The organism is Actinomycetota bacterium, from assembly GCA_040881665.1.
Taxonomy (GTDB): domain Bacteria; phylum Actinomycetota; class UBA4738; order UBA4738; family HRBIN12; genus JBBDWR01.
The window spans coordinates 1-56,408 of the sequence record JBBECT010000004.1; the positions used below are offsets into that span (position 1 = coordinate 1).

Genomic DNA, 56,408 nt, shown 5'->3' on the forward strand with positions numbered 1-56,408 from the left:
CTCGTGTCGGAAGTGGTAGTCGGAGTGACCGAGCACCAACGAGTCTTTCACCCACGCGAGCGTTTGATGCAGGCGCCAGCCTTGCGCGCAGAAGGCCTGCAGGAACACGACCGATCGCTCCCCGGCCGGATGGCACACATATAACGCAGCGCCGGGCTCCAGGACCGAATCAATCGCGGCGAAGGCGTCCGTTAGCAGCTGTTCGAGACTGCCGGCATGGTCGCCCTGGATCCGCAGCGCCTCGGGCGTCTTGCCGGTGTAGTTCACGCCGTAGGGAGGATCGGTCCACAGCAGCTGCGCGCGCTCACCTTCGAGCACCTTCGCAAGGTCGGCGGGCTTGGTCGCATCTGCACACAGCAGGCGGTGCTGACCCAGCAGCCACAGGTCGCCGGGCTCGGTGATCTCTTCTGGGGCCTCGGGGATCTCGTCGGGATCGACCAGGAGCGGGGGTGGATCGATCCCCGCCTCGGATCGAATGCCCTCGAGCAGGTCAAGCACGGCGTCACTAGAGGTTGTGACACCGCGCAGCAGCTGCTCGAGTGCCTCGGAGTCGGGGGTCGCCAGCGCCGCGAGCGGGTCCAGCGTCGCGAGCAGCTTGTCGGCCTCGGCCTCGTCGACATCCAGAACCAGGACCGGCACCGTTTGATCCGGATCCAAGCTCTGACGCAGGTGTCCGTCGATCAGGACCAGCTCATCACCCTGGCGGCGGGCGAGGAGCGCATCCGAGTAGCCGATCTCCTCGAGAAGGCCCCGGAGCGCGTCTCGCTGACGCTGTGGATGACGACGCCAGTTCTTGGCGTTGGGAACAAGGTCACCGGCGCGAACGCGAACGAGCTCGACGACGCGGTCGCGGATCGTGGAATCGGAGGGAGTGCTCACGGATCGCTCCGATCGCCATCCGCCGCGATTGCGGGATCATCCGCCGGCGGAGGTGTCGTGCTGGAGCGCCTCTTCGCCCTCCTCTCACCCAATTCGTCGAGCCGCTGTTCGATCCCCTGCACGAGTTCGTCGCCGTCGACCGCCTCCCCAGAGGACTGGGTCCAGCCCGGACTGTCACTCGTGCTGCGGGCGACGTGGGTTAACCAATACTTCGGAGCGTCGCGGTAGATGCGTGCCTCGGCACCCGCTCGAGCCTCTGCTTGGGCCATCCGGACTTCTTCGGCGAACGCGCGGAGTTCTGGAGTTGAAGAGCGCGAGGGATGATTGTCTTCGCCCCGGGCCATCCAGTCGCGGAATGTTCGATCAGAGATGCCGGCCGTCTGGGCGGCTACTCCTGCGAAGACTCCTCCGCGGATGAGCGAAACGACGGTAGCTTGAATCTCCGGAGTGAGTGTGACTGAGCCTTCCGGTCGGCCCCGTTTCCTGCTCTTGGCATTCACCACACCTCCTAGGGGGTGTCGAATATCTCCGTCAGGTCCCGCCCGGAGACGCTTTTGCCGTCTCCTGACGGCAGCTGGTCCTCCTCCTTCATTCAGGCGAGTCCTGGGACGTTCTATCTTACACGGATGTAGTTCTTCAGGGGATGCCGAAGGCGAGACCCTGCGCGAGGGCTCAATCTCAAGTCGTGGAGTGCCGATAACGAGCATGCGTACCCGATTCTGGGTATCCGACGGTACCCAACCAGGGGTGATGATCGGGATGGAACCAGGGACGGCGGAACTGCCGCACACCGGGCCTCGCGTGCTGCTCGCCGACGACAACTACTTCTTCCGAGCGGGTTTGAAGAGCCTGCTCGCTGACTACGCCGTCGAGATCGTGGGCGAGGCCGGCAACGGGTGGGAGGCTGTGGAGCAAGCGGACGCGGTTCACCCAGACATCGTCTTGATGGACCTGCGGATGCCGCAGCTCGGAGGCCTCGAGGCCGCGCGGCTGATCCGCGAGCACCAACCCGACACGCAAGTGATCATCCTGTCGGCCTACGACGAGCCGGAGCTTCGCAGCGGCACCGAGGATGGGTCGGTCATCGACTACCTCGTTAAGGGGTCGCAGCCGGAGCTGATACACGAGGCTCTGGTCGCCGCATACGGTGCGCCGGTCCCGCCCGTCCCAGCGCTCGATCCGGCAGATCCCGCCAATCAGGATGAAGCGCTCCAGCGACTCACCGCGGCGCAGATGCAGCTCGCGACCCTGCGCCGGGACACCCATGACCCGCACCGGCAGGCGGCATTGGACGAGCTAGAGCATGCTGTGGAGATCGGCATCGAGGGTCTGCGCGACCTGGTATTCGAGATCCGACCGCCCGCCCTCGAGCGCCGCCGACTCGGCGTGACGATCGAGGGACTCCTTGCTCGCCACGCCGAAACCTGCGGGTACCAGTGGTCCGTGCAGGATCGGTTGGCCTCACAGCCCCCCGAGGGCCTGTATGGCGTGGCGCTCGGCATCGCGCGCGAAGCGATCGACAACGTCCGAGAGCACGCCGAAGCGGAGACCGTTTCCGTTTCGCTCGACGAGCGCGACGGCGGGATCTACGTCGAGGTCGCTGACGACGGATGTGGCCTCTCGCCATCGGATCTGTCTGACGCCGCGGTCGGACTCGCTGCCATGCGATCGCGGGCCGAGGAGGTCGGTGGGTCCTGCCGCATCTGGAGCCTCCCAGGCGCAGGAACGACGGTGAAGCTGTGGCTGCCTCTGTGATGCATCCAGCCGCGGATCGTGGAGGCGGCGAGCGATCGTCGGCCACATCGAACAGCCTGCGCGAGTGGGAGAGATCATGAGCAGCGACGCGCCGGTGGCGTCCGAGACCACGGACGCTCCCTCGCCTGCGCTCTCGGTACGCGCGTACCTGATCGCCATCGTTGGCGTGCTCGCAGTCACCCTGATCGGGGTCGGGGCCTACCAGACCTCGCACGCTTTCAACCAGGCGCGACGGGAATCCGGGTTGGACACGGCCTTCCAGGCGCAACTCGCGGCCGACTCCCTGGCCAAGGGGATGGAGGAAGCGAGCGGGTTCACAGCCGGAACGGCGGCCTCCCCCTCGGTAATCCAGGTCTTCGGCGCGATCGACGAGCAGGGATCAGTGTGTTCGCTCACGGCCGGCGGGACCGGGCTTTTCCCCGAGGGATCGATCCATTTCCTGGATCGCGATGGATCCTTGTTCTGTTCCTCCGCGGCGGAGCGGATCTATCGCCAGGGCATTGAATACGGTGGGCTCGCCTGGTTCTCGCGGGCACGAGCCCCCGCGGATGGATCAGCGGTCGCTGTGGAGCCCTTCCTGGATCCGGCGACCCAGAAGGTCTCGATCGCATTCGCCGCGCCGGTCATCGGCGATTCGGCCCGGGCCACAGGCCTGGTTGTCTACGCGCTGCCGGTGGAAGAGGTTGCCACTGCCATGCAGTCGACCTACGGAAGCCGAGCGGCTCTGGCGTTCGACGTGACCTGGACCGCTACGGAACGACTCGTGTCCTCCTCGGAAACGACGACCGGGGGTGCTCCGGTATCGGGCGCCGACCTTCAGAGTCCGTCAGAGGATGCGGTTGCCGGACTGGACGGGGTCAGACGTTTCTACCGCGCCGTTCCCGCACGCGGCACCGGCTTCACCGTGATCGCAGGTGTCTCCGAGTCCGCGACTCTTGCGAGTGCTCGGGCACAACTGTGGGAGCAAATAGGTCTGACGGTCCTTGCGCTCGCCGTGACGCTGGCATTGGGACTGTTCGTCAACCGACGCATCGGAGGTCCTCTCCGCCGTCTCACCCGTTCCGTGGAGAGAGCGGGACAGGCAGTAAGGCCGGAACCGGTCATCTCCGAGGGTCCTCGGGAGGTCCGCCAACTCGTCGAATCCTTCAACGGCCTACTCGCGGCCCGATCGCGTATCGAGGATGAGTTGCGTCAACGAGCGATGTTCGATGAGCTCACCGGGTTGCCGAATCGAGCCGTCGCCCTCGACCGTGTTGAGCATGCGCTGGATCAGACGCGCCGCGACGACGACCTTGTGGCCGTGCTCTCGATCGATATCGACCGGTTCAGCCTGGTGAACGAGAGCCTGGGACGTGATGTGGGTGACCGCATGCTGATCCAGGTCGCTCACCGGATCGCCTCGGCGATCAGACCCGGCGATACCCTCGCACGCTTCTACGGAGATGAGTTCGTCGTCCTTTGTGAAGGCATCAATTCCCGTGAGGATGCCGGCGCGGTAGCAGGGCGCATCAGCGAAGCCCTCGGCAATTCGGTGCACGAGGGGGAGCGGGAGGTAACGATCTCGGTCTCCACAGGCGTGGCTCTCGGCAGCTACGGCAAGAGCACCGCCGCCGGTCTGCTCGCGGACGCCGACACGGCGCGGGCGCTCGCCAAGCAGCGCGGCAAGGCTCGCTACGAGTACTTCGAAGACGCCATGCGCGAAGGGGCTACCACCCGCCTCGGCTTGGAGAACGATCTTCGCCGCGCGATCGACACCGACGAGCTTCGGCTCGTCTACCAACCGGTCATCGACCTTCAGACCGACCGCATCGTGGGCGCGGAGGCCCTGATCCGGTGGCATCACCCGACCAAAGGCCTGCTGTTGCCCGGGGTCTTCATCGACCTAGCCGAAGAGACCGGTCTGATCGTGCCGATCGGGTTGCAGACTCTGAAGCAAGCCTGCGCACAAGCCGCCGAATGGAGCGCGCAGGGGAACCCGATCCGGGTTTCCGTGAACCTGTCTCCCAGACAGCTATCCGAGCCCGGCTTGGCCGTGGATGTGGCCGCGGCCCTGCGGAAAGCGCACCTCGACCCATCGCTGCTGTGCATAGAGATCACCGAGAACACCTTGATGCGGGAGGAGACGGCGGCAAGCGTGCTCGATTCCATCAGGAGTCTCGGCGTGGCGATCAGCATGGACGACTTCGGGACCGGGTACTCCTCGCTCGCCTACCTGCAACGGTTCTCCCTCGACGAGCTGAAGATCGACCGCTCCTTCGTGCGCGAGCTTGGGAAGGAAGCGAGTGCCTCGGACCTCGTCGCCGCGATCATGGGTGTGGCACGAGCGCTCGATCTCAGCGTCGTTGCAGAAGGGATCGAGGAACCGGGGCAACTCGAACAACTGCGTAGGCTGGAATGCGATAGCGCTCAGGGTTTCCTATTCATGCGGCCTCAGCCGCCTGACGTCCTCGCGCCACTCCTGGAGTTGGACGCGGTCCCCTCGCCCATCGACGCGCAGGCGACCTAGGGGCTCCTAGGCGGAGAACGGCTCGTCTGAGGTCAGGTCGCTGCTTCGTCGTCGGCCGACTCTCCGAGATCGGCGCCAAAGGTTTCCAAGGAGATGTCTTCTCCCACTGTCAGGTCGGCACGGTCTAGCGTTGCGAAGACGTGGGCAAGGCCTTCACTTGCAGCCTCCTGACGTGAGCGCGCCGTGAGGTCGAGGTCGATCTCGAGCTCCGTGTCCGAGAATTGCGCCTGCGGGAACTCGTCAAGCACGACCGCTCGGGCCTCGCCTCTCACCGGTCGCAAGAGTGCCAGGCGCGTTCGAATCCTGTACGACGAAGCCATCGCAGCGGGCACCCCTTCCTGGAAACGACAACAATGCGACCTTATCGCGTCCAGGTAGTAAGTCGAGTGTCCGCCAATAGACAGAGGCGGCCCGCAAAGGCTGGGCTCTTGGCCCGTTTCCGTTTTCCCCGAACGGCCGGCACAACGCCCGTTAGGGGCGGGGGCACGGGCATGGAGGGCGACGAATCGAGGGCAGCCCTCACCGCCACGGCGATTCAGCCAGGCGACGCCTGCAACGGCGAGGGTGTCGGACCATCCCGAGGCTCCCTAGGAAGGATCCTGGGTGGCGGAGACATCAGAGCAGGTCTCGCTCTCCCACGCAAGCGCGGGCTGTGGAATGTAGGCATCACAGCAGCGGGGGCGCAGACAGGAGACATGGCGTGCCTCGATTGCGGCGCTACCTGGTGGCGGGTTTCGGGCAAGCAGAAGAGTGATTCCCAATAGGGAGTTGGGATGCACCGCCGCCGTTGCGAACGAAGCACGCCCCCGATCAGATTCCGCGACGTCGACGATGCCGACACAGGCCTGATCAGCGAACATCACATGCGGAGGAATGCAGCGAGTACTCGAGCCTGGGGCTCCGGGATCCCGGCTGCGACAGCAGCCGGAATTACTTCCTCTAGCGCAAGCGTACCGTCGCCCAGCCGATGTCGGAGATCCGAGCCAAGTTCACCGTCTCGCTCCTCCACTGCCAAAAGTGAGGCAGACGCCTTAGTCACCAGAGATTGACCAGCGTTGATCTCTCGCATTCGCTCGTTTGTCGTCTCGTGTCCCTCGATGCGCGCCGCCAGCTGAATCCGCTCATCCGGATCGTTCTCGTCAGCCAATCGACTGCTGAACCAGGATGGGTCGAGAAGGTGGATCGAAGCTTCGAGACTCGCCTGCGTCTCCTCGAGGGCAGCCCAGAAGGTCGCGGGGTCCTTCTCCCCCGGGACCGCGTCATGGTCAGCCAGGTATCGGATCGCGCCGATCAGCAGCAGAGCGTCGGCGAGCTGATTTTGCAGCTGCTCGCGGCTCTCCGGCTGTTCGAGTCGATAGCGCCTCTCCATCTCATGAAAGGCCCTTGAATCCGGATCGAAGACTTGGCTGGGGCAACCCGTTCGCAATGCGACCAGCGCGGCTTCGTCCGCGTTCTCAAGGTGATCGAAGAGTGTCTCGAGGTCACGGTCGTCAAGGCCGCTCCATACAGGCGACCGCTGGTAGCTGACCGCGTCAATCCGTCCCAAGACCGACTTGATTCGCCACAGGTGCGATTCGACCATCCCAGGGTCTGCCATGGTCCATTTCCTAGCCGAGTTCATGCCTCGACGTCAACGCGAGAGCCTGCGATGCTCGCCTTTGCTCGCAGGATCGGATCAAGGACACATTGCGGACAAGACGCCCGTTGGCGCGTAACAGTCCCAGCTTGTGGGACGTTGCTCCACGATTCGGCACCTGCCCAGTGCCGAGCAACACGGCAATCAGCAGGGGGGAAAACCAGCGGCTCGTATTGCGCTCAGTGCAGCTCGGGGTCCTTCCTCCTGCTTTGGGCGCAGGCGTGTCGGAACCGGCAAGTAGATTGAGGTTGGTGCCTGCCCGGCCGGTGGGCTGAAAACCTAACGCTGTGGGGGGCGCGAGCCAGACCACGGAGGCCGGGTCGTGCGGGAACCAAGGCCCGTGTGGGGTTTACCGGGCAGGGGCCAGCACGCGCTTTTCACCGGGCAGGGGCCAACAAACGTCCGACTGGATCGCTGGGACCCCGAAGGGCTCGGTTCGGCTGAGGGTTGCGTGTCCGTTGTTGCGAGCACTATTCAGAAATCTTCCAGCCTCCGCCTAACATGAGGACGGCGCTACCCCCTCCTGAATCACACACTTGGTTGTGTGCCGTCGGCCGAGCTTTTCCCTCCTCGTCGGCCGTTGCTTTGTAGAGCAAATGGGGAACGTCTGGCTGCCTCGATGCCCCGGGGACGCGGATTCCGTGATTCTTGGCGCTTGTCCTCTACGGCGGCACGAAACTCCTGAAGCACCTCGTTTCCTAAACCGTGTGCGCAGGTTCGACTCCTGCCGGGGGCACTCACCAGCGCTTTCATGCGAAGCCCCGAGGACCCCTGAAGTCAGGCACAAAACTGGTTGCAGCAGACGGTGCTGTGAGATTCCTAAGCCGTGTGCGCAGGTTCGACTCCTGCCGGGGGCACTCACTAGCGGATTCTCAGGCACCCGAGGGGGTCGGGTGGGCCAGGCACAAAGCCGGTTGCAAGCAGACGGTGCGGTGAATTGCTCCACCAATCGGCGGGTTCACCGCGGCAACCGGTCGGCAGCGACTCGATCCATTCAACGAAGGCCGCGATCATCTGGGGGCCGTGAGGCTTCCAGCAGTGGTCCCGGCCGGGCCGACCGAGGTCGATACCGCAGTGACAGGTCGGCTGATTTTCGCCGCCCCAGGCGGAGCCGTCCATGAGTTGACCGATTGTGCTGATCACGAACAAGGGGGGAAACAGAGGGTGGGCCCTTCACACCACATTCGAGCTCGGTTGCGTAGAACGCATGGCGAATGGTCACCTGGTTTCCCTCGTCGGGAAGTGGTATCTGAGCCCCACAGGGTGTTAGCCCGGCATGGTCAGCGCCTGGGAGCCCACACGAACGCGGGGTGATGACGTGCGCAATGCAGAAGGACCCCTCTATGCAGAGAACGTCAAGCTGCGAGTGGTGGCGGTTGGACTCGCCTTCTTCCTAGCGGGTGTGGCCTGTGCCTGGGTGGGGGAAGCGTGGCTTGAAGGTGTTTCCAGCCAGACGGTGAGTAGCGTCGGCACGGCGCTCTTCACACTCGGTCTTGGCACCATCGCATATGAGGTGTGGCTCCGAAGATCAGTGACGCGGGAGATGCTCGCCGCACACAGGCTGTCGATTGACCTCACCCGGGCCGGGATACTGGAGATCAATAGCGTGCGGGATGTTGATTGGAAGGATTTCGTCGACAGCAACGCCGGAGATATGACGATCGTCGTCCCCCACGCCAGAACCTGGTCTGCGGCACACGCCCAGATGGTGTGCGAACTCGCCGCAACGAAGAACTTCAAGGTGACCGTCTGCCTCCTGGATCCCTCGGCACCCAAGGAGATCCTTGAGCTGTACGGACATCGAACACGGGAGTACCTTGCCGAGGTTGAAGAGCAGTGGCGCCGCGGGGAAGCGACGGCCCGAGATCGATCGGGCCACGCACTACGAATCGAAGTTGAGCGTCTAGCGGCCCACACCCCGCACTCCTTCTATCGGAAGGGGGATGTCATGTGGGTTGTCCTTCACTCCAGACAGCGCGATCACTCACGGCCGGCGATCTTGTGTGCTCGGACAGGCCACAACGACGGGCTGTTTGATTGGGTCTATGCAGAGTGGCGGGCCTGCAAGGCTCGAGTGGCTGCACAAGCCACCAGCAAGGGCAAGGAGAGTTGAACTCAGCAGCCTCCTCCTCCCGCCCGGCGAGGACGATCGGATTGCTCCTGACAAGAATCGACTGGAATTCCAGCACACACATGAGGGGCGATTTCACCCTGATGGACTTGCCGTTCCCAATCGCGGGTCCTCAATCGCGGCAACGCCGTCTCCGGCCATGAGAGCCAGCCGGGTGACCACAGATCCTGCTGGCCTCTCATACGCCGCGATTACGTGCAGTCGTCCCCGGTCCTACCATTCTCTCGTGGCATTGCTCTATGACGCAACCCAGCCCTCCCCACCAGCCTCAATGCGGGTGGGGAACCAGGAACCCAGCCGTCAGAGAATCCCCCTCTACGGCTGCACAAAACGCCGCGCACCGCGTTTCCTAAACCGTGTGCGCAGGTTCGACTCCTGCCGGGGGCACTGATGCTGTGTCCTGTTCCGGGGCTGTCCTGTTCCGGGTGATGCTGGACGGATGGAGTGTGAACGGAGAGCGGCGGATCGGACGTGATGCGGACCTGATCTGGGCCTTCCCGTGCCGTCCTCCCGGCGCCCACGCCCGCCTTGAGCGATGCGCCCACCACCAGGCGCGACGCCGGGCTTTCATGGTCGTTCCTCCTCGCCTATCGGGCTGGCAAGGAACACTCATATTAAGGTGGACGGATTCTCGCGGGTCAGGTCCACGATTGCATGACGCTGTTACGGAGACATATCTCGTCCCGCGGAGCACATGGCTTCGATTGCATCCCGTTGCGGACTAGGGCACCCTTAATGAGCATATCGAAGGAGCGCCTCGGGACGAGGAGCAAGTGGTTAGCTGCAGCAGCGCTGGTCGGGGGTATTACAGTCCTGGCAGCGACGATCATCGTGGCGTCCGAAGCAGAGGGGGAATCTCCCAATGCACTTGACTGCCCCGAAGGTGCTCCAACAAGCGAGAGCATTTTCGAGTTTTCTTGGGAGCCCGTTGGTCTCACGCCGGAGGAAGCGCAAGAATGGGAAGCGGCAGGCTTCGATTCTCCCGCTGGCTTCTTTGAGAGCGAACTGGCGTTAGAACTGATCCGTACGCCGACAGACTCCCTCGAGCTGGTTGAGGATGAAACCTCTACGGAGGATGGCGTCACGGTGCTCGAAGGTGCTAGTGAGGAGAGTGAAGGTCGCTCAGTGCAGGCGTCGGCTTCCGGGTCCACCATGGGGGCAGCAGAGATTGTTCCGCATGACTTCGTCGTCTGGAACGATGGCCATCGGGTCGCGTTCGTCGGCCTCCTTGAAAGTAACGGACAGTTCCGGGTTGAAAGCGTCTCGCAGTGCGCTTAGCTCCGTGAACCCTTATGCCAAAGGCGCCCAGGGGGAACGGACCACGATGAGGGATGGAAGGCGGACGATCCAGAGCGAGAGACCCCGAAGTGGCGGTTCTCCGTGAGGCTGGTGCAAGAAGCCATCCACAAACCAAGAATGACGCCGATGCCGACCGACAGCCGAGTCCAGCGACTCCACACCGCCAGGCCAGATTGCATTCGAGGGTTCAACAGTCGTAGCCGCCGTCAGAGAGGTCCGCACTGATTTCAAAGGTGTTATAGCAAGGAGCTCTCTCTGGCCCGAACGAAGATTCGGGCCACTCCCTCGTTTGCAAAGTAGAGGGGGCACGAAGAGCGGTCCTAGAGCCGCCTGCTGATCCGCGTGCCTTGTTTCGTGTGACCCCCAGGGCCACTTACCTCCCCGGACTTCGTCAGGAAGGACCCGACCGGGTCTTCTCACAGGAGGTGGGCCGTGCTGGTGGAGCTCAGCGTCATGGAACAGCGGTATCAGGCAGTGCTCGCGGCCGAGCTATGCCGTGAGCATCCCTGGTGGGGACCGGGTCACGGGATCCCATGGGCCGACGACCACGGATCGAGCGAGGACGACTGAACCGTTCCCCGATCACGTGCGTACCCCTGGCAACTCGGGAGAAGAAGGGGGAACGATGCGCACGACCAGGAGAGCGTTGATCGTCGCGATAACGACCGCCGGGCTGGTTGCGGGACCGGGAGGGGTGGCCTTCGCCCACGTCCACGGGGTCACGCCCCTGTTGGCGTGTGGGAACACCGCGATCAACGGCGCGAACCGCACGGACACGACCCCGGCGAGCGAAGCGAACGGGGGTCCGATCACGGGACTGATCCCTCGCGACGTCGGGAACGCCCCGATCACCGTAGGAGATGGTGGGTTCGGTTCGCCCGCTACAGACCACTGCCGGAGCTGACCCAGGGCACCGCCGCCTGCGATGATGGACATGGTCATGGTGGCCGACGGGGCCGCGGACCCGCTTGCGAACGGGACTCGGTCACCTCGGTCGCGGCTGGTCGGCTCAGCGGGCGCCGGAGGTGTTGCGCCGCGCGTCCGGGGCATCGGACACCGAACGCACTGCTCGCCGTGCCTCGATCGTGCGGGCGATGTAGTCGGCGTCGCGTCCGACGCCATGGATCTGCTCCGAGGAGACCGAATGGAGGAACTTGAGACCGATGAAGTAGAGGCCGGGCTCCGAATCGACGATCCCCCGCTCGTGGAGCGGTTCCTGCGGTCCGAGCACGGGTAGCTCGATCCAGGAGAATCCGGGTTGGAAGCCCGTGCACCACACCACATTGGCGGCATCCACGGAGCGACCGTCTTCGAGTTGCGGCAGTCCCTCTGAGACACCGGTGACCCGAGGGACACGTTGCACTCCCAGTGCGGCGAGATCTTTGGGCTTGACCCGGATCAGCGGTTCACCGCTCGAGATCATCTTGGGTCGCGCTTTCCTTCCGATGGGCGTCCCGGTCGTCAGCACCCGGTGAAAGATGACCCGGCCGATGAACGGCATGAGGACGCGGGCGACGACGCTTTCGGGGCGGAAGGGGATCGCGCCGGTGCTGGGTCCCGATAGCACCACCTCGTGCGTTCTCGCCACTTCGTTGGCGACCTCGGCACCCGAGTTCCCCGCACCGACGACGAGGACGCTACCTTCTTGGAGCTGCCCCGGATTCTTGTACTCGGCGACATGGAGCTGGACGATCCGCGCATCGAGATCGGATGCACACTCGGGGATCCGGGGCCGTTGCCAGCTCGACATCGCGACCACCACGTTGTCGGCTTCGAACCGTCGGTCCCCCGAGGTGGCGACGAAACGATCACCTTCCCGCGACAGCCTCTCCACCCGTATCCGCGTCTCCACCTGGAGGTCGAACTTCCGAGCGTAGGACTCGAGGTAGTCCGCCCACTCGTTCTTGCTCGGGAACCCCCAGTGGTACCCGGGGAACGACATCCCCGGAAGGCGATTGAGACGGTTGGGGGTGAACAGTCGCAGGGAGTCCCACCGGTTCCGCCACGCGTCCCCGATCCGCGGATTGGCGTCGATGATCTTGTAGGGCAGATCTCGCCGCGCCAGCTGATAGCCCGTCGCCAGCCCGGCCTGCCCACCCCCGATGACTAGGGTTTCCACGTACTCACGTCCGTGTTGGGCGGCCATGCCACCCACCTCCTCAACCGATCGACCGGGAAGGTTTCCGTGGATCAACCCGGCCGGGCCTATACTCTCAATCGGAGTATCTATACTGGCGTTTGGAGTATGTCAAGGGGGAGATGACGACGCAGCTGACGACGACCTCGTATGCGGTTCTGGCCCAGGTTGCGGTGCATCCCTGGTCGACCTACGAGCTGGCGCAGCAGCGGGTGCGCTACTTCCGCTACGTGTGGCCGCGAGCCGAAAGCGCCATCTACCGAGAAGTGAAGCGGCTTTCTGCGATGGGCCTCCTGACCGGGAAGAAGGACTACGTCGGGAAGCGGGCACGAACCGTGTACTCGATCACGGACGAGGGACGTGAGGCGCTGCGCGGATGGCTCTCCACGCCGGTGTCTCCGTTCGCCATGGATTTCGAAGCCATGATCCGACTCTTCGTGGCCCCTCTCGGCACCAAGGATCAGATCGTGACGACCCTCCATCAGGTCCGAGACGATGCCCGGGAGATGCTCCGTTTCGGAGGAGAGGTCAAACAGGAGTTCCTCGAAGGCCTCGCCGTCACCCAGGATCAGGTCTACATCCGCGCCCTGGCAGTGGACTTCTTCATCAGCCTCCTCAACACGGTCCACGCGTGGGCGGAACGAACCATCGAAGAGATCGAATCATGGGACGACCTCAGCCCCGATGGAAAGAACGAGCGCGCACTCGACAGGATCAGAGAGCTACCGGTCGCGACGCCTAGGCCGATCGAGACGACACCGGTAGCGCCTCGTACGCAGCTCCGGCCGCGACAGCACCGGACACGTTGAAGGTTGATGTCGTGTCCCGGCTGATCGTCGGCCGGGCTCAGCAGGCCGCCAGCAGGCCCAGGACCTTGCGCCGGAACTCCGGCGGGCAGCTCTTCGGCATGCCGTTCCTCCTTTCGAGCATGAGGATTCCACCAACCCGGCTCAACAGAACCGAGGGCAGACCTCTCCACTTTCACGCGCTGCGCTTCTCTACCTGCCAATCGGCGTCCACCACGAGGTGCTTGCCCGCTCCGACCGGCCAGGGAACCCAGCCGGCGCATCGAGGCTGGTTTGAAGCACGATCCGCCGGGTATCGCCAGCGCCCAGGCAAACGAATTCGGAGGGGAGGGAAACATGAAACGGAGCTTGACTGCTTTGGCGCTGGCTGCCGTCCTGACGCTTGGCGGTGGCGCCGTCGCCACAGCGCAGGACACGGACACGTCGGTGACGGAGGAAGCCACCAATGACGATGGCGACACCGGCCTGTTCGGGCTGGCTGGCTTGCTCGGCCTTATCGGCCTCGCCGGTTTGAAGCGACGTGACCGCTCGGATCACGTGAGGACGGGTCGGGACGACGTTCGTAGGTGAGTAGCAGGCGAAGGGGGTGCGGCTATTGCGCCGCCCCCTCCGCTTGCTCTGAGGCGGAGCCGATGATGATGAGGCTTCATGCGATTCGGTAACTGGGAAGTGCAACCACTTGGCGGCGGGTTTGGTTGCTTGATGATGATCTTGGGCTCTCTCGCCTTGTCCGTGCTCCTTACCATCGTGGCCAACCTGCTTCTCCGCTAGGTCTCACCGACTCGTGCGTCCTTTGCGTCTCGGGCCTTCTCGCGCGCAAACGCCGTTGGGAGCGTACGGGGACGGTCCCGCCGGGTCCGAGCGATCGGGCAGCGGATCCTGCACCTCTCTTGAAGGCGGCGGCCTCGAACCACCAGCGGGTTCGGGGCCTTCGCCTTTTCCGAAGGTTTTTTCCGGCCTTGGGTTTGATTGGCCCGCCGCCCGGGAAATCCGCCTTCCCGACGACCAGCGAGGAGGAGAGATGGACGCGATCCAGCTGTTGGAGGACGATCACGACGCGCTCAAGGAGCTACTGGAGAAGGCGGATTCCACTACAGAGCGCGGAGTGAAGACCCGGGAGGAGCTCCTGACCCGCATCAAGAACGACCTTACCGTGCACGAGGCTATCGAAGAGGAAATCTTCTACCCCGCGTTGAAGGAACATGCCAAGACCAAGGAGATCACTCTCGAGGCCTACGAGGAGCACCACGTCGTGGACGAGATCATGGGGGAGATCGAGCAGACGCCCTTCGACGACGAGCGATGGGGGGCCAAGTTCACGGTCATGAAGGAGAACATCGAGCACCACATCGAGGAAGAGGAAGGCGAGATGTTCAAGCAGGCACGGCAGGTCTTGGATGCCGCTGAAATCGAGAAGCTGGGCGACCGGATGGCCGCGCGCAAGAAGTCGCTCCTTGCAGGGTGACGTGTTGGCGGCTCTCATTCGTCATACCGACGCGAAGGGTGAGAGGACCCATGGAAACGCGACCCCTACCGATCTATCTCAACGACCACCTAGCGGGATCCATCGCGGCATCCGAGCTTGCTAACCGCTGCCAGTCCGAGAACCGCGACCGCCCTGAGATCTCGGAAGTGCTCTCTCGATTTCGAAGAGAGCTGGAGACAGAACGTGCCGTTCTGGAGAAGATGATCGAGGTCGTCGGCGGGCAAAGGAGCACGGTCAAGATGGCCATGGCCTGGAGCATGGAGAAAGTCAGTCGGCTCAAGCTGAACGGCGGGGTCATCTCCTACACCCCGCTCAGTCGGCTGATCGAGCTTGAGGGCCTGATCGCTGGGGTGCGCTTGAAGGAGGCGCTGTGGGAGTCACTCATCGTTGCTGGTCCAGGCGGCATCGACACAGCGGCCTGCGGACGGCTCGCTGACCAGGCCCGCCGACAATCTGGGGACCTGGAAACCCTGCGCAAGGCCTGCGTGCTCGAAGCACTCGAAGAGCCTGCAAGTGCGCCGCTGTCTGACAGCTGAGCGAGTTGGTCTCGCTTGCGGTCTCTGCTCTTGCTCGGCAGTCTGAGCCAGGTCGAAGAGAGTCATGCGCAGAGAAGTTCCTCTCCCGATCCGGGGCTCTAACGGTGCCGGAAGAGGCACTTCGCACACGGTGAGTTGCGCCCCGTCACCATCGAGGCGAATATCGGCCCGTGACGGCGAGCTCGACGTTCGGCTACGCGAAGACCGACGACGGCATCTACCTCGGCTATCGGGTGGACGGTGATGGTCCGATCGACGTCGTGAGTCAATCCGACTGGCCGGGCAACATCGACCTGGAATGGGACGACCCCGTCTCGGGGGATTGGCTGCGCGAGCTGCGCTCGTTCTCCAGGGTGATCACGCACGACCCGCGAGGCCTCGGGCTGTCGAGTCGCAACGTCGGTCTCCCCACGCTCGAGACCCGCGTGTCCGACCTCATGACCGTGCTGAACACGATCGGAGTCCGACGGCCCGTGCTCTTCGGCGTCCTCGCCACGGGAGCGGTCAACATCCTTGCCGCCGCGACGCGGCCGCGGCTCCCCCGTGCCTTGGTCTGGGTCGAACCGGCGCCTCGTTACGCGCGGGCCGAGGACTTCCCCTGGGGCGTGACGCCCGAGGACCTGCAAAGCGAGCTCGACTTCATCGACCTGTGGGGGACCGAGGCATACGGGAAGGCATTCCTGCAGGATCAGGAAGTCCTGGGGAACGTCATGCCTCCCGAACTTGGCGCGTACATGCCGAGGTGGACCCGCGGCGCATGCACGCCCGACGTCGCACGGAAGTTGGTTCAGATGTGGGCCGAGATCGACGTCCGGAACGTGCTCGACGCGGTGCGAACTCCCACGCTTCTGCTCGTGCACAAGGAACGGAAGGACGCCGTCGACACCGCCGAGTACGTCGCCGCCCGGATGCCCGCGGCCGAAGTCCGCGCGATGCCAGGCGATGCCTGGGACTCGGAGGATTTCCCCGCATGGGTCGAGCAGATCCGCGACTTCATCGGCGTGGAACGGCCATCGGCGGCGCACAGCACCGTGTTGGCCACCGTGCTGTTCACGGACATCGTTGGTTCCACTCAGCGGTCCTCCGCGATGCCCGGCCGTGAGTGGAAGGAGTTGCTCCAGCGACATCACGCGATCGTGCGTGATTCCTTGCACCACCTCGACGGCACCGAGGTCGATACGGCCGGCGATGGCTTCTACGCCACTTTCGACGGACCCGCGCGTGCGATCCGGTGCGCGGTCGACATCGCAGAACGCGTCGCAGAGCTCGGGATCGAGATCCGCGCGGGGATCCATACCGGTGAGTGCGAAGTGATCGACGGCAATGCCGGCGGGCTGGCCGTCTCGATCGGAGCCAGGGTCGCGGCGAACGCCGGGCCGTCGGAGGTGTTGGTTTCGCAGACCGTGAGGGACCTCGTCGCCGGCTCCGGACTCACCTTCGAGGATGCCGGCGAGCACGAGCTGAAGGGCGTCCCCGACCGCTGGCACCTCTACCGAGTCGTGGGCCACACCGCCTGACCGGGCACGCCTGCCTCCAAGGCCTCAGGTCTCGGAGTTTGGTCTGGTCGTGGTGGCTCAGGTTCGAATGCGGCGCCGAGCCGCGAAGTGCCGAACCAGGCGCATGAACACCGCCGTGAACAGCAGTCGAGCGATCCATCGAAGGAACATAGGAAGCACGTACCCGCGAATGGCTCGGATGATGCGCGTAGCGCGGGTCCCACTCCGGCCGCGCGCGCGACCGAGGGCGCGGGCCGCGCAAGCTTGTGTAGGCGGCGGCCCGTCCGGGTAAGAGACCATTTCGGCAGTAGCCATCAAGAGGAGGGCGTGTTCACGTGTCGAAGGAGAAGGTCTACACGGTTTCGAAGCGCAAGAAGAAGAGTGGGTGGAAAGCGAAAGAGTCCAGGATCGGGGTGATCGCCAGGGCCGACAACAAGGAGGACGTCGTTCAAGCGGCTGCCCAGATCGCGAACCTCCAGAAGCGGGCCACACTCCGGATCGAGAAGGAGAACGGCGAGGTCCAAGAGGAGCGCTCCTACCCTCGAGGGGCCGACAGCAGACCAAAGTGAACAGGTCTCATCTCAGACGTGATCCCGCGAGATCCGACGCGGGCGCAACGATCCGCTACCGCGCTAGGGCAGGTCGAACGCGAGCCCGAAAGGGCTTCCCTCTGTGTCTCGACACACGCTCCACCGCTCTCCCGGGTGGATGACCTCACCGCCGAGCTCGCGGACGCGCTGCAGCGCCGCGTCCATGTCCAGAACCGAGAAATATGGGAGCGAGACCCGGTCGCCGGGCCCCGACCCCCTCTGGTGGAGGCCGAGCGCGGAGCCTCCCCCGTGAGTCTGCCAGCCTTCACCTTCACCCCCGGCGCGGTCCTCGAGCTCCACGTCCAAGAGCGCACTCCAGAACCCGCGAGCCCGGGCCGGGTCGTCGGCAGGGAACTCCACGAGTCGAAGCGGCGAGGTCACGTCACCACGATAGCGGCATAAAGATTCTGCGGTACCGCTCCGACGCCGTGGGAGGGGCTCTTCAGGCCCTCCCAGGTCCCGACACGGACTCTCGCGCCTCTTCTCGTCGTCTCCCCTTCAGCCGACGCGGATCCTTCCGTCCATGTTGGCGTGGATCTTGCAGCGATAGCGGTAGATCCCGTTCTGATCGAACCTGAAGCGGGTGGTCTCACCAGGATCCAACCTGACGTCCTTCGACCAGCCGCCGCCGAACGCGGTGACGGTGTGGTCGTTGTTCCCGGCATTTCGCCAGATGACCCTTTCGTTTCGGGACACCGACACTCGCTTGGGGGCGAAGCGATTGTCGCGAGCCCGGATGGTTTGACGCGCGAGCGCCGTGCCGCCGAGCATGGCAACGAGCACGGCAGCCAAGACAAGCAGCACAAAGATCCGGTGTCTCAGGATACGAATTGACATCATCTCCGACCTCCTCCTTGTCGATGAGTGAAGCACCCCCCGGTCAGCCGATCCCTCGGATCAGTTCCCGGCGCTCGTGCCCGCCGTCGTGATGGGCGCGCCCGAGGGATCGACCGACCACGTACCACCCCTCCCCCCGCGGTCGCGGCGTCACTGATCAACGCTGGCCAGGCGTCGGCGCACTCGCCGTAGCACGTGCTCGTGTCGTCCGTGTCTGCCTCGTACAGATATAGCGTCATGCCTTCGGAGTCCCGATCCGCACCATGCCCTCCCCCCTCTCGTTGGCGCCTCGTGGCATCCGTGGGAATACGGGCCCGGGGGGTCCTGTGGTTCACCGCCCTCCGATCGAACGTCCGCGGGCCGTTCGAAGTCGTATCCCGGCCGTTCAAGGAGATTGCTCGCGCTCGAGCCGTCGGCGCCCATCACCCAGATATCCGCGCCGCGGCACCCCTCGCGAGAGAACGCGAGGACCCAGCTCCGGAGGAAGCGGGTTGACCGTTCCCCTCTCCGGCGAACGACGGATCTCGCGGGCATTACCGAACGTGCTCACCGATGGGGCCGCCGAAGGAAGGGCTCACGACACGGTCGCTGGAAGTGATGGAGGGCTCGGCCAGCACTAGCCACAGCACCGGAGCGGGCGGAGCCATGGAGCGGGCGCGCCTGCCCGAGGGAGCCCTCTTGCCGCTCAGAACGGCCGAGGTGCGTGGCACGCCTAGGCGATCGGGGAGGACGAGACATTCGAGATCATGGAGCTGGCGCGGATCCGCCACCGGGCTGGCTGGGCCCTTGAGCGCGGTCAGCGACGCTCGCCGAAGCGAGACTCCACCCTCGCCGCCGTGGCCGCGGCAGCGAGGGTGTTCCCGACGAGCCAGACGTCCGTGACCGGCCCCACGCCGCCCGGGACCGGAGTGATCGCCTCCGCTCGGGCTCCGACACGTTCGAAGTCCAGGTCGCCAACGATGTGGACCTCTCCCGTCGAATGATCCTTCAGGGCATTGATGCCGACGTCGAGGGCGATCACGCCCTCGCGGACCATCTCCCCGGTGATCAGCGCCGGCACGCCGGTCGCCGCGATGAGGATGTCGGCCTGGCGCGTGAAGTCGGCGAGGCGGCCGGCCTCGTCTGTTCCGGAGTGACAGGTGACCACCGTCGCGTCGCGCTGGAGGCCGAGCGATTGGGCTGGCTTGCCCACGCCGTTGGAGCGTCCCACCACCACGAGGGTTCGTCCGCGGTAGAACCGGGACGGATCGAAGCCTTGCGACCCAGCGTAGGAGTCCAGGATGTGGAAGCACGCGGCCGCCGTGGAGGGGATGAACCGGGGGCGTCCCTGCGCGAGCAGACCGGCGTTGACGGGGTGGACCGCCTCGATGTCCTTGAGCGGGTCCAAGGCGGAGTTGATCTCGGCCTCAGGCAGTTGCGGGGGCAGCGGCTGCAGGACGATGATCCCCGTGACCCGAGGGTCGGCGTTCAGCTTGCCGATCGTGGCGACGACCTCCGCGAGCTCCACGTTCGGGGCCAAGTGCTCTCGCACGTACCGGTACTCCAGCTCCTCGGCCAGGCGGTGGACGTGCCGCTCGTACGCGAGCGCTCCGTAGTCCTCCCCGAACACCACGGTGGCGAGCCCCGGCCGGACCGCCGAGCGCCGCAAGACCCGCAGCTCGTCCTCGATGCTCGCCTTGAGCTCCTCGGCCAGCGCGTTGCCGTCGATCACGTTCATCCCGTAACCATCTCACCGTCCTTGCGTGTCCTCACACAGAAGCTCCGCGTGTGGCAGCCTAAGCAACGCCTCAGGGTGCGGGGGCGGACGGGATCCAGAATTCGACGGTGGTGCCGGACCCCGGCGCCGAGGGATGGACATCCGACCGGGTAGCGTGTGGATGCGTCGTCGCTGACGAAGAGCTGATCCAACCCGAGATCCTAGCCCGTGGTACCCACAGACGAAGGTGGATCGATCGGACGCGGGATCGACGAGCGCCGTGGCCGCAAGTCAGTTGCATCCGCCAGGCCCAGTTCTTCAACGACCTTCAGGTCTGAAATCTCCCCGACCTGATCACCCCCACCCCAGAAGGATCGGATCGCGAGGAGTTCGTGGCTGGACGGATCCACGAAGAGCTCCTGTCGGACGCCGTCCGACACCGCGTGAAATGAGATCCGGTAACTAGGCCGCCCAACAGGATCTGTTGCGGAGAGGTCGACCTTGGCACCTCGCAGCTCTGCGGCGACGTTCAGCAGTGCGGCGCGGTGGGTCGGGGTGACGTTCGGCATCGCGAGCAGGTCGGTGATCGCGCGCCACAGCTGCCCGTCCTTGGGGTCCGACCCGGGAGGAGGACTCACGACGGGGGCCGGTGAGGCTCCCGAAGGTTGGCTCCGTTCCAGTAGGAACTCCTTCAGCTCGTCCGGATCGGTCGGGAATCGGCTGGTGTTCGTCTCCCTGGGGAGCTCACCCGGGCCGAAGGTCTTGTCGTCTCGTTCCGAGTAGCGAAGCCGTCCCGAGTCGTCGGGTGCCCACCACTTTTCCGTAACGCCGTTCTCGATCAATGGCGTCATCGTGCCCTCGGGGGACTGCTCGCCACCGCCGATGCGAAAATCCGTGACCCGCGCGTAGTAATACTGGCCGTCGAGGACCTCCAACGGCGCGGCGATGGCGGGGGGCAGGATTCGGGGGGGCTCGCTCACCGAGGCGGGGCCCTGTGACGACCGGCCGAGCAGGAACGAGGCGGCCACGGCCATCGCCACGACGCCGATCGCCGACGCGCCTACACCCGACGCGAAACGCCTGCGGCGCTGCAGGCTGTGTCGTCGTCGGTGGATATCCGCGAGTCCCAGGTCTAGGGTCGGCACCTCCCGCGCCGCACGCAGGAGCAGGTTTCGACTGTCAGATGTCGTCACGGGATACTCCTTCCCTCAGGCCGTCCCGTCCTCGTGCAAGCAGGACGCGGACCGTAGACGGCTTTATCCCAAGCAGCTGGCTCGTCTCTTCCGTGGTTCGATCGCTGAGATCGACCAACACAAGCACCGCTCGCTGCCTCGGGGTGAGCCGATCCAGAGCTCGCGACACGGTGTCGCGAGCCTCGATCGCCGAGAGTTCGTCGCGCTCGGTCCGGTCGAAGACGCGGCGGACGGCGGCCAGGCTCCTGCGACGTCTGTTCCGGATCAGGTTGAATGCGACCCGGAACAGATATCCCTCAAGGTCCTGAACGTGACCAAGGTCCCCCCATCGCTCGAGGAGGCGCACGAAGGCATCTTGAGTAACCTCCTCCGCTTCGGTCCGGTCACGAATCGCCAGGTACACAGCGGTAAACAGCGATTGGCGCTGAGACACGAAGAAGTCCTCGAAGAGCAGATCGGGGCTTGCCTCCGAGATCGAGGGCGACGGAACGTTGCTCATGACAGCAAGGACACTCCCACGACCTGATCTGCTTACACGGATGGCCGAACGGCAGGCTCACCGTGACCGTCGAACCGACGGGTTCAGGCGATCCAGCTCCCCGCCCCCTCCACCGTCCCTACGACCTTCCAGCCCGCCGCTGTTTGACGGACCTCCCATGCCGACCCGGTTCCGCACAGTCCGCCGCAGACCATGCTCCCCGCGACCTCGAAGTGATCGTTCCGACGGTGGAGCGGTCCGACCCAAACGTAGACTCCCCGACCGCTCGCCCAAAGCCGATCGCGATCGTGCACCTCGCTGAAGTCGGTGACGAAGAACACGCGCGCTTCGTCGGCCAGTCGGTTTGCAAGGTACGACTGCTCCTGCGGCGTGAAGGCGGTTTCGCAATCCTTACCGAAGGAACCGCTGTCCGCGTTCTCGCAGAGCGTTTCGCGAATGAAGATCGTGTCCCACCTCCCGGCGGCCTCTAGGCTGATCAAGTGCCTGACCGCGGCCTCGTAGACCTCCATCCGCGTAGTGTCGCCAACCGGGAGGGACTCGGTGTCCGTCGAGCTGGAGGTTGAAGGCCCCTCAGTCGATAGCCCGAAGTAGAAATGTGTGTATCCCCTGTCCCCGAGGGCCGTGATGTCCAGCAAGTAGAAGGACGGACCGGCTACCGGAAGGTTTAGCCGAGCAACGCGGTCCTCGATGTCGACTGCCAACTCTCCGAAGTCGACAGATGATCTATGAGTTTGGAGCGTCACCTGAGCCGACACTGGATCAAGGGTTCCTCTGAACCGGACCGAACTACTCGGTGGCACGTCGAGATACTCCGCAGGGATCGGGTCGTGTGTGACGCTTCTGCAATCCGGCGCTGGGCAGAAGCCGTTCGGGCGATACGTTCGAGTTACGCCATCGAACTCGATCGTTCCGATCGGATCAGCTTCCTCCGAGGAGAGGAGCACCTCAACGGCGGGGCCGTCAGTATCGCTGGATATCGCGGTCGTGGATGGTGGTTCGCCGAATGTTTGAGCGACCAGAAGAACCGCAGCTGACCCGACCACGAGCGCGAGCACTCCGGCAATGATCCGCTGTGTCCGAATGCGAGCGTGGGCGCGAGCCTGAAGGTCATGCAGCTTGAGAGGGGCCAGCGGGACTGCCCTGAGCTCTCTGTCGAGCCGATCCTTCAACTCACGCATCCTCATCACTCCCTAGACTCGCCCGCAGCGTCTGCTTGGCCCGATGGACACGGCTTCGCACCGACCCCGGTGATATTCGAAGAGTCTCGGCCGCCTCTTCGGAATTCATGCCGAGCCACTCCACGAGAACGATCGCTGCTCGCTGTCCGGGCGAGATCGAGGCCAGGGCTGACAGGATCTCGCCGGGTACGTGCGACTCCATCGGCGAGCGGCGATCGAGGTGAAGCAGATTTCGCGCACGCACTTTCAGGTGATGCAGTCGTTTGCGCTGGAGATTCAGGGCGGTTGAATAGACGTACCCCTCCGGGGAACTCATCGCCTGGACGCGATCCCATCGCTCGTAGGCACGCACCATCGCCTCCTGAGACACGTCTTCCGCCTCGGCCACGTCGAGAGTCACGGCGTAGATCAGACGCACCAATCGTGGGTACTCGTCTTCAAAGAAGCGCGCGAAGGGCCGAGCTTCGAGGCTTGAGGGGTCCGCGTCGGCCTGACCTGTCCTCATCTAGGTAGATAACCCTCATCCTGCGCATGGCGTTGCATGTCACCTGAAGAAGGTTGCACCCGCGAGGAGCCCCTTGGCACAGGAGGCGGGCGAAAGGGGGTCCAGATGAACTCTAGCGGAACACACTCCGAAGGTCGGTCGAGCATCACTCGTGCTGGAGGACGGGCGATTCGACCGCGCTCGGCGATCACGGCATGCGCTGTGGTGCACGCTGCAGAAGAACTGCCAGTTCCGAGACCAGCTCGTCAAAGGGCTCCAGGAAGGCGTCTCCTGGGAATCTCTGAGGGTCGGGGACGTCGACGCCGCATGCCACCAGATCGGCTCGTGCATCTTCGATCAGGTCACGAGCGCCGCTCGATCGGAGGTAGCGACTCTTGCCGGCCTCTCCCGCATCTTCGAGCCAATTGAGGATGCGAACGGTGGGTCGGAACAGGCGGATCCACGGGATGTAACCGGGCAGCTCCTCCGAACCCAACCCCAGGAACGCGCGCCAGCGGCTCTTGTCGGCGGAGAAGACCCGACGATTCCCGGCCCACGCCTCGTCGACGACACCGGCACGAACGAAGGAGAGCAAGATGTCGTTCACGTTCCGCTTGGCGAACGCAGCCGCCTCGGCGACGTGATGCGCGTCGGCCTCCGAGCCCGGCCAGGTCAGCAGGAATCGAGCGACCTCTGACCTCGCACCCGCGTCCATGAGGAGCCGCAAGCGAACGGCGAAGTTCGAGGGCAGCATCGGATCCGGTTCCAGCGCCTTCGGCGCGGCCGCGATCCGCCTCTTCCCCTGTTCTCCTCCTCTGAGGATGGATACCGGCTCGTCCACGGCTCCTGGCCCCGATCGGAAGAGATTCCGAAGCCTGTGAACGGATAGGAGATCGCGGTTAAGCGCAAGCCAGTCGCTGGTCGCGTCGACGAGGCGCGGATCGCTGACACCTCCGGGCACGAACATGAGCCACACGAGGGCCTCCGGGTCGATACATCTCCTCTCGACCCACAGTCCCTCCACGGAAACACCGAGATGCGCCCATTGCGTCCACGCGGCATCCGCAACGGCTTGCCGGAGCTGCTGACTACTCGACGTCGGCATCGTCCACTCCAAGCCGCTCGAGCGCGAGGGACAGCTGTCCACGGAACCCTGGCGAGGGGTCGTGCGTCCTCGTCCAGCGAGCCGCGATCAACAACTCGTCGGGCGTCGGGGTAAGGGCCCGAAGGTCGTCCTCGTGCCGCCCTCCCGCCTGATCGACCATCGCGTACAACTTCAGATGGATCTGGTCGAAGCGATCGGCGTACAGGACGGCGAGACTCGGCCCGACGTCTACGCGATGGACCCGATCGAGGAAACCCGAGGGAAGACCAAAGTCCAAGAGAGCGGTCGGGCCGGCATTGAGCCAATCGGGTGGCAGCCCGAGATCCCGCGCAACCCGCGCACCCGCGGCGACGAGAGGTTCGGGGAGCGGATCCGCAGGAACCAACTCACCTTGTGCCAGGATGCCGACAACATCAATGTCGCGTGTGACGCGGGACACCAATCCCAGCGCCACGAGCGCAGAGCCACCGACGACGACCAACTCGAATCGAGCGTCGGAGTCCTGGAGTTGCTCGGAGAGGGCTCTGAGCGCGGCCGATCCCCACCCCGGAGTCGTATCCATCAGAGATGTATACCATCTCGTGTCAGGATAGTAAAGGCCTCGGTCTGACTCTCCTCTGAGAATGCGAGACCGTCGGAGCCGCGCAGCAGACCCGTCGGAACTGCGGGGGGCTTGAGGCCGTTCGATGACCGGGGCGCGCAATCTCGTGTCCTGGGATGCTCGATCATCGTGCGTTGGACGAGTTGGAGCAGGCCGTCGAGATCGGCATCGAGGGACTCCGCGACCTTGTGTTCGAGATCCAACCGCCCGCCCTGGGGCGCCGCCGCCTCGGCGTCGCGATCGAGGGACTCCTCGCTCGTCATGCCGACACGTGCGGCTACCGCTGGTCGGTTCAGGACCGGCTTCCGTCGCAACCACCGGAGGGTCTGTACGGCGTGGCACTCGGCGTCGCGCACGAAGCGATCGACAACGTCCGGCAGCACGCGCAGGCGGAAACCGTCTCCGTCTCCTTGCAGGAACGGGACGGAGGGATCTACGTCGAGGTCGTCGACGACGGTCGTGGTCTGTCGCCGTCGGACCTGTCAGAGCCGCTGTGGGGCTAGCGGCGATGCGATCACGGGCTGAGGAGGTCGGCGGTTGGTGGACCACAGTGAAGCTCTGGCTTCCCCTCTAGCCGAGCTCACCCGCGGACGACGGATACGTCGCGGCCCCCGCCGGATCGAGGTGACCGCCCCGGATCCTGCTTCCCCCTCGCCGCCCGGTGCTCCGCCCACTACTACCTCGACGAGGGTGGCGGACCGCCTGCACCTGAGCTGACCGTGTCGACAACCACGCGGGCGGCGAGCCACGTCGTGATCGGAACTGCGGCGACGAGGCCGATCGAGCCAACGAGGGTACGGATGATCTCCGTGGCGAGAACCTCGCCGTTCGCGGCGATCCCGAGCGACTGCTCGGAGAGGGTGAACACGATCAGCAGCGGGAGCGACGCGCCCGCGTACGCGAGCACGAGCGTATTCACGATCGAGCCGACGTGATCGCGCCCGACTCGCATCCCTGCCCTTGCGAGGTCACGTCGTCGCATCGTTGGGTCGGTCGTGGCCAACTCCCATACAGCGGATGCCTGCGTAACCGCAACGTCGTCGATCGCACCCATGGCGCCGATGATCATGCCGGCGAGGACCAGTCCTGATAGATCGAGGTCGATGCCGAGCGCGGTGACGATGCCCGCCTCTTCACTCCCCAAACCCGACAGGTGGGCGAGTCCGACGAAGACGTCGGCGAGCACAGCGGTCAAGGCGAGGCCCGACAAGGTCCCAAGCAGGGCGACCGTCGTGCGCACCGAGAAGCCGTGGGCAAGGTAGAGAACGATATAGGCGACGACCCCTGCACCCACGACAGCGGCCCACACAGGAGAAGCACCGTCGAGGATCGAGGGCAACACGAAGGTGAGGAGGATGACGACCGTGCCGATGAGCCCAACGAGAGCCGCGATGCCGCGCAGCCTGCCCAGCAGGATCACGACCAGAGCAAACAGTCCGGCGAGCAGCAGCAACGTCGGCCTTCGGTCCCGATCCACGAGCGAGTACTGAAGGCCTCTGGGAGCGTCAGGCTGGTAGGCCAGCACCACCCGATCACCCTCGGCGACCTCGATGGAGGTTCCGACATCGGGCACCTCGATCGACGCGGTCGATCCCTCGTCGGGCCCCCCACCGAGCTCAAGCCCGATGGTCCGGCATTCGGTTCCGCTGGTCGGATCGGCGTTCGAGCACGGACCGTATTCGAGTGAGACCACGGTCGCCGGGAAGACCGCCCCCCGGTTGAGGATCCCTTGCGAGTCGAGCTCGCGGAGTTCGCCCGGCCACAGGACGATCACTCCAATCGCCAGCGCGATCGCCAAGACGACGGTGATCGCGGTCAAGGCAGCGGCGATGCTGAGCCGCGGTGGCCCGAAGGTGCTCGAGCGATGAGCCATTGGATCAGCTCCCGCCGTGCGGACGCGGCGCGTCAGCTTCGCCTCGAAGGTCGGTTCTCATCACTACGCCAGGCAACCGCAGAGAGACGACCGGTGCAATGACCTTCGAAGCGAAGCTGACGGAGTCGGCCGCGGTGAAACCGTCGCACGATCGAAGCCGTCGCAGCTTCAGCCACCCCTATGGAACCGGGATCGGCCGCCACGCGGGCTCGTGAAGATCCTCCTCCGGCCGCTCGTTCAGGAGGTACCGATAATCGCTTCCGTCCGCCCTGAACGTCACGATCGTGTCCTCGTCGTCGTCGCCACCGCATGCAGCGTCGCTGAAGAGGTGCCGCTGTTCGACGACCACGATCCGTTGCCCGTCCGGCGACCATCGGGCGTCGGCGTAGCCACCGGCGTACGGGTTTCCATCGGCAGAGGGCCACGTGGCGACGTAGTGGACGACGCGATCGGAGCCGTCGGTAGCAAGCACGCTTTCTACGGTGAACCGTTCGGACCTGCAGTCGTGCTTCCCGTCGTCGATCACCGCGGTGGTCTTCCGGCGGGTGAACAGGATCCGTCGGCCGTCGGGTGACCAGTCCGGCGATCCCAGGCTCCCGAAAGCAAGCAACTTCCGGTCCGTTCCGTCGGTTCGCATCGTTCCGATCGCGCCGACCGTCGCACCGTCGATCTCGACGCGCGTGCGGAATGCGATCCAGCCCCCGTCGGGGGACCATGCGGGATCGAAGTGTGGGGAGCCCTCGGTGATCTGCGTCCGTTCACCGTCGAGGGTGACGATGAAGATCTGGCTGATCGGCGACTCGTCGTCGTGCGACCTCTCCGTCATCACGGCAAGTTTCCCCTCGTTCGGCGCCCACGAAGGGCTGGCGCCTCGGACCAGGATCCGGCGCAACCCGCGTGCGTCGGCCCGAACAACCCACACGCCGGAGCGGCCGCCTCGCTCCCCATCGAAGGCGAGACGCCGCCCCGTCGCGGTCCAGGAGAGATCGTGAATCGTTTCGAAGCCTGCGGCCACCGTCCTCCGCTTGTCGGCGGGGCCGACGATGCGCAGCGTCGAATCGTACCCGTCGGCCCCCGACCCGCTCCGGCGAACGAAGGCGATGCCTCCGTTCGTACCGGGGAACTGTGCCCCGGCGGGGGCCGCTACGAACGTCACGAGGACGAGGGGAATCGCTGCGATGAGTGCGACAAGGCGGCGACGGAACATGCGCACGAGCCTAGCCATCAGGCGCCCCGAAGGGCAACGGCCGAAGGGCCCGATCGTCACGGGTTCGGCCATTCCAGTGGAGGAGCCGGACCGATCACGAACGCGAGGGCCCCGACGCGGCTGGAGGTCGTTCCTCGATCTCGGCCTCGCAGGTCCAGCTAGTCTGTCGCCCACCCGGATGCGAATTGAGGCGCACGATGACGACGAAGCAGGATGTGACACGACGGGAAGCGGAGGCGTGGGCCCGGTTCCAGGACGCCGTGAACGCCGTACCCGAGGAGCGACGGGAGACGCCGGCTCTCGAGGCTGGATGGTCGGCGAAGGACGTCGTATGGCACGTCGCGTTCTGGTGGAGAGATGTCATCCGCGCCTCGCGCGAGGGATGGCGAGGGGAGGAAGCCAGCACCGACGACGTGAACCTGAGGGAGCAGCAGCGGTCGCGGTCCCTGCCGATGGTCGAGGTGCTCGCGGAGGTCGACGACGTTCGGAGGCAGCTGCTGGCGGCCTGGGCCGAAGCCGAGGCGACAGACGAGGCGATCGAGTACTTCACCAGCGAGACGATCGAACACTACGAGGAGCACCAGGCACCGCTGCTGGCGTTCGCCGCCGACCCGAACGTCAGGTCGCGCGGCGGGTAGCAGCTCCCACATCCAGTCTTCCTTCGCGCCGCCGCGTGCGACATGCGGCGAGAACCGAGATCCGGATCGACGCTCCTGGGGGAAGGTCACGTCCTGGAAGGATATGCGGCAGAGATGAACACGAAGAGAACCGCGGGTGTCCGTCGCCCATCGGCTCGGTGATCGCAGGGATACTCGTGGAGTTGCGCCCGCTCAGGCGGGGGTGATAGAAGGAACGCAACCGAGCGGTCCGGGCCTCTTCCCCGTTCCGTGCGTCCACAGAAAGGGTGGTGCTGCCGCATGGCTGCGCTCAACACGAAAGACATCAGCCTCGAACAGGCTCAGGTCGCGCTCATGGCGGCCGTCGCGAAGTCCGACGAGATCGGCACGAAGATGGACATCGCCGTCGTCGATGCCGGCGGCAACCTCAAGGCGTTCTGTCGTCAGGACGGTGCGTGGCTCGGCAGCATCGACATCTCCCAGAAGAAGGCTCGCACCGCTCGAGGGTTCGACATGAACAGCGGCGACATCGGCGGACTGTCCCAGCCAGGCGGGCCCCTGTACAACATCGAGCACTCCAACGGCGGTCTGATCACGTTTCCCGGCGGGGTTCCGATCAAGGACGGCGACACGATCATCGGGGCGATCGGCGTCTCGGGCTCCAGCGTCGAGGACGACCACACGGTCGCGCAGGCGGGGGCGGACGCGGTCAGCTGACACGCGGCACACATCCGCCCCACCACCCGCAGAAGGATCGAGACGAAAGCGAGATCAGCGATGGCAGACAACCGCGGCGTCGCATACATCGAGCCCGGGAAGGTCGAGCTGCAAGACATCGACTACCCGAAGCTTGCTCTCGGCAACCGCAAGTGTGAACACGGTGTCATCCTCAAGACCGTCGCCACGAACATCTGCGGCAGCGACCAGCACATGGTGCGCGGGCGCACGACGGCCCCGGCCGGGCTCGTCCTCGGCCACGAGATCACCGGTGAGGTGGTCGAGAAGGGCCGCGACGTCGAGTTCATCGAGGTCGGGGATCTCGTCTCGGTCCCGTTCAACATCGCCTGCGGGCGGTGCCGCAACTGCAAGGACGGCAAGACCGGCATCTGCTTGAACGTGAACCCCGCCCGCCCCGGCGCGGCCTACGGCTACGTCGACATGGGGGGCTGGATCGGCGGGCAGGCCGAGTACGTGATGGTCCCCTACGCGGACTGGAACCTGCTGAAGTTCCCCGACAAGGACCAGGCCATGACGAAGATCAAGGACCTGACCCTGCTCTCGGACATCCTCCCGACCGGGTTCCATGGAGCGGTTACGGCGGGTGTGGGACCGGGCTCGACGGTGTACGTCGCCGGGGCCGGGCCGGTCGGGCTCGCCTGTGCCACGGGAGCGCAGCTGTTGGGCGCGGCCGTCGTGATCGTCGGTGACATGATCGACGAGCGGCTCGCACAGGCCCGCAGCTTCGGCTGCGAGACGATCGACCTCAAGGGCGCGCCGCTGGCCGATCAGATCGAGCAGATCCTCGGCGTCCCCGAGGTCGACAGCTCGGTGGACTGCGTGGGGTTCGAGGCACGCGGTCACGGCGGAGACACCGTGGTCGAGAAGCCGGCCACCGTGCTGAACTCCGTCATGGAGATCACGCGCGCCGGCGGGGCGATCGGGATCCCGGGGTTGTACGTGACCGGCGACCCGGGCGCCGTCGACGACGACGCCAAGATCGGACAGCTCGGTATCCGGATCGGGTTGGGCTGGGCGAAGTCGCACGTGTTCGCGACGGGTCAGTGTCCGGTGATGAAGTACCACCGGGGCCTGATGATGGCGATCCTGCACGACAAGGTGCATCCCGCCAGGAACGTGAACGTTGAAACGATCTCACTCGACGAGGCCCCCAGAGGCTACGCCGACTTCGACAAGGGAGCCGCCAAGAAGTTCGTCATCGACCCGCACAGCCTGATCGCGAACTAGCCCTCACGTCAGCCACTGCGGACGGGTTTGAGGCTTCGCAACCCGACGAGAAGCCTGGCAAGATACGGCCCATGGCGGTCGTGAGCGAAACCCCCTTGCCCGGGCTCGGCGTACGTTTCGAGTTCTCGACGGAGACCGGAACCCGTCTGGGTGTGCTCCAACGGCAGGGTGGCCGGATCGACCTGCTTATCTACGACGAGAACGACCCCGACACCGCGAAGGAGTCGATCTCCCTCGACGAGGAGGACGCCCGCACCCTCGCGGAGCTGCTGGGCTCCTCGCGGGTCGTCGAGGACCTGGGACGGCTCCGCCAGCAGATCGAAGGCCTGGCGATCGACTGGCTGCCGATCCGCGAGGGCCCGTTCGCCGGACGAACGATCGGCGACACAGAGGCGCGGACCCGCACGGGCGTATCGATCGTGGCGGTGGTCCGGGGGGACGATCCGATCCCCGCGCCCGGGCCCGAGCAACCCCTGGAGTTCGGCGACACCCTGGTGGTCGTCGGCACCCCGCGTGGGATCGAACAGCTCGTCGTTCGTTTGCGGACGGGTTGACGCGGTGATCGAAGCCACCTTCCTGCTGGAACTCGGCGGGATCGTGGTGGGGCTCGCGGTGCTCGCGCGCATCGCCGCCCGATGGGGACTCCCCGCAGCACCACTGTTCCTCGTGGCCGGTCTGGCGTTCGGTAAGGGCGGCGTGTTCCCCCTGATCACCGCGAGGGAGTTCGTCGAGTTCGGCGCGGAGATCGGACTGATCCTGCTGTTGTTCATGCTCGGGCTCGAGTACTCGGCCGCCGAGCTCACGGCCGGCATCCGCCGGCACGCGCCGTCGGGCGCGGTGGACTTCCTGCTGAACTTCCCTCCCGGCTTCCTGGCGGGACTGCTGCTCGGATGGGGACCGATCGCCGCCGTCTTCCTCGGCGGGATCACCTACATCTCTTCGTCGGGGATCGTGGCGCGCTTGTTGGACGACCTGCGGTGGGTGGGCAACCGCGAGGCCCCCGTCGTGATCTCGATCCTCGTGATCGAGGACCTCGTGATGGCGGTGTACCTCTCGGTGATCGCGGTGCTGGTGAGTGGGGTCGGGCCCGTCGACGGCATCGTCACCCTCACCCTTGCGCTGGGAGCGGTCTCCGTGCTGTTCCTCGTCGCCTACCGATGGGGGGATGTCCTCAGTGAGCTGATCTTCAGCCACTCCGACCAGACGCTGGTGTTGACGATCCTCGGCATCACCTTCCTCGTCGCCGGGATCGCCCAGCAGATCGGCATCTCCGCGGCGGTCGGCGCCTTCATCGTGGGATTGATGCTGTCCGGACCGTCGGCGGATCGAGCCCGGGACCTGCTGAGCCCGATGCGCGACCTGTTCGCGGCCGTCTTCTTCGTCTTCTTCGGCTTGTCGATCGACCCCGCCTCGATCCTGCCGGCTCTCCCCGTCGCCGCGGCGCTCGCGGTGGTCACGGCGGGAACGAAGCTCGCGACCGGATGGTGGAGCGCTCGGCGCGAGGGGATCCGGACGCGCGGCCGCTTCCGGGCCGGAGCGGCGTTGATCGCGCGCGGAGAGTTCTCGATCGCGATCGCCGGCATAGGCGTGGCGGGTGGCATCGCGGCGGACCTCGGTTCGCTCGCGGGCGCCTACGTGTTGATCCTCGCGATCGCCGGTCCGCTGATCGCCCGCGTGATCGACCCGATCGTCGCCGCGGTCCTAGCGCGGCGCGACGCTACGTCTCGAGCTCGGCGAGCCACTCCCTGAGCCTCGGCAGGTGCTCGGCGTAGTGCTCCGGTCCCGCCTTGCGGATCCACCCGTCGGCTTCGTGCGTGTCCTCGGGCAACGCTCCCCACGCGCCGAGCATGCGCGTGCGCGCCGCGTTGGCCTGGCCCCGCACCGTCTCGAACGGAACGTCCTTCATGTCCTCGTAGAACTCCGCGTTGATCGCGTCGATGTCGATCTCGTCGGGGACGTAGGTGCCGAACCGGATCCGCTCCAGGACCGCCCCCGCCAGGGCGAGCCAGCTCCCGATGTGAGCGAGGAGGTCCTTGGCCGACCATCCTTCGGCGAAGTACCCGGGCGTCGCGATCCGGTCGAGTGGCATCGCGTCGACGAGGGCATGCAGCTCGCCCCACCATCGATCCTCCTCGGCCAGCAACTGGGTGCGGGTCTGCGATGTGGACATGCGGTCAGTATGGCGGCACCGGATCCCGACGGCACCACCGGGCAGGTCCTCGTCGCTAGGATGTCCCGATGGATGCAGACCTGCAGGCGTCGATCGACCGCATCGCGGACGAAAGCGGCTACTCCGGTGTCGTGCACGTCTCCCGCCAGGGTCGGCTGCTGTACGAACGCGCGTCCGGTCTCGCCGATCGGGCCCACGGCATCCCGAACACCACCGACACGCGGTTCGCGATCGCGAGCGGTACGAAAGGGTTCACCGCCCTCGCGGTGATGGCGCTCGTATCCGATGGAACGCTCACCCTCGAGACCTCGGTCCGCGACCTGCTGAACGACGACCTCGAGCTGATCGATCCCGCCGTCACCGTGGAGCATCTGCTCGCGCACACCTCGGGGATCGGCGACTACATCGACGAATCCGCCGGCTGCGAGATCAGCGACTACGTCATGGGGGTCCCCGTGCACCGCCTCGCACGCGCGGCCGACTTTCGCGCTGCCGTCCGCGGACGCCCGGCCGCGTTCGGCGTTGGAGATCGCTTCGCCTACAACAACAGTGGCTACGTCGTCCTCGCCCTCGTCGTCGAAGCGGCGAGCGGTCTCGACTACCACGACGTCCTAGGGAGACGGGTCTTCGACGCCGCCGGCATGGCCTCGACCGGGTTCCCGCGATCCGACGAGCTGCCCGGGTCGGCGGCGCTCTGTTACCTCGAAGTCGACGGCTCCCGGCGAACCAATCAGCTCCACATGCCGGTTCGTGGCGTGGGCGACGGCGGCGCGTACTCGACCCTGGCCGATCTCGCCACGTTCTGGCCCGCGCTGTTCGCCGGGGCGATCGTCCCGTCACCGATCGTCGACGAGATGGTCCGGCCGCGCAACGACGTTCCCTCGGAGGGGAAGCGGTACGGGCTCGGCTTCTGGCTCCGCCCGGACCGGGACACTGCGATGCTCGAGGGATACGACGCCGGCGTCTCGTTCCGTTCCGCCTACGATCCCGAGTCGAAGCTGCACTACACCGTGATCTCGAACACCTCGGAGGGTGCGTGGCCCCTCGTAGAGGTACTCGACGAGATGCTTCCGGGCCTCGCGACGGGGTAGCCCGACGGTAGTCGAAGCATCGACCGGTGCCTCTATAGTCGGGCGATGGGGCTGTTCGAGCCGATCTTCGCGGCGCTCGACGAAGCCGGGGTCCGCTACGTCGTCGTCGGAGGGGTCGCGGTGGTCCTGCACGGTCACGCCCGCCTCACCGCGGACCTGGACATCGCGATCGATCTTGCTCCGCAGGCCGCGAGGGACGCGATCGACGGGCTCCAGCGACTCGGACTCCGACCCCGTGTCCCCGTCGATGCGTCCGACTTCGCAGATCCCGAGGTTCGAGCTCGATGGATCGCCGACCGGGACATGCGCGTGCTCTCGTTGTGGGACCCAGCGAACCCGATGCGCTCGTTGAACCTCTTCGTCGAGAACCCGATCGACTTCGAGGAGCTCTGGATCGGGTCAGAGGTCGTCGATCTCGACGACATGCAGATCCGGGTCGCGTCGAAGCAGCCATCGGACGGCTGGGAGGCAGATCGACTCGCCCGGCTCACGAACGGCCTGGAGGCCACGCCGGCCCAGCGTCTGGCGTGGCTCGAGGAAGCCATCGAGTTCGCGCACCGTGCCGGCGCGCTCCCTCGGGGCCGACCGGACCGGTCCCCGCCGGGAGGACCTCGGGACGAGGCCCGCCGCTAGCGCGTCGGGAGTCGGCGCAGGCGGGTCAGTTCCAAACCGCGAGGATCACGGCGGCGGCGAGGTTGCCGACGACGTGATAGCCCGCGTTGATCGCGCCCCAGGTCATCGGCTTGGGCTTGCTCGTCTCGAACGTCGCGGTGACCATCGCGATCCCGATCGCGAAGCCGATCCCGACGACGAGTCCCAGGACGAGTCCTTCGCTCACGGTGTCGGTCCCCGTCGCCTCGGTGATCATGCCCAGCGCGATCGCCGACAGGGCGCTCCCGACCAGCGGCACGAGGTAGACGGCCGGGCCGGGCCCGTCGCCACCCGCCGGGGTCGAGGTGCCTGCCGCCGCTTGCCACCGGTTCCCGAGCACCGGCGGCGAGTACCAGAGGGCTCCGATCGCGAAGTACGCGAGCGCGGCCACGATGACGGCCAGCCAGTTCAGCTCACCCAAGAGCTCGAAGGTCACGGCACTCTCCTCTCATCCCCGGGGGATCGGTACGACGGGCTGGAGCAAGCCTAGTGCGGGCGAGCGGTCCCTCAGCGCAGCAAGCGCTCCGAGAACGGATAGGGAGCCTGCACGCTGCAGCCGGTGGCGGTGATCTCCACCTGGTCCTCGAGCTTGACGCCGTCACGGCCGCCGAGCTCGCCGCAGTAGACCTCCAGGCACAGGACCATCCCGGGCTCGAGCAGGCGGTCCGGGTTCGGGTGGGGATCCTCCGGCCACGCGATCGACGGTCCCTCGTCCTCGAGCCCGGCCGAGTGGGCGAGGCACTCGTAGCGCTGCGCGCGGTAGCGCTCCGGCAAGCGGGGTGCCCGCTCCGAGAACTCCCGCATCGTCGGGCCGGGACCGAGCAGCTCACGCGTCGCCGCGAGCCAGTCGTAGGCCGCGCGATACGCATCGAGCTGGGCACGCGTCGGTGCTCGATCCCCGGCGAGGAACGTCCGCGACACGTCGGCGAAGTAGCCCTCGATGCCGATCGCGTCGGTGTCCACGAACACCAGATCACCGTCCTCGACCACGCGATCGGTCGCTTCGAGGTTCCAGGGGTTCGTGTTCGGCCCCGAGACGCACGCTCGGGTGATCAGGTACTCCCCGCCCCCGCGTAACAGCTCGTCGGTCAGCTCGGCGAGCAGGTCGATCTCGCGCACCCCGGGAACGATCGCGTGCTCGAAACGCTCGAGCATCGCGACGGCCAGGCGGCCGTTGCGGCGGAGGAGCTCGAGCTCGGGCTCCGTCTTCACCGCGCGTGCATCCAGCGTGAGGGTGTCGGTATCGACCAGGGACAGCCCTCGGTCCTCCAGGGCGCGGGTGGGTGCCGGCGCGGTCCGGTCGGTTCCGAGCCGGCGCGACGAGACCCCCAGCTCGCGGAGCCCGTCGGCGATCTGCCCGGCCCATGCCCGAAGGTCGGCGCGCGGATCGTCGGAGTACTCCCAGGGATGCATCTCCCGCACGTCCGGCGCGCGCAGCGACGAGAGATGGGTCGTGCCCCCGTGCTCGTAGAGGATCGGGGTTCCCTCCGCGGGAACGAGCGCGCACCGCACGAGGTTTCCGAGGCAGTAGGTGGTCATGATCGAGGACCCGGTCGTGTAGCGAACGTTGGCCGGCTTGAAGAACAGACACGCCTCGAGGTCATGGGACGCCATCGCGCGTTGCATCCGCGCGAGACGCCCGGCGTCCAACGTCACGAGATCGACCTCGGCCGCGAGATCCGCTCGGTCGTGTTCGGAGGCGCCTACCACGTCGTGGCGGACGCTAGCACGGAGGGCTAGGCCATCGACTCCTGGTACCGATCGTTGAACGCCGCGATCCAACGGTCGTTGTAGGGGTACACCCCGCCCTCCCGGTACGACCGGGACGCCATCCCGAGTTGCGCGCGTTCGCAGACCGCCCAGTCCTGACGGCTGATCAGGTCCCAGAGCTCGACGACGTCGGACGGATCGAAGTCCTCGCGCGCGATCGTGTCGGGGTGGAACAGGTAATCGCTCACGATCCTCGTGCGGTCGGGCCCCTGGGGCTCGAGGCGGTAGGTCATCGCGCAATCGGCCTGCAGGTTGATCAGCAGCGTCGGGAAGAGGGTGTTGCCCGCATACGAGGAGCACTCCTCGGCCGTGAGGTCCGGGAGCGAGGGCCTGCTCGTCGTTCCGGACGTCGTCAGGGTCGTCACGCCGTCGGCGAGCCGGGCGCCCTCGACGCTCTCGGACAGGCCACGCCGGTACAGCGGCACGAGATCCACGAGCGCGGGATGGATGCCGGGGCAGTGGAGGCACTCGTTGTAGTTGTCGACGATCACCTTCCAGTTCGCGGCGACGCCGTAGGTGATCGTCTCGGCGATCCTGAGCTCGTCGAGATGCCAGTTCGCGCAGAACCGCGTCGGATCTCCCTCGGGGTTGCGAGCGAGGAACGCCTCCATCGGAGCGGGAGCCTCGGACAGGTTCACGAACACGAATCCGTTCCATTCCTGCACCGCGATCGTGTGCAGCGGGTAGCGCGAGCGATCGAAGCCTTCGTCCGCCAGGACGTTCGGCGTGCCGACGAGCTTCCCGGTCGTGTCGTAGGTCCATGCGTGGTACGGACACTTGATCACGCCGGACTTCGCGTGACCCGCCCCCGGGTCGCACAGCCGCGTTCCCCGGTGGGCACAGACGTTGAAGAACCCGCGGATCACGCGATCCTTGCCCCGCACGACGATCACGCTCTCGGTCCCGACCTCGCGGGTGACCAGGTCACCGGACTCGGGGAGCTCCTCCGCACGACCGACGCAGATCCATTCGGCGGCGAAGACCTTCTCCTGCTCCTGTTCCCAGACCTCGGGGTGGAAGTAGCTCGGACCGGGGAGGGTTGGGACGGGGTCCCAGGACTCGGACGGTTCGGGGAACTCCTCGGGGACGGCACTCATCTGTTCGTTGGACCTCCGGGCGCGCGTACGGCCGGGTGTGCCCGCACCCGATGGGTATCGGCCGGAACGTCGGCCGACTGGAGGACGCCGCCGCGGGCGACACCTCCGACGCCAACCTCTGAGCGCTCAGGCCCCGGCGACGTTGCCGAGCCAGCTCGCGAACATCCGCGCGTAGACGCCGTCCCGCGCGCACAGCTCGGCGTGCGTACCGTGCTCGATCAGGCGACCCCGGTCCATCACGAACACGTGGTCGGCGTGTTCGGCGGTCGACAGACGGTGCGCGATCGTCACGACGGTCCGGCCCGCGGACAGGCGGCGCAGGGCCTCGCTGATCTTGCTCTCGGTGCCCGGGTCGACCGAGCTCGTCGCCTCGTCGAGGATCAGCAGGCCCGGTTCGGCGATCTGGGCGCGAGCGAGCGCGACGAGCTGACGCTCTCCGACGCTGAGCGCCTCCCCGCGTTCTCCCGCCGGCGTGTCGAGTCCCTGCTGGAGGGCCTCCACCCACGCGCCGAGGCCAAGCTCCTCGAACGCGGTGTCGACGTCGCGATCGCTCGCCCCAAGGCGTCCGTAGCGCACGTTCTCCCGCACGGTCGCGTCGAACAGGAACGGATCCTGGGGCACCATGCGGATCATCGACCGCCGGGCATCGGGAGCCACCTCGCGCAGGTTCACGCCTCCCACGAGGATGCGGCCGTCGACGGGATCGGCCAGACGCGCGAGCAGTTTCGCGAGGGTCGTCTTGCCGCTGCCCGTCTCACCGACGAGGGCGACGTGGCTGCCGGCGCCGATCGCGAGCGACACGTCGCGGAGCACGGGCGGCCCTCCCGGGTACCGGTACGCGATGTCCTCCACGCTCACCGGCAGCGCGCCGTGCTCGAGCTGCTCGCCGGGATCGGGCTCACGGATCTCCACCGACAGATCGAGGACCGCGAGGATCTTGCGCCACCCGGCGATCGCGGTCTGGGTCTCGGAATAGATCTCCGGCAGGTCGGTGAAGGGGTCGAGGAACAGCTGCGCGAGGAACAGGAACGCGGTCAGCTTGCCGAACGTGAGGCCCCACTCGGCTCCGAACGTGGCACCGAGCCCAACGACGACCGCGATCGCGACCCCCGAGAAGATCACGCTCGCCGGCCAGAGGGTGGCCGCCCGCCCGTGCGCCCGCATCTCGGCCCGGTAGCGCGCGGCGATGCGCGCCTGCACGCGCTCGTCCACCGTGTCGTCGATCCCGTACACGCGTACGACCGCCGCGCCCATCACGCTCTCGGAGACCTCCGAGAGCAGCTCCCCCACGCGCGTGCGGACCAGCGAGTAGGCCTCGGAGAACCCCGCCTGCATCTTGCCCACGACGAGCAGCATCGGGAGCACGAGGATCACCAACACGATCGCGAGCTGCCACGAGTAGAACAGCATCAGTGCGAGCGAGCCGACGATCTGGGTGAACGACACGATCCACTCGATCCCGCCCCACTCGGTGAACTGCGCGAGCGAGTCGACGTCCGCGGTCACCCGCGCGACGTAAACGCCGCGCTTCTCCTTCGTCTGCTCGGCCACCGACAGCTCGTGGATGTGACCGAACGTCCGGACCCGGAGTGCCGCCAGCGCCCGTTCGCTCGCAGCAGCGAGCCGCCGTCCCGCGGACCTGCTCCCCAGGTACGCGACGACGACGAGGCCGAGGGCTGCCGCGCACAGACCGAACACGAACCCCGGGTGGAAGCCCCCGTCGAAGCCCCGATCGAAGATCGTCTGCAGCAGCACCGGGCTGACGAGGTTCGCGATGGTGACCGCGAGCGACAGGACGACGGTGAACCACAGGCCCCGGCGCAGCTCGGGCGACTCGCGCAGGCCGCGACGCAGCACCGACGAGGTGCTCGCCAGCTCCGGTGGGATCGGGATCGCCTCGTCGTCGGGGCCCCGTGCCGTGTGTTCGAGGTCGGGCGCGGTGCCGCTCACGCCTGCCTCTTCGCGTAGGCGTGCACGATCGCGGCGTACCGGGGCTCGCGCTCGAGCAGCTCCTCGTGGGTTCCCGTCGCGGCGATCCGGCCGCCGTCCAGGAACAGCACTCGGTCGGCGAGCCGGATCGTCGACAGGCGGTAGGCGACGACGATCAGCGTGGTGGCAAGATCTCGGCGCAGCCCGCCGAGGATCTCGGCTTCGATCGTCGGGTCGACCGCGCTCGTCGCGTCGTCGAGGATCAGCACCCGGGGGTTGCGCACGAGGGCGCGCGCGAGCGCGATGCGCTGGCGTTGGCCGCCGGAGACGGTCGCGCCGCGCTCGCCGACGACGGTGTCGTAGCCCTTCGGGAGCTCGCGGATGAATCCGTCCGCCTGCGCCAGGCGAGCGGCCGCGATCACGTCGTCGTCGCTCGCGCCCGAGTCGAGCGCGATGTTCTCCGAGACCGTGGTCGCGAACAGGAAGCTCTCCTGGAACACCAGGCTCGCCCCCGCGCGCAGGTCCGAGGCGCCCACGTGCCGGATGTTGACGCCGTCGAACAGCACCTCGCCCTCGTCCGGGTCGTCGAGCCGCACGAGCAGCTGGGTCAGCAGACTCTTGCCGCTGCCGGTGGCACCGACGAGCGCCACCGACTCGTCCGGCCGAACCTCGAAGCTGACGCCGTCGAGCAGCGTGACGGGTCCGAACCGATAGGTGAGCGACTGTGCCTGCACGCCGAGCGGACCGTCCGGCAACGCGACGGGGGTCTCCGGCGGGGCGACGGTGACCGGTTCGGCCAGCACCTCCTCGATCCGTGTCTTGCCGACAAGCGCGCGCGGGAGCTCGCCGAGGATCCACCCGATGAACCGCATCGGCCACGCGAGCAGGTAGAACAGCGCGGTGAACTGCACGAGCACGCCGACGGTCACGTCCCCGAGGCTCACCCGCCACGCGCCGACGGCGATGATGAGCACGATCACGACGTTCGGCATCCCTTCGAGCGCCGGCTCGAACGCGGCGCGGACGTAGCCGGAACGGGTCCGTTGCACGCGGAGCTCGTCGGCCCGTTCCGCGAGCCGCTGCGTCTCGGCCTCCTCACGCCCAAGCGTCTTCACGACGAGCGCACCGTCGATCGACTCGTGCGCGACCGAGGAGACGGCCGCGATCCGCTCCTGCGCGAGGCGCACCGGTTCCTCCATCCGGTGGGCGAACGCGCGGTTGAGCAACATCAGGGTCGGGATCGCCAGCAGACCGACCGCCGCGAGCCACAGGTCGGTGAGCAGCATCGAGATCAACGCGAAGACCACGAACAGCAGCACGCCGATCGCGAACGGGACCGGGTAGAGGACGTCGACCGCTGCGACCACGTCGGCCTCGATGTGGGCGAGCAGCTCTCCGGTCGGCTTCGCGCGGTGGTAGGCGACCGGGAGGCGCTTGTAGCGATCCGCGACCTGAGTGCGGAAGGTCCGCATCACGCGCTCGCCCGACATCCCGGAGAAATACCGCCGGATCCCGATCCCGACCCCGCGCAGGACGAAGGTGGCCATGATCGCCCCGACGGCGGTCCAGACCGCGGCGGACGAGACCCCCCGCTCCTGGAAGGCCGGCAACAGCACGCGGTTCGTCACCCGGCCGAGCACGATCGTGGACAGGATCGACCCGACCGCGTACATCGAGGCGCCGGCGACGGCGATCAGGAACGGCTTCGGGTGCGCCCGGACATAGGACCAGACGAGGCGCATGCCCCGGATGAACGAACCCGAACGTTCCCCTTGCGCGACATCCACGGCCGAGATGCTAGAGGACGCGGGTGGATCTCCGACGCCGGCCTGCGCCGCGGTGCCGACCTCGGGTCGACCGGAGGGTCAGGGCTCGCTGCCGGCCGAGCCGCTCGGGGCGGGCTTCTGGCCCGGCATCAGGTCGACCTCGGACTCGTGCCACGCCGGGCTGTCGCCCGCCGTCTTGACGTTGAACCCGTAGTCGAAGACGAGCGAGCCACCGATCGCGGCGCCCATGATCATCAGGAGCGTGGCGACGACGGTGAGGACGACGATCACGACGGGCGCCGAGACCTCGTCGTTGAATGCGGTCAGCCGCAGCAGGATGTCGACGAGCACGATCGCGGTCACCGTGAGCATCGTGATCCCGTGCGCGTTCGCCGTCCTGCGTGCCTGCGTTCCCTTCGGTGCGGACTTGGCCCAGTCGAGCGCACCGGTGAGCGCGGTGCCGAGCGAGACGATCGCGCCTGCGACGAGGGCGAACGTGGCCGCCCGGTAGAACTCGATCCCCCACGCGTCGTCGCCGGCGATCAGCGAGATCACGTCGAACGCGGCGGCGAGAACGTACGCACCGATCGGGACGTCGGTCAGCGGTGGATGGAACGGCTTGCCGGTGAACCCGCGGAGCCCTTTGGACTTGCGCCCCTTCAGGGTCAGGGACGGGCGGAACGAGAACCGTGCCATGAGCGTGTTCTCCCCTCGGTCGCTCGCCTCGATGATCGGTCAAGTCGATACCCATCCGCTCCCGGGGTCAAGCACGCAGGCCGCGGGGGTTCGCGGGTCCCGCGGTGGGTAGCCTTGCTCCGATGGGAGTGCAACGGTTCGACTTCGCGATCGACCCGCGCTACGAACAGGTGCTCCGGCTGTTCGGGGTCGGCCCGGGCCGGGCCTGGGTCGGGATCGACGAACGGTCGCTGCGGGTCCGATTCGGCTTCTGGCGGTTCTCCACACCGGTCGCCAACATCGAGCGGACGTGCGTGACGGGTCCGTACACCTGGGCGTTGAAGGCGATCGGCCCGCGCGTGTCGCTGGCCGACCGCGGGCTGTCGTTCGGCACGAACACCGAGCGCGGCGTCTGCGTCCTGCTGCGTGAGCCGGTCCCGAGCCGGGCCACGCTCGGAGCGATCAAGCACCCGGGGGTCACGGTCACCGTCGGGGACGTCGACGGGCTGGTCGCGGCGATCGACCGGCTCCGCGCCGCCTGAGGGTCACCAGATCGTTCGAACGGGGTAGCTCCGCATCGTCTCGTCTCCGGTGACGAGATCGAGATCGTCGGTGAGCGCCTGCGCGACGAGCATCCGATCGAAGGGGTCCCCGTGGATCTGATGCTCCTAGCCGACATGTCTTCGTAGGTCGAGCAGACTCGGTGCTGGGTGGCGAGCTTCCGCTGGTGGTCCAGGTTCTGCCTGCTGCGCTCCAGCTGGTAGGCGACGTTTGCGACCGCGAGCGTTTACCGTGACCAAGCTGCCCGGTGGTCACCGATCGGCGATCTCGGCGTCGAGGCGCTCGCGTAGCTGCCTAAGCCGCGAATCGGCGTCAGCCCTTTCGTCTGCCAGGTCCTCGGCCCAGTCCCACCGACCACGCATCCTGAGGGCATCGATAACCGGATCAAGGTGGTCGGACTCGCTGGCCGCGTCTATGAGCTGCTCCAGGTGCCACTTCAGCTCCGGTGTCACCTGCCCGTAGCTGGTGCTCATTGTTTCTCCTTCCCGCTGCTGTTGGTCCTCGGCGTGGGGAAGAATCGTCGAGGTGCTTGACACCCATGGTATCAGGCAACTTACATGGTTGTGATTCGCAGGTCCGAGGCACGGGGATGTCAGGGCTTTCCTCTAGAGTTCGTTCCTGGCTAGAATCACACGCCGGTAGTTCAATCCAGAAGGGGGTTCAAGTGAGCTTGACGGTCGCATCGTTCTTCGCGGGCATCGGTGGATTCGACCTTGGATTCGAGCGAGCCGGCCTGGAGACCGTCTGGCAGTGTGAGATTAAGCCCTTCTGCCTGGAGATCCTTGAGCAGCACTGGCCTAATGTGCCAAGAGCTCACGACATCAAGGAGGTGGATCCTGAAGACATTCCAGACGTCACTGTTTGGGCCGGAGGGTTCCCGTGTCAGGACGTCTCCCTCGCCCGCATGGGCCCTCGATCCGGACTCAGAGGGCGACAGTCAGGGCTCTTCTTCGACTTTGCAAGACTTGTGGATGCACGCCGACCCCCTACTGTTGTCATCGAGAACGTCCCGGGTCTCCTTTCATCTCATGGAGGACGAGACTTCGGGATCGTCGTTCAGTCGCTGGCCGACCTCGGGTATGGCGTGGCGTGGCGTGTGCTTAACAGCCGCTACTTCGGAGTCCCCCAGTCCCGCCAGCGAGTCTTCATTGTTGGATGTGATCGAGACCCAGGACGTGCCGGACGGATACTTTTTGAGTCCGAACGCGGCGACGGGGATCCTCCGACGCGCGGACCGAATGGGGAGAAACCTCTTTCAGCCTTTAAGAGAGTCCTTGGAGATCCTGTCAAGGGACCACTCGTCAAAGGAATAGCTCACTGCCTCTACGCTGAGTCCGCCCGTCACACGGGTACGGACTGGAGTAGGAACTACGTCTCCTACCCTGAGGGGCGAGTGAGACGTCTCGTCCCCGTGGAGTGCGAGCGCCTACAGGGATTCCCTGACAACTGGACTTTCCCTCATCACCGCATCGATGATGTTGATCGTCTGGACAGCCTCCGTTATCACGCCGTGGGCAATGCAGTCACGGTGAACGTTGCCGAGTGGCTTGGTCGTCGGATCGTAGAGACGGAAGCTTTGAGGAGAAGGAAGCGCCGAAACCTGGAGTTGGTCACGGCATAGCCGATCCCTCAATCGCGTCCAGGATCTCTGCCATGTTGTCCGGCCAAAGCAGAACGACACCCACTTGAGTGCACAGCTCCTCCCAGGAATGATCCTCAGGGCGCTTCTCCACGGCAATCACGGCCGTCACTTTAAGGTCGTACCTCGCGAGAACCTGCCTGTAGCGGAGAACCTGACCTAAGCCAAGCCGAAGCTGCTTCTCCTCGTTGGCGACCGTCATGCTCTTGACCTCGGCCACGAACAGACTGCCGCCGTCCTCCCACGCCAAATCGAAGTTGGGATCGCCAGGTCTCGGAGACTTAGGTTCGAGGTCTCGACCTCGGACGTACTCGGCCAAGGCGTTCTGAGTGGCCGCGTGTCCTCTCAAGCCCCGCTCACGAATCGCTGGGTCCACTGTGAACGGGTCCACTTGCGGAATCTGGGCGTTCTCGTCAGCCGGACGGTACTCCTCGCCTACTGGACCGGGGGGCAGCTGAACCCCTGCACCCAGTGCAGGAGGAGCGGGCAGGGCTGGAGCAACCAGGCCTGCCATCGCCTCAAGCGCGGGCAGCACGTCGGTGCCATAGGCGTACTCGATGCCGGCCGCGGGTCCTTGCGCCTGAACGAGGTTCATCAAGTGGTCCACGGATTCTTCCGCGGCGACTGTCAATGGGGCCGGGTTCTCAAGCATGCCGCGATGCGTGGTAAGCACCGCCGCGATCGGATCAGGCAGAAGATTCAAGTTGTCCTGAACCTGTTCAAGCCGCTGAACGCGATCCGTGAAGTTCATCACTTGAACGTCCTCTGTTCCGTTCTGCGCTTCCATGTCGCCGAGCTCCACTCTGGCCTGCGCGGGGAGCAGGTTGAGACCGGTGAGATGAATCCGACGGAGCACATACCTGTTGAGGAAGACGATCGGAAAGCCCCCCGCCAACGTTGCTTCGCCACGCTTGGACTTGGGGAGGAGGACCGAGGCAGCGACCTGCCGGTGCATGTGCACCGCGCCGGGGTGATCAATCCGAAGACGTGGCTTGCCCCCTTGTTCGCGAAGCACGACTCCAGTCGGCCTAACGCCCCAGCGCCCCACCACGATGCGCATCTCCTTGGTCAGAAGATCGTGGGGCATGGCATCGCCGAAGGCCTCGGCGATCTCGTACTCGCCTCGACCGCCACTTGGGCGCTTCATCAAGTACATGGCCTTGCGAGTTTGCCTGCAGCGCCAGATGGCCGCAACCTACTCCTCAGTGATGGCTGATGACCTGACGCCGACCCAGCGCTCCTACGCGATGTCTCGTGTGCGGAGTCGAGGCAATAAGTCGACCGAGCTGCGGCTTGCTCGCCTTCTACGGGAGCGGTGTATCTCGGGGTGGCGGCGACACGAGTCGCTGCCCGGACGCCCCGATTTCGCCTTCAGGCGCGAACGCGTGGCGATCTTCGTGGATGGGTGCTTCTGGCACAGGTGTCCGCGATGCTTCCGAATGCCTTCCACGAACATCGACTACTGGGAGGCGAAGACTGCCAGAAACGTGGAGCGCGATCGACGAACCACGCGCGAACTCAAGCAGGGCGGCTGGGTCGTTGTGCGCATCTGGGAGCACTCACTCGACAGACCGAATGTCGTCGCTTCGAGAATTCAGAAGGCACTCATGCGGGCCCGCGGGGCATCTGCACTACCTGAAGCCTGAGCAGCTCGCCCTTCCAGTCCATCAGCAGGGCCATGCCCTTCCCGCCGGATCGCTCATGGAACTGGATAACATCGGTGCGCACCGGCGATGGGGTCGCCCCAGCCTCGGTTGACTCCTTGGTGGGCACCGATCTTCCGGCGGGGACGGGAAAAAGAGAGCGTGCACCAAGCGCGGCTGATGCGGACGTAGACTCCTGCTGACCTGGTCATTCAGCAATCGGAGCGCGGAGGCGAGCCCAGTACACAGATTGCTGATCGACGTGTCGAGTCTGATGTACCGGGCCTTCTTCGCGCTCGGGGACGAGATGCGGTCGCAGGAGGGCGTGCCGGTCGGCGCGGTGCACGGCTACCTGGGGATGGCGACCCGGCTCGTGGCGGCACGCAGACCGGACGAGATCGTCCACGTCTACGATCACGAGTGGCGGCCGGTGGCGCGGACCGACATCTATCCCGGCTACAAGGCCAACCGGCCGCCCGATCCCGAAGGCCTGCCGAGGCAGTTCGAGCTGCTGCGCGGGTTGCTGGACGCGACGGGAACGCTGCAGGCGCAGACGGAAGGGTGGGAAGCGGAAGACGCGATCGGAGCGTTCTGCGTCGAGGCGCGGGAGACCGACCGCATCGAGATCGTCTCCGGCGACCGGGACCTGATCCCGCTCGTGCGGGACCCGGTCGTCCGCCTGTTGTTCACGGTCCGCGGGGTCTCCGATCTCCTCGAGTTCGACGAGGCGGGCGTGCTCGAACGCTACGGGGTACCGGCCTCGCGGTACCTGGACTTCGCGATCCTGCGAGGCGATCCCTCGGACGGGCTTCCGGGCGTGCGGGGGGTCGGGGAGAAGACCGCCCGTGCCCTGGTCCAGACCTATGGCTCGCTCGACGAGATCCTGGCCGACGCCGCGACGCAGCACCCTCGGCCCGGCCCCCTGGCCGGCAAGCCCGCGGTCCGCGCGAAGCTGCTCGACGCGGCGGACTACCTGGCGGCGATGCGCAGGCTCGTACCGATCAACATCGACGCCCCCCTCAGCGTCTGGGCCGGAGAGCGCGACGACTCGGCGCTGCTCTCGGCGGCCGACGCACTCGGCGTTCGCGGGGCCGCCCAACGGTTCGTGGCCGCCCTGGACAGCGCGGGGGCCGACTGAGGCGCGCGACCGCGCCCCTCAGCCGCCGCTCGGGTCGGGCGAGAGCGGCTCGAGATCGTTCACCGCGGGGTCGCGTTCCACCGCTCGGGCTTCCTTGACGACGATCGCCGCGGTCGCGGTCAGCACGATCAGTCCACCGGCGATCACCAGCGGCGGCAGCGCCTCGCCGATCAGTACCCAGGCGGCGACCGAGCCGACAACCGGTGTGCACTGGGTGATCAGGCTCGCGAGCCACGCCTCGACGTGTCGATGGGACCAGGCAACGAGCCAGTGCCCGGTCGCGCCGGGCAGGACGGCGACCAGGACGATCCAGATCCAGTCGCCACCCACAGGCGGCCGCAGGCCCGCCTCGGGAACCCCGGCGACGGTGCTGACGACGTTGAGCACCGTGACGACGACCGCGGCAACCAGCATCACGGTCGCCATGTACTCGAGCGCGGTGACATCGCGCCGCGCCCGCTTGGAGAACAACCAGTAGGCGGTCCAGCTGATCGTCGAGGCGAACGCGAGAGTGTCGCCAAACACGCTGCGATCGCCCGAACCCGCCGACCCCACGGCGACGAGCGCAACCCCCGCGAACGACAGGAGCATGAACAGATAGTCACGCCGCTCGAGCCGCTCGCCGAAGAGCCGAACGGCGCCGAGCGCGATGAAGACCGGAGCGAGTGCGCCGATGATCGTGGCGTTCGCCACGCTCGTAATCTGGAACGCGTTGAACGTGAGCGACACGTCGAGCCCGAAGAACACTCCGCCGAGGGCACAGGCCCTGATCACGTTCCACCGGAGTCGCCGTCCGTCGAGCAGCAGGACGGCCCCGTAGATCGCGACGCCGAGCCAGAGCCGATACATCGCGAAGCCGAGGGTCGGCATCCGCACCTCTTTCAGGACGAGGGGAACCAGACCCCAGACGATCGTCGTGAACGAGACGGCGGCGATCCCCAGCTCTCGATGCTGCAGGTTCGCCACCCGGTCGCGTGCGCCGGAGACCTTGGACCGGGACATGGCCCGACGCTACCAGCGGGCTCGCACGGCATTGTCGGCCCTCTGTGGTTCGATGCCCCGGCACGAACACCTCCCCCGATCCGGTTCCGCCGGCGCCGACCGCGCCGGCGTTCGACAGGAGGTGTGTGTCCATGCGAAGGCGCGTTCCGCTCGCCGTGCTGCTGGTGCTCGGTTGGTCCATCACGTGGCCGGTCACCGGACCACCCTCGATCGTCGCCGCGACCCCGCGAGACGCGACCGCTCGAGGAGACGATCCCCCGCCGATCGGGCGCAAGCTCCGCATCAACGAGGTGGACTACGACCAGCCCGGGTTCGACACGGGCGAGTTCGTCGAGATCGCCAACACGTCCGAGCGGCGGTACCGCCTGCGGGGCACGGCCCTGGTGTTCGTGAACGGCACCACCTCGGCCGAGTACCGGCGGGTCCGGCTCTCGGGCCGCCTCGGACCTTCCCGCTTGCTCGCCGTCGCGAGCGCCGGCGTCGAGATCGCGTCGAAGGCGCGCTCGCTCCCCCTTCCGCTCGCGCGCGACAACGTGCAGAACGGGGCGCCCGATGCCGTCGCGCTCGTCGACGTCGCCAACGGCGTGGTCCTCGATGCGATCTCCTACGAGGGCGGCATCGGCGAGGCCACGTTCACCGACATCGCCGGCACCTTCGATCTCGTGCAGGGCTCGCCCGTGTCCGAGGCGGACAGCAACGTCGATCCCGGGTCGTTGTGCCGATCCCCGCACGGGGCCGACTCCGGAGACGATGACCACGATTGGACGGCCTGCGCCGCGACACCGGGAGCCAAGAGCGCCGGCGGTTGAGCCGCGACGCCGGGCTCTCAGGGTCCGGCGGGCCGTACACTCGGGGCGATGGCCACCTACGAATACGAGTGCGAGCCGTGCGGAGCGCGCTTCGAACACCGCCGGTCGATGGGCGACACCGCCGTCGACCTCGCCTGCCCCTCATGCAGCTCGCCCCGTACGCGCAGGGTCTTCTCGTTCTTCGCCACCGGCGGATCCGCGCCGGAGGCGGGGGGCGGGGGTGGCTGCGGATGCGGTGGCGCGTGCGCCTGCGGGGCCCACAGCAACTGAACACGGCCCTCCCCCTGAGGGGCGATCAGTCCAGATCGACGACGACGTCCTGGGCCCCGAGGCCTTCCTTCGCCGCCAGCGCGATCTGGCGAACCGGATCCCGCTCGGCGGTCGCTCGCAGCCCCGCGATCGCACGGGGATCATCGGTGGACCCGAGCCGTCGGACGGCCCGAAGGCGGATCTCCTCGTCCGGATCGTCGAGCGCTCGCAGCAACTGACCCACGGCCCCCGGCGAGCCGATCGCCGAGAGCGCCTCGACGGCGGTCTCACGCTGATCCCGGTCGACGCTCGTGAGGCGCCGGGCGAGTTCGTCGACACCGACGACCTGGTCGAGCGCCTCGCCGAGGGACGCTCGAACCTCACCACCCCGGTCGGGCAGGGCATCCAGCAACAGCGGCTCGGCGAACCGATCCATCGACACCAGCAACTCGGTGGCACCGGCGCGAAGGCGCGGATCCTCCAGTGCGGAGATCAGGCGCGTCGCGAGTCCCCGGGAGGCCCGATCATCGAGAGCCTCGATCACCGCGGCTCTGATCCGCGCGTCCGGGTCGCCGAGACTGTCGACCAGCGCGTCGACGCTCGCCGCCTCATCCCTGACCGAGAGCGCGCGGACAGCCTCGAGCCGCACGGCCGGGCTCGGATCGACGAGCGCGCCCCGCAGCGCCTCCGCGACGAACTCGCTCCGTATGCGTGTCAGCGCCTGCGTGGCGGCTGTGCGCACGCGGGCGGAGGGATCGCTCAGCAGAAGGATCCCGGCTTCGGCAGCGCGCTCCTCGTCGCGAGCCGGAACGAGCTCGGCCGCCAGCACGCGGTCTTCGGGGTCGAGCGACAGCGCGCGTTCGGCGCGGAGCCGCTCCAGTTCCTCGGGGCGTTCGCCGGCGAGCACGACCTTCAAACGTTCGCGACGCGGCCCGGACGAGCGCTTCAGCGCGGCCCAGACCGTCGCGGGATCGGAACCGATCCTGCGCACGAGAACCTCGCCCGCGATCTGCGCGGTGTGATCGTCGGGATCATCGAGCAGCGCGAGCACGGCGCGTGCCGCCTCCGGCTCGTCGCCGGCGAGCCGGTCCAGCGATGAGGCGCGCACCCCCGGCTGGGGATCGCCGGTCGCGATCTCGAGCGCCTCGAGCCGGACCTCCGCCGGCGCCGACGCGAGGATCCGAACGGCGAGCGATCGCACGCCTTCGGACAGATCGTGGGTCAACGCGGCGAGTGCGACCTCGTGGACCTCGGGGCGATCGATGCCCTCGAGGGCGGACAGGGCGGCGAGCCGTTCCTCGGCCGGGCGCTCGCGGGAGGCGCGCACCTCGGCTACGAGGGCGCGGACCCGCATGAGCTCGGGGTCGACCTCGATCGTCACCTCTCCGGAGGGCGCTCGGATGCCCGTGTAGGTCGTGGCGGGCACTGCTTCGGACGTCTGGACCTCGGGGGCCTCGATGTCGGGAGCCTCCCCGCCGGGAGACTCGGCGTGGGGGCTCTCGGCTTCGGATGCCTCTGCGTCGGCCGTCTCCGTTGGGGGCTTCTCGGGCTGGTCGGGCTGGTCGGCGCCTTCGCCTTCGTTCGCGATCGCTCCGGCGTGAACCTCCTGCCCGGAGCCCTCCTGCCCGGAGCCCTCCTCCCCGTCCGGCGGCCAGGGAACCTCGGGACGTGCTTGCGAGTTCCCGGCTGCGGCCGGGGGACGGACGGGGCCGGCCCCTGCGTGGTGGGCAGGAGCGGGGCCGGCCTCGCCCGGACCGAGGACCCAGCTCTCTGAACGGGCGGGAGTGGACGCACGCGCACTACCCGCGGGGGGTGATTCCTCCTGCGGGACCTCACGCCGTCGCCGCCGCCTGTTGAAGATCGACATGTCGCCCATCCGGAGCGTAGCTCCGCCTTGCGGCCCACGCCATCCGGCTATCGGGACCTACTTTCGGCCGAGGCCGGGTACTGCGACCTACGTCCTCCGCCTGCCCTACCGCGATCTCATGGCCGGGACCCGTCGGGGATCAGCCGTCGAGCGCCTCCAGGGAGCGCTGCGCGGGTCCATGGATCACCGTACCGTCCGTGGCGTATCGACTGCCGTGGCATGGACAATCCCAGGTGCGGTCGGCGTCGTTCCAGCCCACCGTGCACCCCATATGCGTGCACCTCGGGTTCAGCCGATGCGTCTTCCCGTCATCGTCGCGGAACACCGCGACCCGCTTGCCGCCCTCGTCGAGGATCGCCCCGTGTCCTGGACCGATGTCTGCGGCCGAACGATCGATCGTCTTCACCACGAGCACGTCGGCGACACCCGCGTGGAGCACACGGCCGGGGACCGAACCGAAGACGCGTCGCGACATCCCCTTGTTGCCGACCACGACCAGGTCGGCGTGCACCCGTTCGGCGGCGTCGACGATCGCCTGCGCGGGATCCCCCTCGGGAAGGATCAGGGGTTCGACCTGAAGGTCGTCCGCCCCGGCACGGGCCGTCTCTTCGACCCGGATCTTGCCGACGAGCGGATCGCCCACGAACACGAGGGAGACGGGCGCTCCGAACATCGTGGCGACGTCGAACGCGCGAAGACACGCGGCCGACGCGGTTGCGGAGCCGTCGGTGCCGGCGATCGCGTGCCGGTACCGCGGTCCCTCCGAACCGGTGTCGCCGGCCGTGTCGACCACGAGCACGTCGCAGGGCGCCTCGTGCGTCACACGATCGGGTACCCCGCCGAGCCGGAAGCGCGTCGCGGCATCGAGACCTCGGTTGCCGACGACGAGCAGGTCGGCTCCGTGGTCGACGCAGGCTGCGAGCAACGCATCGTGCGGATCGCCGCTGCGCAGCTCCGCCGTGGCCCGCACCTTCTTCACGGTCGCCGCATCGACGGCATGACCGAGCACGCCGCGCGCCAGTTGCTCCGTGAGCCCCCGGCCCCCGATCACGCAGATCACGACGAGCTCGGCGTCGAATCGCCGGGCGACCCTGATCGCGACATCACGCGCTTCGGTCGCGGACGCGGATCCGTCCGTACCAACGACGACGGTGCGGTAGCCCATCCTCCCCGCCTCTCAGGCCACGGTCAGGGTGCCGGTCATGTCCGGATGCACATCACACACGAGCGTGTAGTCACCGGCCTGCAACGGCGGTACCTGATAGGTCTTCGTCGCGACGCCGTTGAACACCTCTCCGGTGAACACGGCTCCTCCGGCATCGTCTCCGATCGCGACGTTGTGCGGGACCCCGCTGTCCTGGTTGTCGAACACGAGGTTGAACCCCTCGCCCGCGGGTGCGGTGATGTCCGCCGGAACGAACGTGCTCACCTGCGCGGAGATCTCGACCACCGGCGAACCGTCATCGGGAACCGTGGCGGCGGCGGGTGCGGCCTCGGGTCCCGACGAGACGAAGAAGGGCAGTACCGGCTTCCAGAACATCATCGTGAGGATCAGCAGGAACCCGCCGAACCCGATCAAGGAGATCGTCCACCCCGTCGACGAGCGACGCAGCCTCGTGAACTCCTCCTCGGAGACCGTGTCCGATCCGTCTGCGCGGGAGGTCGCGACCAGGCCCAGCTTGCGGAAGTACGGACCCGCGATCGCGCTCATCAGCCCGAAGGTGACGAGCAACAGGATCAGCGAGTACCAGATCCATCCTTCGCCCCACCAGTCGCCGTTGAACGCAGCGCCGACCCCGCCCATCAGCAGGAACAGCAAGGACACGTAGAACGCCGGCATCGAGGTTCCGGAGATCTCGATCAGGTGCGTCACGCGCGCGGGGTCGCTCTCGGCCCGGATCCGCAGCAGCGCGAAGACCGATACCCCGTGCGAGGTGACGAGCCCGACCACCCCGAGGAGATGGACGAACACCCACCAGCGATACACGACGGCGCCTCCCGTCCCCGGAGCGCGTTCGGCCCGGAGCGCGGGCCAGGGTACTACTCCGAGCTCGTGCGCCCGGTCGCCTGCGGAGTCGGCGCGGGATCGGGGACGGGGGCCGGATCGGGCACCGGCGGCTGCGGGACCGGGTCGGGAGGTCCCGGCGGCTCGGGGTCGGGCCGACGGCCGGGACCCGGCGAGGGCTGCGGGGTCGGCGTGGGCGGCTGCGGGTCGGGCTGAGGGAGCGGATCGCGTTCGACGATCATCGGGACGGTCCCTCCTTGGACAGGGCGCGCTCCAACTGCGCCTTCGTCATCTTGGATCGGCCCTCGATACCGGCGTCGCGCGCCTCCTCGTAGAGCTGGTCGCGCGTCCGGCCACGTGGACCCGAGTGCGAGCGGAGCCCGCCGCGGCGTCCCGACGAGATGTCGTCGGTGGAGGTGCGGCTCGCCGTCTCGGACTCCCCCGCCCGGGCGCGCTCCTTGTTCACGGTTCGCGCGGCGATCTCTTCCGCCTCGTCTTCGCCACGGCCGTGTTCGGTCAGACCCTGCTTGATGTGCTCGTACTGACGTTCACGCTTGTCGTTCCAGGATCTCTGCGGCATCGGTCACCACTCCTCGGGGACCGCGACGTTGCCCTGGGACAGCATGGCTGCCGCGGCCGTCGACTTTGCGTGCGATACCCGCGGCGGTCGGAGGGTGAAACCTACTCCCGGAACGCCCAGGTCAGCCGCGGAGTCGCTGCCCGGAGGGGTCGAAGAACGCCCTCGCCGAGACCGTGGCGAGAACCGCCTGCGCAGCGATCTCGACCTCGAACCTGCCCTCGTCGAGCCACGCGTCGGTGACCTCCGGTTCGGCGTTAACCCAACCGAGGCCGACACATCGATCGAGGGTCGCGCCGAACGCCGCAGACGTCACCTCGCCGACACGCTCGCCGTCGCGCAGGATCGATTCGCCGTGGAAGGCGAGCCGCTCGGGATCGTCGATCCGAACGTGCACCAGGCGGCGGCGTCGCGGTTGGTCCTTCGCGGCCTCGGCGGCCGATCGACCGACGAAGTCCGCGTCGCTGCGCAAGGACACCGTGAAACCGAGACCGGCCTCCCAGGGCGTATCCATCGGTCCGACGTCGTGACCCCAGTGGACGTACCCCTTCTCGCTGCGCAGCGCATCGAGCGCGTGGAACCCGGCATGCCGCAGGCCGAGATCGCGACCGGCCTCGAGGATCGCGTCGTAGACACCGGCCGCGAACTCTGTGGGCACGTAGAGCTCGTAGCCGAGCTCCCCGACGAAGGACAGGCGCAGCGCCGTCGCGCGGGACGTCCCGACGTCGAGGTCGACCGCCGCTCCCCATCCGAACGCCGCGTTCGACACGTCAACGTCGGTGAGTCTCGCGAGCAGCTCGCGGGACCGCGGCCCCATGAACGCCAGCACGGCGAGTCCACTCGTCACGTCGGTGACCACCGCGTGCGTCCCCCGTGGGATCGATCGCTCGAGCAGGGTCCCGACTCGGAGCTGGGCGAGCGTGGGAGCCACGACGAGGAACCGATCGTCGCCGAGCCGCGTGACGGTGAGGTCCATCTCGATGCCGGCACGCTGGTTCAGCAGGCACGTGTAGACCACTCTGCCGTCCGGCACATCGACGTCGGCAGAGCATATCCACTGCAGAGCGGCGCATGCGTCGGAGCCCTGCACGAGGAACTTCGCATACGTCGACAGATCGAACAGGGCGACCCGTTCGCGAGCGGCGGCGCACTCCTCGCGGACGACGTCGAACCAGTTCTGCCGGCCGAACGCGTATCGGTAAACGGGTTCGTCTCCCGGGTTGGCGAACCACATCGCCCGTTCCCATCCGGCCGCCTCGCCGAAGCAGGCGTTCGCTTCCGCCAGCCGCTCGTACAGGGGCGTCCGACGCACGCCGCGCGCGGCAGCGGGCTGCCAGTACGGCCAGTGCATCCCGTAGAGCCGTCCGAGACTCTCGCGTGTGCGCTCGAACAGGTAGCGAGGGTTGTCCTGGAACCGCGCGACGCGAGCCGGGGACACCTCGACCAGGTCCTGCTGCGGCGCGCCGGCGACGATCCACTCGGCGAGCGCCTTGCCCGCGCCCGGACCGTAGATCACTCCCTGGGAGTTGAAGCCGCACGCGAGGAAGAACCCGCGCAACCCCGGCGCCTCCCCGAGGTAGAAGTTCGCGTCGGGCGTGAAGCTCTCGGGGCCGTTGAGGAAGTACTCGAACCCACGGTCCTCCAACTCGGGGAGGCGCTGCTTCGCCCGGCCGAGCGGAAGCTGGAAGTGCTCCCAGTCGGCGCCGAACTCGGCGAACCCCTCGTGGGGGATCGACGCGACGGGGCGAGGCTTGCCGTCCGGTTCGAACGCTCCGACGATGAAGCGCCCTCGGTAGTGCCGCACGTAGAAGAAACCATCGAGATCGCGAAGGATCGGCAGCTCTTCGCGGGCTCCGGCCGTCGGTTCGCTCATCACGTACATGTGTTCCGCCGCGTACAGGGGCACGGTGACACCGACCGACCTCGCCAGCTGCCGCGCCCAGAGTCCCGCGGCGTTGACGACGATCTCGCCCTCGATCTCGCCGCGGTCGGTACGCACGCCCGTGACCGCTCCGTGCTCGACACGCACACCGGTCACCTCGACGCCCTCGAAGACGCGGACCCCTCCATCGATCGCACCCTTCGCGATCGCGAGCGCCGTGTCCCCCGGGTTCAGCGTGCCGTCCCCGGGGAACAGTGTTCCCCCGACGAGATCGTCGATCGCTATGGGGGGCCACCAGGCCCGCAGCTCGTCCACCGACAGGATCTCCGCCTCGATCCCGAAGTCGCGGGCCATCGAGACCCCGTAGGAGATCTCGGTCATCCGCTCCGGCGTGCGCGCGACCGTCAACGCCCCGACGCGTTTGAACCCGGTGGGGACACCCGTCCGTTCGGTGAGGCGTTCGTACAGGATCGGCGCGTAGCTCGACATCGCGGTGAGCGCGTGCGTCGGCCGGACCTGGGCCACCAGCCCGGCCGCGTGCCAAGAGGTTCCCGAGGAGAGCCTGCCGCGCTCGAGGAGCACGACGTCGCTCCACCCGAGCTCGGCGAGGTGATAAGCGACCGACGCGCCGGCGATACCGCCGCCGACGATCACGACTCGAGCGCGGGAGGGAAGCTCCCCGGCGTCTGCGCCGCCGAACACCTCGGCGCCACGCTTGGACATCATGTTCTCGGGGTCGGGCACCTGGTTCCTCTCGATCCGAGCCGCGGCCGGACGGCAGGGTACCGTTCGGGAGTGGCCCTCACCTACCCGCCCGGCGACATCAGGGGCGACGCGGACCCCGCGGAACACGAGGTCGTCGCGGCGGCGGATCCGGTCGCCGACGACGCTCCGATCGAGATCGCGTTCCTCGAGCCGGTCCAGGCGAGCGAGCTCTCCGGCGCGATCTGGAGAAGCTACGGCGCTTCTTACGATGCCGATTGGGTCTACCGCCCGGACGAGATCGAGCGACGACTCCGGTCGAGGCTCCTCCGCTCGATCGTGGCGCGCGATGCGGGTTCCCCGACGCGACCGGTCGTCGGACACCTGGCGCTGACGCTGCGCTCCGCGGATGCGCACGTGGGCGAATCCGGTCAGGCCGTCGTCGATCCGCGGTGGCGCGGACACCACCTGTTCACGACCCTGAAGCGCACCCTCGCCGACACGATGCGGGGCGAGGGGCTGGCCGGGATGTTCAGCGAGGCGACCGCGGCCCACCCCTACAGCCAGAAGGCGAACGTGGCGCTCGGGGCGCAGGAGACCGGGATCCTGGTGGGTTACATCCCTACGAGCGTCGAGTACGCGGCGATCGACGCGACGCCGGAGCATCGGCGGT

59 protein-coding genes (1 of these 59 running past the window's edge) are annotated in these 56,408 nt (G+C 66.8%); 26 read left to right on the plus strand and 33 right to left on the minus strand.

The window, feature by feature from the left end; all coding sequences use genetic code 11:
• Together WEF05_01040 and WEF05_01045 are read right to left on the minus strand one after the other, a co-directional pair.
• A partial coding sequence (locus WEF05_01040; protein MEX1100483.1) for a hypothetical protein occupies positions 1–879 on the minus strand: 879 nt, incomplete at its 3' end.
• Positions 876–1,379, minus strand: a complete 504-nt coding sequence (locus tag WEF05_01045; GenBank protein MEX1100484.1) for a hypothetical protein — start codon at positions 1,377–1,379, stop codon at positions 876–878. The genes WEF05_01040 and WEF05_01045, both read right to left, overlap by 4 nt.
• Before the next feature lie 259 nt (positions 1,380–1,638).
• Here WEF05_01045 and WEF05_01050 point away from each other — a divergent pair, with 259 nt between their 5' ends.
• Positions 1,639–2,634 (plus strand): response regulator, encoded by a 996-nt coding sequence (locus WEF05_01050; protein MEX1100485.1) that lies wholly within the window; start codon positions 1,639–1,641, stop codon positions 2,632–2,634.
• Positions 2,635–2,710: 76 nt separating this feature from the next.
• Positions 2,711–5,140, plus strand: a complete 2,430-nt coding sequence (locus WEF05_01055) for an EAL domain-containing protein (protein ID MEX1100486.1) — start codon at positions 2,711–2,713, stop codon at positions 5,138–5,140.
• A 32-nt stretch (positions 5,141–5,172) separates the two neighbouring features.
• Here the strand turns inward: WEF05_01055 and WEF05_01060 are convergent, their stop codons facing one another.
• Both WEF05_01060 and WEF05_01065 read right to left on the minus strand, forming a co-directional pair.
• Complete coding sequence (locus tag WEF05_01060) at positions 5,173–5,388, minus strand: hypothetical protein (GenBank protein MEX1100487.1); 216 nt, start codon at positions 5,386–5,388, stop codon at positions 5,173–5,175.
• A gap of 611 nt (positions 5,389–5,999) precedes the next feature.
• Positions 6,000–6,737 carry a hypothetical protein gene (locus WEF05_01065; GenBank protein MEX1100488.1) on the minus strand — a complete coding sequence of 246 codons (738 nt, stop codon included), beginning with the start codon at positions 6,735–6,737 and terminating at the stop codon, positions 6,000–6,002.
• Between the two features lie 1,315 nt (positions 6,738–8,052).
• Here WEF05_01065 and WEF05_01070 point away from each other — a divergent pair.
• The 3 genes from WEF05_01070 (at position 8,053) to WEF05_01080 (ending at position 10,776) form a co-directional block, all read left to right on the plus strand.
• On the plus strand, positions 8,053–8,889 hold the full coding sequence (locus WEF05_01070) for a hypothetical protein (protein MEX1100489.1): 837 nt from the start codon (positions 8,053–8,055) through the stop codon (positions 8,887–8,889).
• Between the two features lie 753 nt (positions 8,890–9,642).
• Positions 9,643–10,185: a hypothetical protein gene (locus WEF05_01075; GenBank protein MEX1100490.1), complete on the plus strand. Its 543-nt coding sequence runs from the start codon at positions 9,643–9,645 to the stop codon at positions 10,183–10,185.
• 453 nt (positions 10,186–10,638) lie between these two features.
• Entirely contained in the window at positions 10,639–10,776 is a 138-nt protein-coding gene (locus WEF05_01080; GenBank protein MEX1100491.1) for a hypothetical protein, read from the plus strand.
• Positions 10,777–10,788: 12 nt separating this feature from the next.
• On the opposite strand, the gene WEF05_01085 is transcribed toward WEF05_01080, so the two are convergent.
• Together WEF05_01085 and WEF05_01090 are read right to left on the minus strand one after the other, a co-directional pair.
• The gene (locus WEF05_01085; GenBank protein ID MEX1100492.1) at positions 10,789–11,019 is read right to left on the minus strand and encodes a hypothetical protein; all 231 of its coding nucleotides are present in this window, start codon (positions 11,017–11,019) and stop codon (positions 10,789–10,791) included.
• 196 nt (positions 11,020–11,215) lie between these two features.
• Positions 11,216–12,352, minus strand: coding sequence for an NAD(P)-binding domain-containing protein (locus tag WEF05_01090; GenBank protein ID MEX1100493.1), 1,137 nt, complete (start codon positions 12,350–12,352; stop codon positions 11,216–11,218).
• Positions 12,353–12,465: 113 nt separating this feature from the next.
• On the opposite strand from WEF05_01090, the gene WEF05_01095 reads away from it, so the two are divergent.
• The 6 genes from WEF05_01095 (at position 12,466) to WEF05_01120 (ending at position 17,236) form a co-directional block, all read left to right on the plus strand.
• Positions 12,466–13,152 (plus strand): PadR family transcriptional regulator, encoded by a 687-nt coding sequence (locus WEF05_01095; protein MEX1100494.1) that lies wholly within the window; start codon positions 12,466–12,468, stop codon positions 13,150–13,152.
• A gap of 270 nt (positions 13,153–13,422) precedes the next feature.
• Positions 13,423–13,719, plus strand: a complete 297-nt coding sequence (locus WEF05_01100; GenBank protein MEX1100495.1) for a WGxxGxxG family protein — start codon at positions 13,423–13,425, stop codon at positions 13,717–13,719.
• 451 nt (positions 13,720–14,170) lie between these two features.
• Entirely contained in the window at positions 14,171–14,614 is a 444-nt protein-coding gene (locus WEF05_01105) for a hemerythrin domain-containing protein (GenBank protein ID MEX1100496.1), read from the plus strand.
• Between the two features lie 50 nt (positions 14,615–14,664).
• The gene (locus WEF05_01110; GenBank protein MEX1100497.1) at positions 14,665–15,171 is read left to right on the plus strand and encodes a hypothetical protein; all 507 of its coding nucleotides are present in this window, start codon (positions 14,665–14,667) and stop codon (positions 15,169–15,171) included.
• A 170-nt stretch (positions 15,172–15,341) separates the two neighbouring features.
• Positions 15,342–16,688 carry an adenylate/guanylate cyclase domain-containing protein gene (locus WEF05_01115; GenBank protein ID MEX1100498.1) on the plus strand — a complete coding sequence of 449 codons (1,347 nt, stop codon included), beginning with the start codon at positions 15,342–15,344 and terminating at the stop codon, positions 16,686–16,688.
• A 314-nt stretch (positions 16,689–17,002) separates the two neighbouring features.
• Positions 17,003–17,236 carry a DUF2188 domain-containing protein gene (locus WEF05_01120; protein MEX1100499.1) on the plus strand — a complete coding sequence of 78 codons (234 nt, stop codon included), beginning with the start codon at positions 17,003–17,005 and terminating at the stop codon, positions 17,234–17,236.
• Positions 17,237–17,299: 63 nt separating this feature from the next.
• On the opposite strand, the gene WEF05_01125 is transcribed toward WEF05_01120, so the two are convergent.
• The 10 genes from WEF05_01125 to WEF05_01170 form a co-directional block, all read right to left on the minus strand.
• A complete protein-coding gene (locus tag WEF05_01125; protein ID MEX1100500.1) occupies positions 17,300–17,638 on the minus strand; it encodes a VOC family protein in 339 nt (112 codons plus the stop codon).
• Between the two features lie 117 nt (positions 17,639–17,755).
• Complete coding sequence (locus tag WEF05_01130; GenBank protein MEX1100501.1) at positions 17,756–18,097, minus strand: cupredoxin domain-containing protein; 342 nt, start codon at positions 18,095–18,097, stop codon at positions 17,756–17,758.
• Positions 18,094–18,333, minus strand: a complete 240-nt coding sequence (locus tag WEF05_01135; protein MEX1100502.1) for a hypothetical protein — start codon at positions 18,331–18,333, stop codon at positions 18,094–18,096. The genes WEF05_01130 and WEF05_01135 overlap by 4 nt, the downstream gene beginning before the upstream one ends.
• A gap of 557 nt (positions 18,334–18,890) precedes the next feature.
• Positions 18,891–19,811, minus strand: a complete 921-nt coding sequence (locus WEF05_01140; protein ID MEX1100503.1) for a tetrahydrofolate dehydrogenase/cyclohydrolase catalytic domain-containing protein — start codon at positions 19,809–19,811, stop codon at positions 18,891–18,893.
• Positions 19,812–20,011: 200 nt separating this feature from the next.
• Positions 20,012–20,935, minus strand: a complete 924-nt coding sequence (locus WEF05_01145) for a hypothetical protein (GenBank protein ID MEX1100504.1) — start codon at positions 20,933–20,935, stop codon at positions 20,012–20,014.
• Positions 20,936–20,969: 34 nt separating this feature from the next.
• Positions 20,970–21,482 (minus strand): sigma-70 family RNA polymerase sigma factor, encoded by a 513-nt coding sequence (locus WEF05_01150; protein MEX1100505.1) that lies wholly within the window; start codon positions 21,480–21,482, stop codon positions 20,970–20,972.
• An 83-nt stretch (positions 21,483–21,565) separates the two neighbouring features.
• Positions 21,566–22,660, minus strand: coding sequence for a hypothetical protein (locus WEF05_01155; GenBank protein MEX1100506.1), 1,095 nt, complete (start codon positions 22,658–22,660; stop codon positions 21,566–21,568).
• The gene (locus tag WEF05_01160; protein ID MEX1100507.1) at positions 22,653–23,165 is read right to left on the minus strand and encodes a sigma-70 family RNA polymerase sigma factor; all 513 of its coding nucleotides are present in this window, start codon (positions 23,163–23,165) and stop codon (positions 22,653–22,655) included. Before WEF05_01160 ends, WEF05_01155 begins: the two co-directional genes overlap by 8 nt.
• A 187-nt stretch (positions 23,166–23,352) precedes the next feature.
• Positions 23,353–23,985, minus strand: coding sequence for a hypothetical protein (locus WEF05_01165; protein MEX1100508.1), 633 nt, complete (start codon positions 23,983–23,985; stop codon positions 23,353–23,355).
• A 247-nt stretch (positions 23,986–24,232) separates the two neighbouring features.
• Positions 24,233–24,811 (minus strand): DUF6036 family nucleotidyltransferase, encoded by a 579-nt coding sequence (locus WEF05_01170; protein ID MEX1100509.1) that lies wholly within the window; start codon positions 24,809–24,811, stop codon positions 24,233–24,235.
• Positions 24,812–24,984: 173 nt separating this feature from the next.
• On the opposite strand from WEF05_01170, the gene WEF05_01175 reads away from it, so the two are divergent.
• The gene (locus WEF05_01175) at positions 24,985–25,353 is read left to right on the plus strand and encodes an ATP-binding protein (GenBank protein MEX1100510.1); all 369 of its coding nucleotides are present in this window, start codon (positions 24,985–24,987) and stop codon (positions 25,351–25,353) included.
• A 173-nt stretch (positions 25,354–25,526) separates the two neighbouring features.
• Here the strand turns inward: WEF05_01175 and WEF05_01180 are convergent, their stop codons facing one another.
• Positions 25,527–26,669, minus strand: coding sequence for a YibE/F family protein (locus WEF05_01180; GenBank protein ID MEX1100511.1), 1,143 nt, complete (start codon positions 26,667–26,669; stop codon positions 25,527–25,529).
• 232 nt (positions 26,670–26,901) lie between these two features.
• Complete coding sequence (locus WEF05_01185; GenBank protein MEX1100512.1) at positions 26,902–27,930, minus strand: hypothetical protein; 1,029 nt, start codon at positions 27,928–27,930, stop codon at positions 26,902–26,904.
• A 197-nt stretch (positions 27,931–28,127) separates the two neighbouring features.
• On the opposite strand from WEF05_01185, the gene WEF05_01190 reads away from it, so the two are divergent.
• The 5 genes from WEF05_01190 to WEF05_01210 all read left to right on the plus strand — a co-directional run bounded on the left by WEF05_01190 (position 28,128) and on the right by WEF05_01210 (position 32,261).
• Positions 28,128–28,568 (plus strand): maleylpyruvate isomerase N-terminal domain-containing protein, encoded by a 441-nt coding sequence (locus tag WEF05_01190; GenBank protein ID MEX1100513.1) that lies wholly within the window; start codon positions 28,128–28,130, stop codon positions 28,566–28,568.
• 279 nt (positions 28,569–28,847) lie between these two features.
• Positions 28,848–29,264, plus strand: a complete 417-nt coding sequence (locus tag WEF05_01195) for a heme-binding protein (GenBank protein MEX1100514.1) — start codon at positions 28,848–28,850, stop codon at positions 29,262–29,264.
• Positions 29,265–29,324: 60 nt separating this feature from the next.
• The gene (gene fdhA / locus WEF05_01200; protein MEX1100515.1) at positions 29,325–30,512 is read left to right on the plus strand and encodes a formaldehyde dehydrogenase, glutathione-independent; all 1,188 of its coding nucleotides are present in this window, start codon (positions 29,325–29,327) and stop codon (positions 30,510–30,512) included.
• A gap of 71 nt (positions 30,513–30,583) precedes the next feature.
• Entirely contained in the window at positions 30,584–31,066 is a 483-nt protein-coding gene (locus WEF05_01205; GenBank protein ID MEX1100516.1) for a cation:proton antiporter regulatory subunit, read from the plus strand.
• A 4-nt stretch (positions 31,067–31,070) separates the two neighbouring features.
• Positions 31,071–32,261, plus strand: a complete 1,191-nt coding sequence (locus WEF05_01210) for a cation:proton antiporter (GenBank protein MEX1100517.1) — start codon at positions 31,071–31,073, stop codon at positions 32,259–32,261.
• Here the strand turns inward: WEF05_01210 and WEF05_01215 are convergent.
• Positions 32,230–32,682, minus strand: a complete 453-nt coding sequence (locus WEF05_01215; protein MEX1100518.1) for a ClbS/DfsB family four-helix bundle protein — start codon at positions 32,680–32,682, stop codon at positions 32,230–32,232. The two genes, WEF05_01210 and WEF05_01215, sit on opposite strands and share 32 nt — an antisense overlap.
• Positions 32,683–32,750: 68 nt before the next feature.
• On the opposite strand from WEF05_01215, the gene WEF05_01220 reads away from it, so the two are divergent.
• Together WEF05_01220 and WEF05_01225 are read left to right on the plus strand one after the other, a co-directional pair.
• Positions 32,751–33,773, plus strand: a complete 1,023-nt coding sequence (locus tag WEF05_01220; protein ID MEX1100519.1) for a serine hydrolase domain-containing protein — start codon at positions 32,751–32,753, stop codon at positions 33,771–33,773.
• Positions 33,774–33,818: 45 nt separating this feature from the next.
• On the plus strand, positions 33,819–34,406 hold the full coding sequence (locus WEF05_01225; GenBank protein MEX1100520.1) for a hypothetical protein: 588 nt from the start codon (positions 33,819–33,821) through the stop codon (positions 34,404–34,406).
• 25 nt (positions 34,407–34,431) lie between these two features.
• On the opposite strand, the gene WEF05_01230 is transcribed toward WEF05_01225, so the two are convergent.
• From WEF05_01230 to WEF05_01255, 6 genes are all read right to left on the minus strand, one after another.
• Complete coding sequence (locus WEF05_01230) at positions 34,432–34,860, minus strand: DUF1761 domain-containing protein (GenBank protein MEX1100521.1); 429 nt, start codon at positions 34,858–34,860, stop codon at positions 34,432–34,434.
• A gap of 71 nt (positions 34,861–34,931) precedes the next feature.
• Entirely contained in the window at positions 34,932–36,134 is a 1,203-nt protein-coding gene (locus WEF05_01235; GenBank protein MEX1100522.1) for a Xaa-Pro peptidase family protein, read from the minus strand.
• Between the two features lie 26 nt (positions 36,135–36,160).
• Positions 36,161–37,291, minus strand: coding sequence for an aromatic ring-hydroxylating dioxygenase subunit alpha (locus WEF05_01240; GenBank protein ID MEX1100523.1), 1,131 nt, complete (start codon positions 37,289–37,291; stop codon positions 36,161–36,163).
• Between the two features lie 126 nt (positions 37,292–37,417).
• The gene (locus WEF05_01245; GenBank protein ID MEX1100524.1) at positions 37,418–39,241 is read right to left on the minus strand and encodes an ABC transporter ATP-binding protein; all 1,824 of its coding nucleotides are present in this window, start codon (positions 39,239–39,241) and stop codon (positions 37,418–37,420) included.
• Positions 39,238–41,007, minus strand: coding sequence for an ABC transporter ATP-binding protein (locus WEF05_01250; protein ID MEX1100525.1), 1,770 nt, complete (start codon positions 41,005–41,007; stop codon positions 39,238–39,240). The genes WEF05_01245 and WEF05_01250 overlap by 4 nt, the downstream gene beginning before the upstream one ends.
• Positions 41,008–41,085: 78 nt before the next feature.
• Positions 41,086–41,682 carry a DUF2231 domain-containing protein gene (locus WEF05_01255; protein MEX1100526.1) on the minus strand — a complete coding sequence of 199 codons (597 nt, stop codon included), beginning with the start codon at positions 41,680–41,682 and terminating at the stop codon, positions 41,086–41,088.
• 122 nt (positions 41,683–41,804) lie between these two features.
• Between WEF05_01255 and WEF05_01260 the strand changes: the two genes are divergently transcribed.
• Positions 41,805–42,203 carry a hypothetical protein gene (locus WEF05_01260; protein MEX1100527.1) on the plus strand — a complete coding sequence of 133 codons (399 nt, stop codon included), beginning with the start codon at positions 41,805–41,807 and terminating at the stop codon, positions 42,201–42,203.
• Positions 42,204–42,473: 270 nt separating this feature from the next.
• Here the strand turns inward: WEF05_01260 and WEF05_01265 are convergent, their stop codons facing one another.
• Positions 42,474–42,695: a hypothetical protein gene (locus WEF05_01265; protein MEX1100528.1), complete on the minus strand. Its 222-nt coding sequence runs from the start codon at positions 42,693–42,695 to the stop codon at positions 42,474–42,476.
• A gap of 191 nt (positions 42,696–42,886) precedes the next feature.
• On the opposite strand from WEF05_01265, the gene dcm reads away from it, so the two are divergent.
• Complete coding sequence (dcm, locus tag WEF05_01270) at positions 42,887–43,843, plus strand: DNA (cytosine-5-)-methyltransferase (GenBank protein ID MEX1100529.1); 957 nt, start codon at positions 42,887–42,889, stop codon at positions 43,841–43,843.
• Here dcm and WEF05_01275 read toward each other — a convergent pair.
• Complete coding sequence (locus WEF05_01275; protein MEX1100530.1) at positions 43,833–45,017, minus strand: hypothetical protein; 1,185 nt, start codon at positions 45,015–45,017, stop codon at positions 43,833–43,835. The genes dcm and WEF05_01275 overlap by 11 nt on opposite strands.
• Positions 45,018–45,069: 52 nt before the next feature.
• Between WEF05_01275 and WEF05_01280 the strand changes: the two genes are divergently transcribed.
• Positions 45,070–45,507 carry a very short patch repair endonuclease gene (locus WEF05_01280; protein ID MEX1100531.1) on the plus strand — a complete coding sequence of 146 codons (438 nt, stop codon included), beginning with the start codon at positions 45,070–45,072 and terminating at the stop codon, positions 45,505–45,507.
• A 259-nt stretch (positions 45,508–45,766) separates the two neighbouring features.
• The gene (locus WEF05_01285; GenBank protein MEX1100532.1) at positions 45,767–46,642 is read left to right on the plus strand and encodes a 5'-3' exonuclease; all 876 of its coding nucleotides are present in this window, start codon (positions 45,767–45,769) and stop codon (positions 46,640–46,642) included.
• Between the two features lie 18 nt (positions 46,643–46,660).
• Here the strand turns inward: WEF05_01285 and WEF05_01290 are convergent, their stop codons facing one another.
• Positions 46,661–47,644 (minus strand): DMT family transporter, encoded by a 984-nt coding sequence (locus tag WEF05_01290; protein ID MEX1100533.1) that lies wholly within the window; start codon positions 47,642–47,644, stop codon positions 46,661–46,663.
• A gap of 131 nt (positions 47,645–47,775) precedes the next feature.
• On the opposite strand from WEF05_01290, the gene WEF05_01295 reads away from it, so the two are divergent.
• Together WEF05_01295 and WEF05_01300 are read left to right on the plus strand one after the other, a co-directional pair.
• Positions 47,776–48,453: a lamin tail domain-containing protein gene (locus WEF05_01295; GenBank protein ID MEX1100534.1), complete on the plus strand. Its 678-nt coding sequence runs from the start codon at positions 47,776–47,778 to the stop codon at positions 48,451–48,453.
• Positions 48,454–48,501: 48 nt separating this feature from the next.
• Positions 48,502–48,723, plus strand: a complete 222-nt coding sequence (locus WEF05_01300; protein MEX1100535.1) for a zinc ribbon domain-containing protein — start codon at positions 48,502–48,504, stop codon at positions 48,721–48,723.
• Between the two features lie 25 nt (positions 48,724–48,748).
• Here WEF05_01300 and WEF05_01305 read toward each other — a convergent pair whose 3' ends face one another.
• From WEF05_01305 to WEF05_01325, 5 genes are all read right to left on the minus strand, one after another.
• Positions 48,749–50,578 carry a HEAT repeat domain-containing protein gene (locus WEF05_01305; GenBank protein MEX1100536.1) on the minus strand — a complete coding sequence of 610 codons (1,830 nt, stop codon included), beginning with the start codon at positions 50,576–50,578 and terminating at the stop codon, positions 48,749–48,751.
• A gap of 130 nt (positions 50,579–50,708) precedes the next feature.
• Positions 50,709–51,734, minus strand: a complete 1,026-nt coding sequence (locus tag WEF05_01310) for a universal stress protein (GenBank protein MEX1100537.1) — start codon at positions 51,732–51,734, stop codon at positions 50,709–50,711.
• A gap of 12 nt (positions 51,735–51,746) precedes the next feature.
• The gene (locus WEF05_01315; protein ID MEX1100538.1) at positions 51,747–52,556 is read right to left on the minus strand and encodes a cupredoxin domain-containing protein; all 810 of its coding nucleotides are present in this window, start codon (positions 52,554–52,556) and stop codon (positions 51,747–51,749) included.
• Between the two features lie 256 nt (positions 52,557–52,812).
• Positions 52,813–53,154, minus strand: coding sequence for a plasmid stabilization protein (locus WEF05_01320; protein MEX1100539.1), 342 nt, complete (start codon positions 53,152–53,154; stop codon positions 52,813–52,815).
• 121 nt (positions 53,155–53,275) lie between these two features.
• A complete protein-coding gene (locus tag WEF05_01325) occupies positions 53,276–55,777 on the minus strand; it encodes an FAD-dependent oxidoreductase (protein ID MEX1100540.1) in 2,502 nt (833 codons plus the stop codon).
• Between the two features lie 51 nt (positions 55,778–55,828).
• Between WEF05_01325 and WEF05_01330 the strand changes: the two genes are divergently transcribed.
• A protein-coding gene (locus WEF05_01330; protein MEX1100541.1) for a hypothetical protein crosses the window boundary here: on the plus strand, positions 55,829–56,408 show its 5' portion. 530 nt of this gene lie beyond the right edge of the window; only the first 580 of its 1,110 coding nucleotides appear in the window; its start codon is at positions 55,829–55,831; its stop codon lies off the right edge, out of view.

Excerpts from the sequence above, each read along its gene's own strand:
- WEF05_01135 (MEX1100502.1), bottom strand. The coding sequence starts at position 18,333 with ATGACGCTATATCTGTACGAGGCAGACACGGACGACACGAGCACGTGC.
- WEF05_01305 (MEX1100536.1), bottom strand. The coding sequence starts at position 50,578 with ATGGGCGACATGTCGATCTTCAACAGGCGGCGGCGACGGCGTGAGGTC.
- WEF05_01090 (MEX1100493.1), bottom strand. The coding sequence starts at position 12,352 with ATGGCCGCCCAACACGGACGTGAGTACGTGGAAACCCTAGTCATCGGG.
- WEF05_01050 (MEX1100485.1), top strand. The coding sequence starts at position 1,639 with ATGGAACCAGGGACGGCGGAACTGCCGCACACCGGGCCTCGCGTGCTG.
- WEF05_01095 (MEX1100494.1), top strand. The coding sequence starts at position 12,466 with ATGACGACGCAGCTGACGACGACCTCGTATGCGGTTCTGGCCCAGGTT.
- WEF05_01110 (MEX1100497.1), top strand. The coding sequence starts at position 14,665 with ATGGAAACGCGACCCCTACCGATCTATCTCAACGACCACCTAGCGGGA.
- WEF05_01300 (MEX1100535.1), top strand. The coding sequence starts at position 48,502 with ATGGCCACCTACGAATACGAGTGCGAGCCGTGCGGAGCGCGCTTCGAA.
- WEF05_01255 (MEX1100526.1), bottom strand. The coding sequence starts at position 41,682 with ATGGCACGGTTCTCGTTCCGCCCGTCCCTGACCCTGAAGGGGCGCAAG.
- WEF05_01260 (MEX1100527.1), top strand. The coding sequence starts at position 41,805 with ATGGGAGTGCAACGGTTCGACTTCGCGATCGACCCGCGCTACGAACAG.
- WEF05_01190 (MEX1100513.1), top strand. The coding sequence starts at position 28,128 with ATGACGACGAAGCAGGATGTGACACGACGGGAAGCGGAGGCGTGGGCC.
- WEF05_01070 (MEX1100489.1), top strand. The coding sequence starts at position 8,053 with ATGGTCAGCGCCTGGGAGCCCACACGAACGCGGGGTGATGACGTGCGC.
- WEF05_01195 (MEX1100514.1), top strand. The coding sequence starts at position 28,848 with ATGGCTGCGCTCAACACGAAAGACATCAGCCTCGAACAGGCTCAGGTC.
- WEF05_01185 (MEX1100512.1), bottom strand. The coding sequence starts at position 27,930 with ATGTTCCGTCGCCGCCTTGTCGCACTCATCGCAGCGATTCCCCTCGTC.
- WEF05_01065 (MEX1100488.1), bottom strand. The coding sequence starts at position 6,737 with ATGGCAGACCCTGGGATGGTCGAATCGCACCTGTGGCGAATCAAGTCG.
- WEF05_01075 (MEX1100490.1), top strand. The coding sequence starts at position 9,643 with ATGAGCATATCGAAGGAGCGCCTCGGGACGAGGAGCAAGTGGTTAGCT.
- WEF05_01205 (MEX1100516.1), top strand. The coding sequence starts at position 30,584 with ATGGCGGTCGTGAGCGAAACCCCCTTGCCCGGGCTCGGCGTACGTTTC.
- WEF05_01295 (MEX1100534.1), top strand. The coding sequence starts at position 47,776 with ATGCGAAGGCGCGTTCCGCTCGCCGTGCTGCTGGTGCTCGGTTGGTCC.
- WEF05_01310 (MEX1100537.1), bottom strand. The coding sequence starts at position 51,734 with ATGGGCTACCGCACCGTCGTCGTTGGTACGGACGGATCCGCGTCCGCG.
- WEF05_01290 (MEX1100533.1), bottom strand. The coding sequence starts at position 47,644 with ATGTCCCGGTCCAAGGTCTCCGGCGCACGCGACCGGGTGGCGAACCTG.
- WEF05_01150 (MEX1100505.1), bottom strand. The coding sequence starts at position 21,482 with ATGAGCAACGTTCCGTCGCCCTCGATCTCGGAGGCAAGCCCCGATCTG.
- WEF05_01220 (MEX1100519.1), top strand. The coding sequence starts at position 32,751 with ATGGATGCAGACCTGCAGGCGTCGATCGACCGCATCGCGGACGAAAGC.
- WEF05_01055 (MEX1100486.1), top strand. The coding sequence starts at position 2,711 with ATGAGCAGCGACGCGCCGGTGGCGTCCGAGACCACGGACGCTCCCTCG.
- WEF05_01240 (MEX1100523.1), bottom strand. The coding sequence starts at position 37,291 with ATGAGTGCCGTCCCCGAGGAGTTCCCCGAACCGTCCGAGTCCTGGGAC.
- WEF05_01155 (MEX1100506.1), bottom strand. The coding sequence starts at position 22,660 with ATGCGTGAGTTGAAGGATCGGCTCGACAGAGAGCTCAGGGCAGTCCCG.
- WEF05_01275 (MEX1100530.1), bottom strand. The coding sequence starts at position 45,017 with ATGTACTTGATGAAGCGCCCAAGTGGCGGTCGAGGCGAGTACGAGATC.
- WEF05_01215 (MEX1100518.1), bottom strand. The coding sequence starts at position 32,682 with ATGTCCACATCGCAGACCCGCACCCAGTTGCTGGCCGAGGAGGATCGA.
- WEF05_01105 (MEX1100496.1), top strand. The coding sequence starts at position 14,171 with ATGGACGCGATCCAGCTGTTGGAGGACGATCACGACGCGCTCAAGGAG.
- WEF05_01130 (MEX1100501.1), bottom strand. The coding sequence starts at position 18,097 with ATGATGTCAATTCGTATCCTGAGACACCGGATCTTTGTGCTGCTTGTC.
- WEF05_01225 (MEX1100520.1), top strand. The coding sequence starts at position 33,819 with ATGGGGCTGTTCGAGCCGATCTTCGCGGCGCTCGACGAAGCCGGGGTC.
- WEF05_01160 (MEX1100507.1), bottom strand. The coding sequence starts at position 23,165 with ATGAGGACAGGTCAGGCCGACGCGGACCCCTCAAGCCTCGAAGCTCGG.
- WEF05_01280 (MEX1100531.1), top strand. The coding sequence starts at position 45,070 with ATGGCTGATGACCTGACGCCGACCCAGCGCTCCTACGCGATGTCTCGT.
- WEF05_01320 (MEX1100539.1), bottom strand. The coding sequence starts at position 53,154 with ATGCCGCAGAGATCCTGGAACGACAAGCGTGAACGTCAGTACGAGCAC.
- fdhA (MEX1100515.1), top strand. The coding sequence starts at position 29,325 with ATGGCAGACAACCGCGGCGTCGCATACATCGAGCCCGGGAAGGTCGAG.
- WEF05_01140 (MEX1100503.1), bottom strand. The coding sequence starts at position 19,811 with ATGAACGTGATCGACGGCAACGCGCTGGCCGAGGAGCTCAAGGCGAGC.
- WEF05_01170 (MEX1100509.1), bottom strand. The coding sequence starts at position 24,811 with ATGGATACGACTCCGGGGTGGGGATCGGCCGCGCTCAGAGCCCTCTCC.
- WEF05_01265 (MEX1100528.1), bottom strand. The coding sequence starts at position 42,695 with ATGAGCACCAGCTACGGGCAGGTGACACCGGAGCTGAAGTGGCACCTG.